46 protein-coding genes (1 of these 46 only partly in view) are annotated in these 57671 nt (G+C 62.9%); 36 read left to right on the top strand and 10 right to left on the bottom strand.

The genetic code is table 11. The annotated features are described in order from the left end of the window. Both VSR72_RS32285 and VSR72_RS32280 read left to right on the top strand, forming a co-directional pair. Positions 1-970 carry the 3' portion of an MFS transporter gene (locus tag VSR72_RS32285; protein ID WP_342956319.1) on the top strand. 371 nt of this gene lie to the left of the window's left edge, so only the last 970 of its 1341 coding nucleotides appear in the window; the start codon falls outside the window, past its left edge; it ends in the stop codon at positions 968-970. 205 nt (positions 971-1175) lie between these two features. Then, on the top strand, positions 1176-2363 hold the full coding sequence (locus tag VSR72_RS32280) for a porin (RefSeq protein ID WP_342956318.1): 1188 nt from the start codon (positions 1176-1178) through the stop codon (positions 2361-2363). A 58-nt stretch (positions 2364-2421) separates the two neighbouring features. On the opposite strand, the gene VSR72_RS32275 is transcribed toward VSR72_RS32280, so the two are convergent. Next, entirely contained in the window at positions 2422-3444 is a 1023-nt protein-coding gene (locus tag VSR72_RS32275) for a LacI family DNA-binding transcriptional regulator (protein WP_342956335.1), read from the bottom strand. Between the two features lie 187 nt (positions 3445-3631). Here VSR72_RS32275 and VSR72_RS32270 point away from each other — a divergent pair, with 187 nt between their 5' ends. From VSR72_RS32270 to VSR72_RS32215, 12 genes are all read left to right on the top strand, one after another. Next, positions 3632-5179 carry an altronate dehydratase family protein gene (locus VSR72_RS32270; RefSeq protein WP_342956317.1) on the top strand — a complete coding sequence of 516 codons (1548 nt, stop codon included), beginning with the start codon at positions 3632-3634 and terminating at the stop codon, positions 5177-5179. A 56-nt stretch (positions 5180-5235) separates the two neighbouring features. Next, the gene (locus VSR72_RS32265) at positions 5236-6570 is read left to right on the top strand and encodes an MFS transporter (RefSeq protein WP_342956316.1); all 1335 of its coding nucleotides are present in this window, start codon (positions 5236-5238) and stop codon (positions 6568-6570) included. Next, positions 6545-7336, top strand: coding sequence for a 4-hydroxy-2-oxoheptanedioate aldolase (gene hpaI / locus VSR72_RS32260; RefSeq protein ID WP_342956315.1), 792 nt, complete (start codon positions 6545-6547; stop codon positions 7334-7336). Before VSR72_RS32265 ends, hpaI begins: the two co-directional genes overlap by 26 nt. Before the next feature lie 159 nt (positions 7337-7495). Then, positions 7496-8968: an NAD-dependent succinate-semialdehyde dehydrogenase gene (locus tag VSR72_RS32255; RefSeq protein ID WP_342956314.1), complete on the top strand. Its 1473-nt coding sequence runs from the start codon at positions 7496-7498 to the stop codon at positions 8966-8968. Positions 8969-9140: 172 nt separating this feature from the next. Further along, complete coding sequence (locus tag VSR72_RS32250) at positions 9141-10694, top strand: methyl-accepting chemotaxis protein (protein ID WP_342956313.1); 1554 nt, start codon at positions 9141-9143, stop codon at positions 10692-10694. A 91-nt stretch (positions 10695-10785) separates the two neighbouring features. Then, positions 10786-11508, top strand: a complete 723-nt coding sequence (locus VSR72_RS32245; protein WP_342956312.1) for a gluconate 2-dehydrogenase subunit 3 family protein — start codon at positions 10786-10788, stop codon at positions 11506-11508. Between the two features lie 3 nt (positions 11509-11511). Further along, positions 11512-13287 (top strand): GMC family oxidoreductase, encoded by a 1776-nt coding sequence (locus VSR72_RS32240; protein ID WP_342956311.1) that lies wholly within the window; start codon positions 11512-11514, stop codon positions 13285-13287. Positions 13288-13303: 16 nt separating this feature from the next. Then, complete coding sequence (locus VSR72_RS32235; protein WP_342956310.1) at positions 13304-14632, top strand: cytochrome c; 1329 nt, start codon at positions 13304-13306, stop codon at positions 14630-14632. A 147-nt stretch (positions 14633-14779) separates the two neighbouring features. Beyond that, positions 14780-15745 (top strand): LysR family transcriptional regulator, encoded by a 966-nt coding sequence (locus VSR72_RS32230; protein ID WP_342956309.1) that lies wholly within the window; start codon positions 14780-14782, stop codon positions 15743-15745. Positions 15746-15797: 52 nt separating this feature from the next. Beyond that, the gene (gene tcuA / locus VSR72_RS32225) at positions 15798-17207 is read left to right on the top strand and encodes an FAD-dependent tricarballylate dehydrogenase TcuA (protein ID WP_342956308.1); all 1410 of its coding nucleotides are present in this window, start codon (positions 15798-15800) and stop codon (positions 17205-17207) included. Further along, positions 17194-18411, top strand: a complete 1218-nt coding sequence (tcuB, locus tag VSR72_RS32220) for a tricarballylate utilization 4Fe-4S protein TcuB (protein WP_342956307.1) — start codon at positions 17194-17196, stop codon at positions 18409-18411. Before tcuA ends, tcuB begins: the two co-directional genes overlap by 14 nt. Positions 18412-18475: 64 nt before the next feature. Beyond that, a complete protein-coding gene (locus VSR72_RS32215) occupies positions 18476-19801 on the top strand; it encodes an MFS transporter (RefSeq protein WP_342956306.1) in 1326 nt (441 codons plus the stop codon). A gap of 6 nt (positions 19802-19807) precedes the next feature. Here the strand turns inward: VSR72_RS32215 and catA are convergent, their stop codons facing one another. Continuing rightward, positions 19808-20743, bottom strand: a complete 936-nt coding sequence (catA, locus tag VSR72_RS32210; protein ID WP_342956305.1) for a catechol 1,2-dioxygenase — start codon at positions 20741-20743, stop codon at positions 19808-19810. A gap of 292 nt (positions 20744-21035) precedes the next feature. On the opposite strand from catA, the gene antA reads away from it, so the two are divergent. The 4 genes from antA to VSR72_RS32190 all read left to right on the top strand — a co-directional run bounded on the left by antA (position 21036) and on the right by VSR72_RS32190 (position 25079). Beyond that, positions 21036-22424: an anthranilate 1,2-dioxygenase large subunit gene (gene antA, locus VSR72_RS32205; protein ID WP_342956304.1), complete on the top strand. Its 1389-nt coding sequence runs from the start codon at positions 21036-21038 to the stop codon at positions 22422-22424. Positions 22425-22427: 3 nt separating this feature from the next. After that, positions 22428-22925 carry an anthranilate 1,2-dioxygenase small subunit gene (gene antB / locus VSR72_RS32200; protein WP_342956303.1) on the top strand — a complete coding sequence of 166 codons (498 nt, stop codon included), beginning with the start codon at positions 22428-22430 and terminating at the stop codon, positions 22923-22925. Between the two features lie 16 nt (positions 22926-22941). Then, the gene (gene antC / locus VSR72_RS32195; protein ID WP_342956302.1) at positions 22942-23982 is read left to right on the top strand and encodes an anthranilate 1,2-dioxygenase electron transfer component AntC; all 1041 of its coding nucleotides are present in this window, start codon (positions 22942-22944) and stop codon (positions 23980-23982) included. A gap of 98 nt (positions 23983-24080) precedes the next feature. Next, positions 24081-25079, top strand: coding sequence for a helix-turn-helix domain-containing protein (locus tag VSR72_RS32190; protein ID WP_342956301.1), 999 nt, complete (start codon positions 24081-24083; stop codon positions 25077-25079). A gap of 18 nt (positions 25080-25097) precedes the next feature. On the opposite strand, the gene VSR72_RS32185 is transcribed toward VSR72_RS32190, so the two are convergent. Further along, positions 25098-26030, bottom strand: coding sequence for a LysR substrate-binding domain-containing protein (locus VSR72_RS32185; RefSeq protein ID WP_342956300.1), 933 nt, complete (start codon positions 26028-26030; stop codon positions 25098-25100). A 136-nt stretch (positions 26031-26166) separates the two neighbouring features. On the opposite strand from VSR72_RS32185, the gene VSR72_RS32180 reads away from it, so the two are divergent. After that, a complete protein-coding gene (locus tag VSR72_RS32180; protein ID WP_342956299.1) occupies positions 26167-27582 on the top strand; it encodes a carboxylesterase family protein in 1416 nt (471 codons plus the stop codon). 116 nt (positions 27583-27698) lie between these two features. Continuing rightward, a complete protein-coding gene (locus tag VSR72_RS32175) occupies positions 27699-28790 on the top strand; it encodes a porin (RefSeq protein WP_342956298.1) in 1092 nt (363 codons plus the stop codon). A 9-nt stretch (positions 28791-28799) separates the two neighbouring features. Here the strand turns inward: VSR72_RS32175 and VSR72_RS32170 are convergent, their stop codons facing one another. Continuing rightward, positions 28800-29678 (bottom strand): LysR substrate-binding domain-containing protein, encoded by an 879-nt coding sequence (locus VSR72_RS32170; protein ID WP_342956297.1) that lies wholly within the window; start codon positions 29676-29678, stop codon positions 28800-28802. A 32-nt stretch (positions 29679-29710) separates the two neighbouring features. Continuing rightward, positions 29711-32653 carry an FAD-binding and (Fe-S)-binding domain-containing protein gene (locus tag VSR72_RS32165; protein ID WP_342956296.1) on the bottom strand — a complete coding sequence of 981 codons (2943 nt, stop codon included), beginning with the start codon at positions 32651-32653 and terminating at the stop codon, positions 29711-29713. Positions 32654-32820: 167 nt separating this feature from the next. On the opposite strand from VSR72_RS32165, the gene VSR72_RS32160 reads away from it, so the two are divergent. From VSR72_RS32160 to VSR72_RS32130, 7 genes are all read left to right on the top strand, one after another. Next, positions 32821-33753, top strand: a complete 933-nt coding sequence (locus VSR72_RS32160; RefSeq protein ID WP_342956295.1) for a LysR substrate-binding domain-containing protein — start codon at positions 32821-32823, stop codon at positions 33751-33753. Between the two features lie 47 nt (positions 33754-33800). Beyond that, positions 33801-34988: an alpha-hydroxy acid oxidase gene (locus tag VSR72_RS32155; RefSeq protein WP_342956294.1), complete on the top strand. Its 1188-nt coding sequence runs from the start codon at positions 33801-33803 to the stop codon at positions 34986-34988. 32 nt (positions 34989-35020) lie between these two features. Beyond that, positions 35021-35920, top strand: coding sequence for a LysR family transcriptional regulator (locus VSR72_RS32150; protein ID WP_342956293.1), 900 nt, complete (start codon positions 35021-35023; stop codon positions 35918-35920). Positions 35921-36021: 101 nt separating this feature from the next. Then, positions 36022-36696, top strand: coding sequence for a histidine phosphatase family protein (locus VSR72_RS32145; RefSeq protein WP_342956292.1), 675 nt, complete (start codon positions 36022-36024; stop codon positions 36694-36696). A 22-nt stretch (positions 36697-36718) separates the two neighbouring features. Beyond that, positions 36719-37738 carry a phosphotransferase gene (locus VSR72_RS32140; RefSeq protein WP_342956291.1) on the top strand — a complete coding sequence of 340 codons (1020 nt, stop codon included), beginning with the start codon at positions 36719-36721 and terminating at the stop codon, positions 37736-37738. 46 nt (positions 37739-37784) lie between these two features. Beyond that, positions 37785-38549, top strand: coding sequence for an SDR family oxidoreductase (locus VSR72_RS32135; protein ID WP_342956290.1), 765 nt, complete (start codon positions 37785-37787; stop codon positions 38547-38549). Positions 38550-38616: 67 nt separating this feature from the next. Continuing rightward, entirely contained in the window at positions 38617-39855 is a 1239-nt protein-coding gene (locus VSR72_RS32130) for an acyl-CoA dehydrogenase family protein (RefSeq protein ID WP_342956289.1), read from the top strand. Here the strand turns inward: VSR72_RS32130 and VSR72_RS32125 are convergent. Beyond that, positions 39852-40553: a TetR/AcrR family transcriptional regulator gene (locus VSR72_RS32125; RefSeq protein ID WP_342956288.1), complete on the bottom strand. Its 702-nt coding sequence runs from the start codon at positions 40551-40553 to the stop codon at positions 39852-39854. The two genes, VSR72_RS32130 and VSR72_RS32125, sit on opposite strands and share 4 nt — an antisense overlap. A gap of 63 nt (positions 40554-40616) precedes the next feature. Here VSR72_RS32125 and VSR72_RS32120 point away from each other — a divergent pair, with 63 nt between their 5' ends. The 3 genes from VSR72_RS32120 (at position 40617) to VSR72_RS32110 (ending at position 45952) form a co-directional block, all read left to right on the top strand. Continuing rightward, positions 40617-42743 (top strand): alpha/beta hydrolase fold domain-containing protein, encoded by a 2127-nt coding sequence (locus tag VSR72_RS32120; RefSeq protein ID WP_342956287.1) that lies wholly within the window; start codon positions 40617-40619, stop codon positions 42741-42743. Between the two features lie 113 nt (positions 42744-42856). Beyond that, a complete protein-coding gene (locus VSR72_RS32115) occupies positions 42857-44524 on the top strand; it encodes a long-chain-fatty-acid--CoA ligase (protein ID WP_342956286.1) in 1668 nt (555 codons plus the stop codon). A gap of 243 nt (positions 44525-44767) precedes the next feature. Beyond that, the gene (locus VSR72_RS32110; RefSeq protein ID WP_342956285.1) at positions 44768-45952 is read left to right on the top strand and encodes a porin; all 1185 of its coding nucleotides are present in this window, start codon (positions 44768-44770) and stop codon (positions 45950-45952) included. A gap of 19 nt (positions 45953-45971) precedes the next feature. On the opposite strand, the gene VSR72_RS32105 is transcribed toward VSR72_RS32110, so the two are convergent. The 3 genes from VSR72_RS32105 to VSR72_RS32095 all read right to left on the bottom strand — a co-directional run bounded on the left by VSR72_RS32105 (position 45972) and on the right by VSR72_RS32095 (position 48089). After that, a complete protein-coding gene (locus VSR72_RS32105) occupies positions 45972-46667 on the bottom strand; it encodes a Crp/Fnr family transcriptional regulator (protein ID WP_342956284.1) in 696 nt (231 codons plus the stop codon). A 138-nt stretch (positions 46668-46805) separates the two neighbouring features. Beyond that, on the bottom strand, positions 46806-47612 hold the full coding sequence (locus VSR72_RS32100; protein WP_342956283.1) for an acetoacetate decarboxylase family protein: 807 nt from the start codon (positions 47610-47612) through the stop codon (positions 46806-46808). A gap of 54 nt (positions 47613-47666) precedes the next feature. Then, on the bottom strand, positions 47667-48089 hold the full coding sequence (locus VSR72_RS32095; RefSeq protein WP_342956282.1) for a tautomerase family protein: 423 nt from the start codon (positions 48087-48089) through the stop codon (positions 47667-47669). Positions 48090-48363: 274 nt separating this feature from the next. On the opposite strand from VSR72_RS32095, the gene VSR72_RS32090 reads away from it, so the two are divergent. The 6 genes from VSR72_RS32090 to VSR72_RS32065 are packed head-to-tail and all read left to right on the top strand — an operon-like array spanning position 48364 to position 54909. Continuing rightward, positions 48364-50010, top strand: coding sequence for a fatty acid--CoA ligase (locus tag VSR72_RS32090; protein ID WP_342956281.1), 1647 nt, complete (start codon positions 48364-48366; stop codon positions 50008-50010). A 30-nt stretch (positions 50011-50040) separates the two neighbouring features. Beyond that, positions 50041-50505, top strand: a complete 465-nt coding sequence (locus VSR72_RS32085; protein ID WP_342956280.1) for a MaoC family dehydratase — start codon at positions 50041-50043, stop codon at positions 50503-50505. A gap of 34 nt (positions 50506-50539) precedes the next feature. Continuing rightward, the gene (locus VSR72_RS32080) at positions 50540-52246 is read left to right on the top strand and encodes an alpha/beta fold hydrolase (protein ID WP_342956279.1); all 1707 of its coding nucleotides are present in this window, start codon (positions 50540-50542) and stop codon (positions 52244-52246) included. Positions 52247-52301: 55 nt separating this feature from the next. Continuing rightward, positions 52302-52724, top strand: a complete 423-nt coding sequence (phaP, locus tag VSR72_RS32075; RefSeq protein WP_342956278.1) for a TIGR01841 family phasin — start codon at positions 52302-52304, stop codon at positions 52722-52724. 59 nt (positions 52725-52783) lie between these two features. Continuing rightward, on the top strand, positions 52784-53626 hold the full coding sequence (gene phaZ, locus VSR72_RS32070; RefSeq protein WP_342956277.1) for a poly(3-hydroxyalkanoate) depolymerase: 843 nt from the start codon (positions 52784-52786) through the stop codon (positions 53624-53626). 5 nt (positions 53627-53631) lie between these two features. Next, the gene (locus VSR72_RS32065; protein WP_342956334.1) at positions 53632-54909 is read left to right on the top strand and encodes a DUF445 domain-containing protein; all 1278 of its coding nucleotides are present in this window, start codon (positions 53632-53634) and stop codon (positions 54907-54909) included. Between the two features lie 11 nt (positions 54910-54920). Here VSR72_RS32065 and VSR72_RS32060 read toward each other — a convergent pair whose 3' ends face one another. Continuing rightward, complete coding sequence (locus VSR72_RS32060) at positions 54921-57626, bottom strand: LuxR C-terminal-related transcriptional regulator (protein WP_342956276.1); 2706 nt, start codon at positions 57624-57626, stop codon at positions 54921-54923. Positions 57627-57671: the final 45 nt, after the last annotated feature.

Raw genomic sequence — 57671 nt, 5'->3', positions numbered from 1 at the left:
CAACGCGGGCATCGCCGCGAAGTGGTTTCCGCTTCGCGAGCGCGCAACGGTGGCGGGCATTTTCGACAGCGGCTCCAAGTTTGGCGGCGCGATCGCGCTCCCGCTCATCGCCGCCATGCTCACCGCATTCGACTGGAAAATCACCTTCGCGCTCACGGGCCTGCTCGGGCTCGTCTGGTTCGCCTTCTGGCAGTTCTCCTTCAGCGACTCGCCGCGCGACCACAAGCGTGTCAATGCTGCCGAACTCGCCCATATTTACAGCGATCAACCTGCGCAACAGCAGGACTCCGAAGCACGGCCACGTTTGCGCAAGCTTTTCGCGCATCGCAACATCTGGGCCATGTGCATCGGTTTCTTCATGATCAACTACAACTCGTATTTTTTTATCACGTGGCTGCCCACGTACCTCGTCAAGGCGCGCGGCATGACGATGATGGAGATGGGGTGGATGGCTTCGCTGCCGCTGCTCGTCTCGATCGTGGTCGAAATTGCTGCTGGCTGGGCTTCGGACCGCGTCTACGCTTCAGGCAAGCTGTCGCTGACTGCCACGCGCAAGCTGTTCCTCGTCATCGGCCTCGTGATGGCGTCGAGCATTGGCTTTGCGGCCTTTGCAGACTCGGCGGCCGTTGCCGTGCTGCTGCTGTGTATCGCGAAGTCGGGCACGACGGTCGCGGCCTCGCAGGTGTGGGCGCTGCCGGCCGACGTGGCTCCGCGCGGCGCGGTTTCGATGGTCGCGGGCGTTCAGAACACGGTCTCGAACATTGGCGGCGTGGTCGGCCCGATCGTCACCGGGGCCATCGTGGGCGCGACCGGCTCGTTCGTTCCGGCACTGGTGGTCTCGTCCGCGCTCATCGGCGTGGCGATCCTCAACTATCTGTTCCTGCTCGGCAAGGTCGAACCGATCCGCTTCGACGCAGCGTCGACGCAGCATTCGGCCCGCGAACCGCACAGCGCCGATCTCGCCGGCTAAGGCGTAATCAGCCAGCGGTTTCAGACTGGCTGAGCGTTCCTGTACTGTTCTTCCGGAGTCACGCCGCAAGACCCATGAGTCTTGTGGCGCGGTTGCGGTCACCGTATTTCGTTTTCCATAAGGTGGGGAGAGAAAGGACTGCCAATTCTTCAAATCAAACTATTCAGTCATGCTAATTACACTAAAGCCTGAAAGGCTCCCCAGAATGAAAAAATCACTTTTCGCAGCCGTTGGTATCGTCACGCTTGCACCTGCCATGGCACAGGCCCAGAGTTCGGTCACCTTGTACGGCATCGTCGATGCCGGCGTCGGTTACATCAACAACCTGAAGGGCGGCAGCGTCGTCCAGCAAACGAGTGGCCGCCTGAGCGGCAGCCGGTGGGGCCTGAAGGGCACCGAAGATCTCGGCGGCGGGCTCAGCGCCGTCTTCACGCTCGAAAGCGGCTTCAAGCCCAGCGACGGCACGTCGGCACAGGGCGGTCGTCTTTTCGGCCGCAGCGCATTCGTCGGTCTCGCGAAGAACGGCATCGGTACGTTGACTTTCGGGCGGCAATACGAGCCGCTCGCGGACCTCGTCGCGCAGTACGCGGGATCGGGCACCTGGTCGCCGTCCACGCACATCGGCGACAACGACAACCTGAACCAGACCTTCCGCATCAACAACGCGGTGAAGTTCCGCAGCGACCCGATCGCGGGCTTCACCGTGGACACCATGTACGCGTTCAGCAACCAGGCGAGCGGGTCGGCCGGGCAGGGCTTCGGCAACAACCGCGCGTGGGGCGTCGCGGCGAACTACGCGAACGGGCCGTTCTCCGCGGGCGGCGGCTACGTGCTGCTCGATCACCCGAACACCGCGAGCAACACGGGCGGCGCGGTGGGCGGCGCATCGAGCACGACTGGCGACGACTACAGCGGCGCGTTCTTCTATAACCTCAACGGCGGCGTGCGCCGGCAACAGATCGTGGCGGCCGGTGCGAACTACAAGTTCGGCAAGGCCATTGCCGGCTTTGCGTTCAGCCATTCGGAGCTGAATTACAACGACGGATCGACGCGCAAATTCAACAACTACGACGCGAACCTGCGCTACCTGCTCACGCCGGCGTTCACGCTGTTGGGCATCTACACGTTCACGGACGGGCGTGCAGAAGGCCTGCCTGGCACGGGCGGCGCGACGCTCGACCCCAAGTGGCATCAATTCACGCTCGGCCTGGATTACGCGTTGTCCAAGCGAACCGATGTGTACCTCTCCGGCACCTACCAGCTGGCGGCCGGCGACGCGTCCACGCGTGTTGGGTCGGGCTACAGCAAGCTGGCTTCTATCGCGTATGCGGGCGGCGCGTCCTCGACGAACCGTCAGGTCGCGATCTTCACGGGCATCCGGGCAAAGTTCTGATGCGGCCCGCGTAGCGCCAGGGCGGCGCGGTCCACGCGCCGACTGCGTGTCGAGCGGCCTATGCCGATCCGCGCTCGATCAACGAGAAGCCGACATCGACACGCGAGCGCTTGGCCGCGCCGTTTTCGATCTTCTCGATCAACATCGTGGCCGCCAGTTTGCCGATCTTCGTGCCGTCGATCCGGATCGTCGTGAGCGGCGGGTCCGTGTCCGCGGCGAAGTTCTGGTCGCCGTAGCCGATTACCTTGAGCCGTCCCGGGACGTCGAGGTTGCGCGAGCGCGCTTCCATCAACACGCCAAGCGCCATGATGTCGGCGCCGCAAAACACGGCGTCGATGTCGGGATGTTCGTCGAGCAGGTTCGCCAGCGCGCGCCGGCCATCGCCCAGATGAGCAGGCGATGCGACCGAGGCGAGCGGAATCTCCCATTCGCCGTTGAAGGCGGCCACAAACGCCTCGGCGCGCAGCATCGCGCGACGATCGCCTGGCGTGACGATGGCGGGACGCCGGGCGCCGCGTTCGCGCAGGTATTGGGCCGCGGCCTCGCCGACCTTCGTGTGCGAGAAGCCGATCAGCATGTCGAGCGGCGAGCGCGTGATGTCCCATGTTTCCACGACCGGAATGCCTGCCGCCCGCAGCTTCTGGCGCGACGCCTCCGAGTGGATCACGCCCGTGAGCACGATGCCGGCCGGCCGCCGGCCCACGATGGCGTCGAGCAGCGCCTCCTCGTGCGACTCGTCATAGCCGCTCTGCCCGAGCAGCAGCTGGTAGCCTGCGCTCGCCAGTTCGGCGGTCAGCGCTGCGACCGTTTCCTGAAACACGCTGCCCGCCATCGCCGGGATCAGCGCGACTACGAGGCGGCTGCGATTCGAGGCGAGCGAACCGGCGATCAGGTCCGGCGTGTAGCCTGTCTGCCGCACGGCTTCGCGCACGCGCTCGAGGGTTTCGACGGAAACGAGCTCGGGGTTGTTCAGCGCGCGTGAAACGGTGACCTTCGTGACCCCGATCAGTCGGGCCAGATCGTTGAGCGTGACTCGTCCGGTGTTCTTGCGGGCACGCCTCGCGCCGGTAGCGGTGCCGATCGCGGGCGGGGCGAATTCTATCGAGGGCTTGGTCACGGGCGCGGGCGCTCCTGGCAGCAAAAGGTGTTGGCAATTATCCCAAATCTATACTACGATGGCACGAATGTTACCGGTTACATTAACCGGTAACTTGAATTCAGAACGAAAGGCTGCGCGATTCCCCGGCGCGGCCATCGGAGACAGGCGAATGCTCCAACCCAACAAGACCGATAGCGGGCCGTTGATTCGGCTCAACCAGAACGACAACGTGCTGATCGCGCGCGAGCCGCTGACGATCGGGCATCAGGTGTTCATCGACGGCGAGGCGATCCGCTTGCGCGCGCAGGTCGCGGCAGGCCACAAGGTCGCGGCGCGGCGTATTGCGGCGGGCGAGGCCATCCGCAAGTACGACACGGTGATCGGTGTGGCGGCGCGCGACATCGAGGCCGGCGATCACGTCCACACGCACAACATCACACTGGTCGATTTCGACCGCGATCCGGGCTTCGGCCTTGACGTGAAGCCCGTCGACTACATCGCGCCGGAACAGCGCGCGACGTTCAACGGCATCGTGAGGCCAGACGGGCGCGTCGCCACGCGCAATTTCATCGGCATTATCGCTTCGGTGAACTGCTCGGCCACCGTCATTCGCCATATCGCAGACTGGTTCACGCCGGAGCGGCTGCGCGATTATCCCAACGTGGACGGCGTCGTCGCGTTCGCACAGACGAGCGGTTGCGGCATGTCCTCGCCGAGCGAGCACTTCGACGTGCTGCGCCGCACGCTTGCGGGTTATGCGCGGCACCCGAACCTCGGCGGCGTACTCATTGTCGGGTTGGGTTGCGAGCGCAACCAGGTCGGCGATTTCCTCGACTCGCAAGGGCTCAAGACCGGCCGGGCCGTGCATGCGCTCGTGATGCAGGATGCGGGCGGCACGCGCGCGACCATCGAAGCGGGCATCAAGGCCGTGCAGGACATGTTGCCCGCCGCGAACGACATCGTGCGCACGCCCGTGCCGGTGAGCCATCTGAAGATTGGCCTTGAATGCGGCGGCTCGGATGGCTTTTCCGGCATCACCGCGAATCCGGCGCTCGGCGCGGCGATGGATCTGCTCGTGCGCCACGGCGGCACGGCGATCCTTTCGGAAACACCGGAGATCCACGGCGTCGAATATATGCTCACGCGCCGCGCCGTCACGCCCGAAGTCGGCCAGAAACTGCTCGACCGCCTCGCCTGGTGGGAGCGCTATACGCGCGGCCATAACGGCCAGTTCAACGGCGTGGTCGGCCCGGGCAACCAGCAGGGCGGTCTCGCCAACATATTCGAAAAGTCGCTCGGTTCCGCCATGAAAGGCGGCACGACGCCGCTGCAGGCCGTGTACGAATATGCCGAGCCGATCGATCGCGCCGGTTTCGTCTTCATGGACTCGCCGGGCTATGACCCTGTCGCGGTCACGGGCCAGATCGCGAGCGGCGCGAATCTCATCTGCTTCACGACCGGCCGCGGTTCGATGTTCGGCTCGAAGCCCGCGCCGACGCTCAAACTTGCGAGCAACACGCCGATGTTCACGCGCCTCGAGGAGGACATGGACATCAACTGCGGGCTCGTGATCGACGGCGAGCGCTCGATCGAGGAGATGGGGCAGGATATTTTCGATCTCATCGTGCGCGCCGCGTCGGGCGAGCGCACGAAAAGCGAATTGCTGGGCCTTGGCGACAACGAATTCGTGCCCTGGCACATGGGCATCGTGAGCTGACGGCGCGAAGCGACGCGCGTCGCAGTTACGTCGAGAAAATACAAAGGAGACAGCAGATGCTGGAGTCTGCGCAGCGGCCAGGCCGCTCGAAATTCCGCTGGTGGGTGGCGGGCCTGATGTGGGCGGCGATCGCGATCAACTATATCGATCGCACGGTGCTTTCGGCGGCGGCGCCGCGCATTCAAGCCGGGTTTCATCTCGACGCGATGCAGATGGGGATCGTGATGTCGGCGTTCTTCTGGTCGTATGCGCTGCTGCAGTTGCCGGCCGGCTTGCTGGCCGACCGCCTGGGCCAGAAGAAAGTGCTCGGATTCGCGGTGCTGTGGTGGTCGATCGCGACCGCGATGACGGGCGTCGCAAGCGGCTTCAAGTCGCTCGTCGGTTTGCGTGTCGCGCTGGGCGTGGGCGAGGCCGGCGCGTATCCGAGCAACGCGGGCATCGCGACGCGCTGGTTTCCGCGCAAGGAACGCGCGACGGTCGCGGGCATTTTCGATAGCGGCTCGAAGCTTGGCGGCGCGATTGCGATGCCGTTGATCGCCTGGATGCTGGCCGCGTTCGACTGGAAGATGACCTTCGCGCTCACGGGGCTGCTTGGCGTCGTGTGGTTCGTCGTGTGGCAATTGACCTTCAAGGATTCACCGGCCGATCATCCGCGCGTGAGTGCGGCCGAACTCGCGCATATCGAAAGCGATCAAGCCGCGCAACAAGCGCAGCGGCCCGCGCGTCCGCAATGGCGCAAGCTCTTTGCCCATCGCAACGTCTGGGCGATGTGCATCGGCTTCTTCATGATCAACTACAACTCGTACTTCTTCATCACGTGGCTGCCCACGTATCTGATGAAGGAGCGCGGCATGAGCGTGCTGCAGATGGGCTGGATGGCGTCGCTGCCGCTGCTCGTTTCCATCGTCGTCGAAATTTTCGCGGGCTGGGCATCGGACCGCGTCTTCGCGAGCGGCAAGCTCTCGCTCACGGCCACGCGCAAGCTGTTTCTCGTGATCGGTCTCGTGATGGCGTCGAGCATCGGCTTCGCGGCGTTCGCGCATTCGGCTCTCGTGGCCGTGCTTCTGCTGTGCATCGCCAAGTCGGGCACCACGGTCGCGGCTTCGCAGGTGTGGGCGCTGCCCGGCGACGTGGCGCCGCCCAATGCGGTTTCGATGATCGCAGGCCTGCAGAACTCCATTTCGAACTTAGGCGGCGTGGTCGGCCCGATCGTCACGGGCGCCATCGTGGGCGCGACCGGTTCGTTCGTGCCCGCGCTGCTGTTCTCGTCGGCGCTGATCGGCGTCGCGATCGTCAACTATCTGTTCCTCCTCGGGAAGGTGGAACCCATTCAATTCGGCGACCCTTCGCAGGAGGCACGCATTCATGAACACGCAGATCTCGGCGCTTAATCCTTTCAAGGCGGCACTCGCCGCGCGCAACAAGCAGGTTGGCTTCTGGCTTTCGATGGCCGACCCGTACCTCGCGGAAGTGAGCGCAACGGCCGGCTTCGACTGGCTGCTCATCGACAGCGAACACGCGCCCAACGACCTGCGCAGCATCCTCGCGCAACTGCAGGCCGTGGCTCCCTACCAGGGCGAGCCGGTGGTGCGGCCGGTGAACGGCGACCCGGCGCTGCTCAAGCGCCTGCTCGATATCGGCGCGCGCAACCTGCTCGTGCCGATGGTGGATACCGCCGACGAAGCCCGCGCGCTGGTGGCGGCGGTGCGCTATCCCCCGCACGGCATTCGCGGCGTGGGCAGCGCAGTGGGCCGCGCGTCGCGCTGGAGCTTGCGCACCGATTATCTCGATGTTTCGGATGACGAAGTGTGTTTGCTCGTGCAAGCCGAAACGACGACTGCATTGAGCAACCTTGAGGCAATCTGCGCAGTGGACGGTGTGGACGGCGTGTTCATCGGGCCGGCCGATCTTGCCGCATCGATGGGTTATCGCGGCAAGGCCACGCATCCCGTAGTGCAACAGGCAATCGACGCTGCGATCCGCAAGATCGTGGCGTCCGGCAAGGCGGCCGGCACGCTGACGTCCGATCCGGCGTTGGCGCGCCATTACCTCGAAATGGGCTGCACGTTCGTCGCAACGGGCGTCGACATCCTCATGTTCGCGAATGCGGCGCGCAAGCTTTCACGCGATTTCGCGGACGTGCGCGCCGCCCAATGAAATAAGGCACGCATTCACGGGCGGTTCGTATCGCAGCGGCCAAACGACAAAGGCTCGCCGGTGAAGCCGGTTGCGGCCGTCTGGGAAAGTTGACGACGAAGTTGCGTCGGGCATCTGAATGCTTCGACGATCGATATCCATGGCTGCAAGGAGAGCGCAGTGAGTTTGAAGTTGACGCGAGGCGAACTGCTTCGCCGCGAGAATTTCATCGCAGGGAAGTGGGTGAGCGGTGTCGAGCAGAAGCGCTATGCCGTCTCCAATCCGGCAACGGGCGAAACGCTCGCGCAGGTAGCCAACAGCACGCAGGCCGATGCCCGCGCGGCGACCGACGCGGCAGCCCGTGCGCTGCCGGCGTGGCGCGACAAGCTGCCCCGCGAGCGCGCGGAGCTGCTGCACCGGTGGCACGCGCTCATTCTTGCGAATACGGAAGATCTCGCGCGCCTGATGTCCATGGAGCAGGGCAAGCCGCTCGCGGAGGCGCGCGGCGAAGTTGCCTATGGGGCGTCGTATGTGGCGTGGTTCGCCGAAGAGGCGACGAAGATCTACGGTGACATCATTCCGCAGACACAGCGCGGCAAGCGCATGAGCGCGATCAAGGAGCCGATCGGCGTCGTCGCCGCGATCACGCCGTGGAACTTCCCGCTCGCGATGATCGCGCGCAAGATCGCTCCCGCGCTGGCTGCTGGCTGCACGGTCGTCGCAAAGCCGGCCGAGGATACGCCGCTCACGGCGCTTGCGCTCGCCGCGCTCGCCCAGGAGGCCGGTATCCCGGACGGCGTGCTTAACATGATTGCGGCTGCACGCGACGAGGGTATTGCTGCCGTCGCGGACTGGCTCGCCGACGATCGCGTGCGCAAGATCACATTTACCGGCTCGACCGCCGTGGGCAAGCATCTTGCGCGGGAATCGGCGGGCACGCTGAAGAAACTGTCACTCGAACTGGGCGGCAATGCGCCGTTCATCGTGTTCGACGACGCAGACCTCGACCTGGCGGTCGACGGTTTGATGGCGGCCAAGTTCCGCAACGGCGGTCAGACCTGCGTGTGCCCGAATCGCATCTACGTTCACGATGCGGTGTTCGAGCGCTTCGCCGCGCGCCTGGCCGAGCGCGTCGGCGCGCTCCATGTCGGACCCGCCACGGACCCGAAGGCGCAGATCGGACCGATGATCAACGAGCGCGCAATCGAGAAGATCGCGAAGCATGTGGAAGACGCGGTCGCGCATGGCGCGCGGGTACTCGCTGGCGGAAGGCGTCTCGCCGAGCTGGGACCGAACTACTACGCGCCCACGGTGCTGGCCGATGCGAACGAGCAGATGGTGCTGTGCTGCGAGGAAACGTTCGGTCCAGTGGCGCCGTTGTTCCGCTTCGATGACGAAGATGAAGTCATTCGGATTGCTAACGACACACCGTTCGGTCTTGCCGCCTATTTCTTTACGAACGACTTACGCCGGATCGATCGCGTCGCGCGCAAGCTGGAAGTGGGCATCGTCGGCATCAACGAGGGCGCGGTGGCAAGCGAGGCGGCGCCGTTTGGGGGCGTCAAGGAATCGGGCTACGGCAGGGAAGGGTCGAAGTACGGCCTCGAAGATTACTTGAGTATCAAGTACTTGTGCCAGGGCGGACTTGCCTGAACGGTCGTGCGGATTTTCGCCGGGCGCGATGGCGGCGGCAGCGTCGCCGCCGGCGATACCGGAATCAATCAGGGTCAACACTAAAGTTACCGGTTACATTGCCGATAATCCTCGTGAAGGTTCTGAGTTGGCCACGCCTGATTGATAGACAAACGACAGTCCTCTTACGACGATGCTACGCACTCATCTCTCCATCAACGGCCGCATCGTCGCGGCCATGTCCTTTCTTGGCATCCTGCTGATAGTCATCGGCGCATTCGGGCTAACCGGCATGGTCGCCAGCAACAACGCGAACCGGCACACGTATTCCGAACAGTTGCCGAAGTCGATCGCCGTTGGCGAGATGACGATCATGGTCGGCCGCCAGCGCACGTCGCTCGATCGCGCCGCGATCAATCCCGGCTCGCAGGACGCGCAGAACATGTACGGCAAGGAGAAGGAAGTCCGGGACGCCGCGGACGCGGCCTGGCAGAAATATCTTTCCCTGCCGCGCGATGCGCAAGAGGATCAACTGGCGGCTGGTGTCACTCAGCAGTACCAGGCAACCGAAGCCGAACTCGCACGCTTTCGCGACGCCACACAGCGCGGCGACCGCGACGAGATCCTCAAGCTGATGTTCAGCGTGGGAAAGATCTACACGACCATGCAGGAAGCGGCGAACTCGCTCAAGACTTACCAGTTCAAGCAGTCGAAGGAAGAGTACGAAACAACGGAGCGCCACTACCAGCTATTCGTCGCGGCCAGCATTGCGGCGATCATTGCGGGTTTGTGCGCGGCGGCCGGCAGCTGGTATTTCCTGCGCAAGGCCATCCTCGTACCGGTGAACGATGCCGTCGCGCATTTCGGCCAGATCGCGCAAGGTAATCTCGGTCGCAGGATCGAGGTCCGCACCCACGACGAAATGGGGCGCATGCTGGGCGGCCTGGCTCAAATGCAGACGAACCTTCGCAAGACGGTGCGCACGCTGAGTGAAGGCAGCAATGCGATCGCGACTGCGACGCGCCAGATCGCGGCCGGCAATGCCGATCTTTCGGCGCGCACCGAATCGCAGGCGGCATCGCTCCAGGAAACGGCGACGAGTGCCGAACAACTGTCGAGCACCGTTCGTCAAAACGCCGACAACGTGCAGCGTGCTACCGAACTGTCGTCGTCGGCATCGGATATCGCGCGGCGCGGCCATGAAGTCGTTTCGCGCGTCGTGAAGACGATGGGCGACATCAGCCAGAGCTCCACGTCGGTGGCCGAAATCACCTCGATCATCGAAGGCATCGCTTTCCAGACCAATATTCTCGCGCTCAACGCCGCAGTCGAAGCCGCGCGCGCGGGTGATCAGGGGCGCGGCTTCGCGGTCGTCGCGGGCGAAGTCCGCACGCTTGCCCAACGCTCTTCCGCCGCGGCGAAGGAGATTCGCGAACTGATTGCGAAGTCGACGACGCGTATCGACGACGGTGCGAAGCAGGTCCACGAGGCCGGCGACACCATGAGCGAACTGATCGACGCCGTCGCGCGAACGAACGCCATCATGTCGGAAATCGCGGCTGCCACGCAGGAGCAGAGCCACGGTCTGAGCCAGGTCAGCATCGCCGTGAACAACATGGACAACGCCACCCAGCAGAATGCGGCCCTGGTCGAGGAAGCCGCGGCGGCCGCCAGTTCGCTCGAGGACCAGGCGCGCATGCTCGCGGCAGCAGCGGCGCAATTCTCTCTGGGAGACGAAGCCGTCTGACATGAAGCCCGGCTGAGCCGGGCAGGGCGCATTGCAAAAGAACGCCCGAAAAATAAAGTAAATACATAACTAGAGCAGAGAAAAAAACCCCATGTCCAACCAAAAGGAACCGCGCCGCCGCTTCCTGCGGCAGGTGCTGGCCATCGTGCCCGCCGCGACAGTCGCGTCCGGTGCAACGCTCACGCAAAGCGCATGTAGTAGCAACGCTGCTCCCACGGCGGTGGCGAGCGCGGACTATCAACCCACGTATTTCACGGCTGCGGAATGGAAGTTTCTGCACGCCGCGGTGGACCGGCTGATTCCCGCTGACGAACACGGCCCCGGCGCCGTAAAGGCCGGTGTGCCCGAATACATCGATCGCCAGATGGAAATGCCGTATGGCCACGGCAAGCTCTGGTACATGCAGGGGCCGTTCCATCCCGACGTGGTGCCGGAAATGGGCTACCAGATCAACCTCGCGCCGCGAGACGTTTACCGTCACGGCATCGCTGCGTGCGACGCGTACTGTGCGAAGCAGTATGGCGGCAAGACGTTCGCGGATCTCGACGTGGCGACGCAGGAAGCAGTGCTTCACGAGATGGAGCACGGCAAGCTCGCTTTCGAAATCGTCCCTTCGCGCACGTTCTTTTCGTTCCTGCTCGGCAACACCAAGGAAGGCTTCCTCGCCGATCCGATCTACGGCGGCAACAAGGATATGGCCGGCTGGAAGATGGTCGGCTTTCCGGGCGCACGCGCGGATTTCATGGACTGGATCGATCAGCCGGGTGCGAAGTATCCGTACGGTCCGGTGTCGATCAACGGCAGGCGGGGGTAAGCAGTGGCGCTCAAGAAGAACAAGGTCGATTGCGTAATCGTAGGTTTTGGCTGGACCGGCGCCATTCTCGCGCAGGAACTCACCGACGCGGGTCTCAATGTCGTCGCACTCGAGCGCGGCGCGATGCGCGACACGCCGACCGATGCGAACTATCCGAAGGTCATCGACGAACTCAAGTACGCGGTGCGCGGCGCGCTTTTCCAGGATCTCTCGACGGAGACGGTGACCATTCGGCACGGTGTGGATGATCTCGCGGTGCCGTACCGTCAACACGCGTCGTTTCTGCTCGGCAATGGCGTGGGCGGCGCGGGCTTTCACTGGAACGGCATGCACTACCGCATGCTGCCCGAAGAACTGGAACTGCGCACGCGTTATGAAGAGCGCTACGGCAAGAAGTTCATTCCTGAAGGCATGCAGGTGCAGGACTTCGGCGTCACCTATGACGAGATGGAGCCGTTCTTCGATTTCGCGGAGAAGGTGTTCGGCACTTCCGGCAAGGCGGGTAATCTGAATGGCCAGATCCAGCCCGGCGGGAATGCGCTGGAAGGCCGTCGCAGCAGCGAATTTCCCACGCCCGCGCTGAAGAACGGCCTCGGTGCGTCGCTGTTCGAAAAGGCCGCGCGCGAAGTGGGCTTCAATCCCTACCCGGCGCCCGCGGCGAATGCATCGGCGCCTTACACGAATCCGTATGGCGTGCGTCTAGGCCCGTGCAACTTTTGCGGCTTCTGCGAAGACTTCGGCTGCTACATGTACTCGAAGGCGTCGCCGCAGACCACCATTCTGCCGGTGCTGCTCAAGAAGCCTAATTTCGAACTCCGAACGAAATCGTACGTCACCAGGGTGATGCTCTCGGCGGACAAAACGCGTGCGACCGGCGTGACCTACATCGACGCTCAGGGCCGCGAAGTCGAGCAGCCCGCGGACATGGTCATCGTCGCCGCATTCCAGATGCACAACGTGCGCCTCTTGCTGCTCTCAGGCATCGGCAAGCCCTACGATCCGAAGACAGGCGAGGGCGTGGTCGGACGCAACTACGCGTATCAGATGAACGGCGGCATCAACGTGTTGCTGCCCAAGGGTACGCAACTCAATCCGTTCGTCGGCAGTGGCGCGGGCGGCGTGGGCATGGACGATCTCAACGGGGATCAGTTCGACCACGGTCCGCTCGGCTTTGTCGGTGGCGCGAGCGTACGTCATATCCGCACGGGCGGCCGTCCGATCAAGCAGGCGGCGACCGTGCCCGGCACGCCGACCTGGGGCAGCGGCTGGAAAGCCGGCATTTCCGATGCCTACCAGCGCTACATGACCATCGGCATTTCGGGCTCGGTGATGCCGTATCGCGACGCCTACCTCGATCTCGATCCGACCTATCGCGACGCGTATGGTCTGCCGCTCTTGCGCATGACGTTCGATTGGCACGACAACGAGTACGCGATGCTCGACTACGTCGGCACGCGCATGGAAGACGTTGCGAAGGCAATGAATCCGGAGAAGTATTTCCGCGCGATTCGCAAGAAGGGGCAGCACTACGACACGCGCGTGTACCAGTCCACGCACACCACGGGCGGCGCGGTGATGGGCGCGTCGCCCGCGACGAGCGTCGTCAACAAGTATCTGCAAAGCTGGGACGTGCCCAACGTGTTCGTGATGGGCGCCTCGGCGTTCCCGCAGAACATGGGCTACAACCCGACGGGTATCGTCGCTGCGCTCGCGTTTCACTCGGCCAAGGCGATCCGCGAGCAATACCTGAAGAACCCGGCTGCGCTGGTGCAGGCATAAGGAGAGGGCAAACATCATGAAAAAGATTACGTTTGCCATCGCCTGTACGGTCGCCTTTGTGACGACCGCAGCGAGTGCCAGTGTATTTGCACAGACCGTGGCCGCAGCCGCGCCAACCTCTGCCGACGCGCAGCTGATCCAGAAGGGCCGCTACCTCGCAGCCGCGGGCGACTGTATTGCCTGCCACACGGCGAAGGGCGGCAAGCCATTCGCGGGCGGTCTTGGCATCGCATCGCCGATCGGCACGATCTACTCGACTAACATCACGCCGGATAAGGCAACGGGTATCGGCAATTACACGCTCGGCGATTTCGATCGCGCCGTGCGCCACGGTATCGCCAAGGATGGTTCGACGCTGTACCCAGCCATGCCGTACGTCTCGTATGCGAAGGTCAAACCAGCCGACGTGAAGGCGCTGTACGCGTATTTCATGCATGGTGTCGAGCCGGTCTCGCAGGGCAACCGCGCGTCGGACATTCCGTGGCCGCTCTCGATGCGCTGGCCGCTGCGCTTCTGGCGCGGGGCATTTGCACCGGAAGTCGTTAGCGACGACAGCCCGCTGCCGAACGACCCTGTTGCCCGTGGCCGCTATCTCGTGGAAGGCCTCGCGCACTGCAGCGCCTGCCATACGCCCCGCGGGTACGGTCTGGAGGAAAAGTCGCTGACCGACGATGGCAATCAGTTCCTCTCGGGCGGCGTGGTCGACGGCTATCTCGCGAAGAACCTGCGAGGCGACCGCAAGGATGGCCTTGGAAACTGGAGCGAAGCTGACATCGTCGCGTTCCTGAAGAGCGGACGCACGGCGCACTCGGCTGCCTTCGGCGGGATGGCGGATGTCGTGCAGAACAGCACGCAGCATATGAGCGATCAGGACCTCGGTGCGATCGCCGCGTACCTCAAAACGCTCGCGCCGGCCAACACATCGGTCGGGACACTCGCGGCCGATCCCGCCTCGGCCAACGCGTTGCGCGCAGGCACCGACCGCAGCAACGGGGCGCTCACGTTCGTCGACAACTGCGCGGCCTGCCACCGCACGAGCGGCAGCGGCTATGAGAGCACTTTCCCGACGCTGGCGCTGTCGACGGTCGTGAACACGGACGATCCGACTTCGCTGATCCGCATCGTCCTTCACGGGGGGGAAATGCCTTGGACCAAGGCGGCCCCGACGCACTACGCGATGCCGGGTTTCGCCACGCGTTTGACGGACCGCGATGTAGCCGACGTGCTCACTTTCGTGCGTTCCAGCTGGGGCAATCATGCGCCTTCCGTGAGACAAGAGCAGGTCGCAAAGGTCCGCAAGTCGATGGAGTCCGGTTCCTCACCCGATCGGCCGGAGAATCAATAAAAGAGTCGGCCGTCGCAGTGCACCTCGTGCTGCGCGTAACCAGAAACAGACGACCCGCGTGATAAGCGGGTCGTCTGTGCCTCGCCAGATGCACGCGATTCCATTCTGCGACAATAGTCGCCATTTCCCGCTCCTCGCGATCATGAAATGGAACTCAGACAACTGCGCTATTTTCTCAGCGTCGTCGAACATGGAAGCATGGGCAAAGCTGCGCTGGAACTCGGCGTCGTTACGTCCGCACTGAGTCAGCAGATCAGCCGCCTGGAAGGCGAGCTTTCCACACGTCTGTTACAGCGCACGTCCAGTGGCGTCGTTCCGACCGACGCCGGCCTCGCATTCTGGCGTCAGGCGCAACTCGCGCTGCGCCATATCGACGATGCCGCGCTCGCCGCACGCGAGGCCCGGCTTTCCGGGCACGTGAGCGTCGGCATGGCGCCGAGCACGGCGAGCGTGCTCGGCGTGGCCTTCATGCAGGCCATGCGCGAGCGCTATCCCGATGTGCGTCTGCGCGTGGTCGAAAGCCTGTCCGGTTATCTCGCCGGCATGCTAAGCGCGCGTCAAATCGACCTTGCCGTGCTGTTTCGCGAGGTGCCCGCGCAGCGCTGGAGTGTCGCGTCGCTGCTCGAGGAGCGGCTCTTCGTCATCGGCGCGAGCGAATTCGGCGGGATGCCCACCGGCGCGTCGGTGCGCCTCGGGCAACTCGGCAAACTGCCGCTGATTCTTCCCAGCGGCACGCACGGGCTGCGCTCGCTGCTGAGCGCCGCATTCAAGCGCGCCAGATACGAACCCAATATCGTCGCCGAAGTGGACGGCCTGGCGCTGCTGATGGATTACGTACGCGCTGGCTTTGGCGCGACCATTCAGCCGGGAGCCGCGCTCGCGCGCCCCGAGAACGCCACATTGGCAAGCGTGCGCCTCGCCGAAAGCTACGCGACGCGCCCCAACATGATTGCAAGCGTCTCCGACGACGAGTTGTCGCCCGCGGGGCTGGCGGCGCGCGTCGTGCTCGCCGACGTGGCCCGCCAACTCGTGCGCGAAGGCCGTTGGCCCGGCGCGCGTTTGCGCCCCGAGGCGGTCTTCACAAAAACTGAAGACCCATTAACGGGCCGCTGATGGCGGCGTGAGCGCGCGGCCATTAGAGTGTGCCCAAAAGGAGGCACACAGGATGGTCGATGTACTTGTGATCGGAGGAGGCAACGCCGCGCTGTGTGCGGCGTTGATGGCGCGCGAAGCCGGCGCGTCGGTCCTGCTGCTCGAATCGGCGCCGCGCGAGTGGCGCGGCGGCAATTCACAGCACACGCGCAACTTGCGCTGCATGCACGACGCGCCTCAGGACGTGCTCGTCGAAGCCTATCCCGAAGAGGAGTTCTGGCAAGACCTGCTGAAGGTTACGGGCGGGATCACCAACGAGCATCTCGCGCGTCTGACGATCCGCGCCTCATCTTCGTGCCGGCCGTGGATGCAAAAACACGGCGTGCGCTTCCAGCCGCCGCTCTCCGGCGCGCTGCACGTGGCGCGCACCAACGCGTTCTTCATGGGTGGCGGCAAGGCGCTCGTCAACGCGTACTACCGCAGCGCAGAAGCGCTCGGCGTGGAGATCCGTTACGACACGCCGGTGGACTCGCTCGAACTGGAAGGCGGCCGCTTTGTCGCCGCGCAGAGCGGCAATCTGCGCTTCGAGGCGCGCGCCTGCGTGCTGGCGGCGGGCGGCTTCGAATCGAACCGCGAATGGCTGCGCGAAGCGTGGGGGCAGAACGAGCGCGGCGAGTGGCCTGCCGACAACTTCCGGATTCGCGGCACGCGCTTCAACATGGGCGTACTCATCCGGCACATGATGGACGCGGGCGCGGACATGATCGGCGACCCGTCGCAGTCGCATTGCGTGGCCATCGACGCGCGTGCGCCGCTCTATGACGGCGGCATTTGCACGCGTATCGATTGCGTGTCGCTCGGCGTGGTCGTGAATCGCGACGCCGAGCGCTTCTACGACGAAGGCGAGGACTTCTGGCCCAAGCGCTATGCGATCTGGGGACGGCTGGTCGCGCAGCAGCCCGGTCAGATCGGCTATTCGATCATCGATTCGAAAGCCATTGGCCGCTTCATGCCGCCTGTGTTTCCTGGCGAAAGGGCGGATACGCTGCCGGAACTCGCACGCAAGCTGAACCTGCCCGAAGCGCGCTTCATGGAAACCCTCACGCGCTACAACGAGGCATGCCGTGTCGGCACCTTCGACCACACCGCGCTCGACGACTGCCACACGGAAGGCACTACGCCGCCCAAGACGCACTGGGCGCGCCCGATCGACACGCCGCCTTACTACGGCTACGCGCTGCGGCCGGGCATCACGTTCACGTATCTCGGCCTGAAAACCAACGACCGCGCGCAGGTTCATTTCGGCGGCGCGGCGAGTGAGAACCTGTTCGTCGCGGGCGAGATGATGGCGGGCAACGTGCTCGGCAAGGGTTATACGGCGGGTGTCGGCATGTCGATCGGCACCGCATTCGGGCGCATTGCGGGCACGCAGGCTGCGCGCGCCGCACTTCAAACGACGGAGACTCATCATGCAGCGCACTGACGCCCTCGCGGCCGAACGCACGCGCACCGCGCCAGCCGATGCAAAGACAATGGTCCGCGGGCCGCAAGGCGGGGCGCGCGTGATCCCCATCGTGCCGATGAGCGACAGCGAAAGCGAAGTGGCGCGGCAGATGCAGATCTGCAACGCCTGCCGCTATTGCGAAGGCTTCTGCGCCGTGTTCCCGGCCATGACGCGCCGCCTCGAATTCGGCAAGGCGGACGTGAACTACCTCGCGAACCTCTGTCACAACTGCGGTGCGTGCTATCACGCCTGCCAATACGCGCCGCCGCACGAATTCGCCGTGAACGTGCCGAAGGCGATGGCGAAGGTGCGCCTTGAAACCTACACCGAATACGCGTTTCCGGCTGCGCTTGGCACGCTGTACAAGCGCAACGGCCTCACGCTTTCGGTCGCGCTCGCAGCGGGGCTTGCGCTCTTTCTGCTGCTAGGCACGGCGATGCACGGCGGGCTTTCGGGTGAGGTCGCCGCAGCGAACTTCTATGCGATTTTTCCTCATAACCTGCTCGCGGCGATGTTCGGTGTAGTCTTTCTGTTCGCGGTGCTGGCGCTGGGCGTGGGCGTCACGCGCTTCTGGCGCGACGTGTCGGCGGGAACGGCGAGCGCGAGCGCGCCTGCGGTTGCCGAAGCCGCGAGAAACGCGCTGATGCTCAAGTATCTCGACGGCGGCCACGGCGAAGGCTGCAACGAATCGAACGACGCCTTCACGCTCGCGAGACGGCGCTTCCATCATCTGACGTTTTACGGCTTCATGCTGTGCTTTGCCGCGACGGTGGTCGCGACGGCGTATCACTACGTACTCGGACTGGAAGCGCCGTATCCCTTCTTCAGCGTGCCAGTGCTGCTAGGCACGCTGGGCGGCATCGGGTTGCTCGTTGGGCCGGCCGGGCTGCTGTGGCTGAACCTCAAACGACATCCGCAGCAAGGCGATACGCGCCAGCGCCCGATGGACCGCGGTTTCATCGCGCTCCTGCTGCTGACGAGCGCATCGGGCCTCGCGCTCATGGGCTGGCGGGCGACCTCCGCGATGCCGTCGTTGCTCGCGATTCACCTGGGCATCGTGATGGCGCTCTTCGCGACGTTGCCCTACGGAAAATTTGCGCATGGCATCTTCCGCTCGGCGGCGTTGCTCAAATCGTCGATAGAAAAGCGGCAGCGCAGTACGCTGAGTCTCGGTTCTGACTAGCGGCGGCAAAAGCGGGGGAGCGTCATGCTCCCCCGTGACACCAACAATCACAGGAGACAGTCCCATGAACCCCACAGAGCCGAGCGCCATTTCGGGCGTGCACGGCGCCGCGCGCGCGTCGCGGGCGGCCGCCGTGCTGCGCGTCACGAGCGGCAACTTCCTCGAACAGTTCGACTTCTTTCTGTTCGGCTTCTACGCCACGTCGATCTCGAAGATCTTCTTCCCGTCGTCGAGTGAATATGCCTCGCTGATGCTGACCTTCGCCGTATTCGGCGCAGGCTTCCTCATGCGTCCGCTTGGCGCGATCCTGCTTGGTGCGTATATCGACAAAGTCGGGCGCCGCATGGGTCTGATCGTCACGCTATCCATCATGGCGAGCGGCACCATTCTGATCGCCTGTGTGCCGGGCTACGCGAGCATCGGGCTGCTCGCGCCCGCGCTCGTGCTCCTCGGCCGGCTGTTGCAGGGCTTTTCGGCTGGCGCGGAACTGGGCGGCGTTTCAGTGTATCTCGCCGAGATGGCGACACCCGGCAACAAGGGCTTTTACACGAGCTGGCAATCGGCGAGCCAGCAGGTCGCGATCGTGATGGCCGCCGCGCTCGGCTATGCGCTGAATCAGTGGCTTTCCGCGCAGCAGATCGGTGCGTGGGGCTGGCGCATTCCGTTCTTTATCGGCTGCGCGATCGTGCCGTTTCTATTCATTCTGCGCCGCTCGCTGCAGGAGACCGCCGCGTTCGAAGCGCGACGCCATCATCCGCAGGCAGGCGAAATCTTCGCGATGCTGCTGGCCAACTGGCGCATCGTCATCGCCGGCATGCTGCTCACGGCGATGACGACCACGACGTTCTATCTCATCACCGTCTACACGCCGACCTTCGGCAAAGCCGTACTCAAACTTTCCACCGCCGACACGCTCATCGTGACGCTCTTCGTGGGCATCTCGAACTTCGCGTGGCTTCCCATCGGTGGCGCGCTTTCGGACCGCATTGGCCGCAAGCCGATCCTGCTCGCCATTTCCATGCTGGCGATCCTCACGGCGTATCCGGCGCTTTCATGGCTCGCCGCCGCGCCGAGTTTTGCCCGCATGCTGATCGTGCTGCTGTGGTTCTCGTTTTTCTTCGGCATGTACAACGGCGCGATGGTCGCCGCGCTCACCGAAGTCATGCCGGCGCAAGTGCGCGTTGCAGGCTTCTCGCTGGCGTTCAGTCTCGCGACGGCGCTGTTCGGCGGCTTTACGCCCGCAGTGTCGACGTACCTGATCGAAATCACGCGCGACAAAGCCGCGCCGGGTTACTGGCTCAGCTTTGCCGCGCTGTGCGGGTTCGCGGCGACGCTCTGGCTGTACCGACGACGTGCGGGACGTGTCGAGTCGGCAGCTTCGCCGGTTTGACCTCGGTTATGCCGCGGCGGCAACGCGCAGGCGATTGACGATCTGGTTGTCCTTGCCCTGGACGAAGGGAGTCAGCGTGAGGTTGAACTCGATGTCCTTGTACACGTCGGCCTTCAGGCCCAGTGCGGCGCCGCCGGTCTTTTCCGTCACCGGCGGAATCAACTCCTCACGCGTCGCGTAGGCGAAGTCGTCCCAGATCAGCGGGTCGCCCTCGACGTTGAACTGCGTGGTGAGCTTGCGGTGCTCGTCGCTCGTGACGAAGAAGTGCACGTGCGCCGGACGGTCGCCGTGACGCTCCAACGCGTTCAGCAACTGCTGCGTCGCGCCCTGCGGCGGGCAGCCGTAGCCCACGGGCATGAGCGTGCGGAATTCGTACTTGCCGTCGGCGCCGGTCTTCACCGCGCCGCGCAGGTTGAAATCGCTCTGCGCGCCGGTCGGATCGAAGTGCGAGTAGAAGCCCTTCGAGTTCGCATGCCAGCATTCGACCACGGCGCCTGCCACCGGCTTGCCGTCCGGTCCGGTGACCGTGCCGTGAATGACGAGCGGGCCCGCATCGGCGTCGGCGTCGAGGTCGATGCGCGAAACGCTGTCGCGCAGCGGCGCACCCGCAACGTACAACGGGCCTTCGATCGTGCGCGGCGTGCCGCCGCTGATGCCCGCTTCCTCGTCGGCGGCGTCCATGCGGATGTCCAGATACTTTTCCAGTCCGATGCCTGCCGCGAGCAGCGCCGCCTCGCCGTCCTGGCCGAGCTTGTTCAGATAGTTGATGCCGGTCCAGACCTCGTCGGGTGTGATGTCGAGGTCGTCGATCGCCTTGAACAGGTCGCTCAGCAGACGGTGGGCAATCTGCTTGAAACGCGTGTTGCCGCCGTTGCCGTCCACGTTCGTGGCGGCCTTCAGCAGGTCCTGCACTTCGCCGGTTTCGAATACTTTCACGCTCATGATGACTGTCTCCAACTGGTTTTAGGGGGGCGTTGAGCGCATTAGATATCCGCGCCTGCGCGGGCGCTATCCGTCTACTCGACACTCACTATCCGGTTTTTTTGGCGGGGCGGCGAAACGGCCGGCGCCGGGCGTCGCGCGGGCACGCCCAGCCAGGAGGAAGAAACCGCGGCAAAAAAAGTGGATAGCGAATGGCGACCAGGCGGATAGCGCCGGCGTCGCTGTGGGTATTCAATCCAGCTCATCAAGGACCCGGTCGCGAGACCGCTAAACGGCAGGAGGAGAACCCATCGTGAGCACAGAGAAAATCGCGTCGCAATGGCAGGATTTCATTGGCGGATGCCTCGACTTCCGTCCGGCAGAGGGCGTCTATCGCATTGCGCGGGAGATGTTCACGGAGCCGCAACTGTTCGACCTGGAGATGGAATTCATCTTCGAGAAGAACTGGATCTACGCATGCCACGAGAGCGAGATCCCCAAGCCGCACGACTTCATGACGATGCGCGCAGGACGCCAGCCGATGATCATCTCGCGCGACGGCAACGGTCAGCTCAACGCGATGATCAACGCGTGCCAGCATCGCGGCGCGACCCTCACGCGCATGGGCAAAGGCAATCAGTCGACCTTCACGTGCCCGTTCCATGCGTGGTGCTACAAGAGCGATGGACGCCTCGTCAAGGTCAAGGCGCCCGGCGAGTACTGCGACGACTTCGACAAGTCCACGCGCGGCCTCAAGAAGGCGCGTATCGCGAGTTACAAGGGCTTCGTGTTCATCAGCCTCGACGTCGAGGCGACCGACACCATTGAAGAGTACCTCGGCGACGCGCGCATCTTCCTCGACATGATGGTGGCGCAATCGCCTACGGGCGAACTCGAGGTGCTGCCGGGCAAGTCCGCCTACACCTTCGAAGGCAACTGGAAGCTGCAGAACGAGAATGGCCTCGACGGCTATCACGTGAGCACGGTGCACTACAACTACGTTGCCACGGTGCAGCGCCGTCAAGAAGCGAACGCGCAGAACGGCGGCGCAGCGAACGGCACGCTCGACTACAGCAAGCTCGGTGCGGGCGACGCCGAGACCGACGACGGCTGGTTCGCGTTCAAGAACGGCCATAGCGTCCTCTTCAGCGACATGCCGAACCCCAGCGTGCGGCCCGGCTATGCGAGCGTCATGCCGCGCCTCGTCGAGGCATACGGCCAGGAGAAGGCCGAATGGATGATGCATCGCCTGCGTAACCTGAACGTCTATCCGAGCCTCTTTTTCATGGACCAGATCAGCTCGCAGTTGCGCATCGTGCGCCCGGTCGCCTGGAACAAGACGGAAGTCATCAGCCAGTGCATCGGCGTGAAGGGCGAATCGGATCAGGACCGTGAAAGCCGCATTCGCCAGTTCGAAGACTTTTTCAACGTGTCGGGCATGGGCACGCCCGATGATCTCGTCGAATTCCGCGAGCAGCAGCGCGGCTTCCAGGCGCGTCTCGAGCGCTGGAGCGATATTTCGCGCGGTCATCACAAGTGGGTGGCGGGCGAGACGGCGAGTGCGCGCCTGCTCGGCATCGAGCCCGTGCTGTGCGGCACGGAGCTGACCCACGAGGGGCTTTACGTCAACCAGCATGGCGCGTGGCAGACGTACCTGATGCAGGGCCTCGCAAAGCAATCGAACACCACGAAGGAGGCTTGAGCCATGGCCGTCACGCATACGCAGCAACAATGGGTCGAGCAGTTTCTCTACCGCAAGGCCGAGCTTTGCGACGCGCAGGACTGGGACGAATACCTCGAACTGTTCGACGAAAACAGTGAATTTCACGTGCCCCAATGGGATTCCGAGCACGTGTACACGACGGACCCCAAGCGCGGCATGTCGCTTATCTATTACGCGAACCGCACCGGGCTCGAAGATCGCGTGTTCCGCTTGCGCACGGGCAAGTCGGCGGCTTCGACGCCGCTGCCGCGCACGTCGCACCAGATCACCAATGTGCGCATTGCCGAATGCGAAAACGGCGAGCTGGAAGTCAAGGCCAACTGGGCCACGTTTTACGCACGGCACGGCGTTGCCGAACACTTCTTCGGACGCGTCACCTACCAGCTTCGACCACACGGCGACACCTGGAAGATCGCGCGCAAGCATGTGCTGTTGCTCAACGACACGATCAACGCCGTGCTCGACTTCTACCATCTGTAAGCGGGAGTGCCACGAAATGAGCCACAAGGTCGCCTTTAGTTTTGCCGATGGCAAGACCGTGTTCTTCGATGTCCGCTCGGGAGAACTGCTGCTCGACGCCGCGCTGCGCAATGGCGTAAGCATTCCGCTGGATTGCCGCGAGGGCGTGTGCGGAACCTGCCAGGGGCGCTGCGAATCGGGCAGCTACACGCTGGACTATGTCGACGAGGAAACGCTCTGCGCAGACGATCTCGCCGCGCGCAAGATTCTGTCCTGCCAAACGCGCGTGCAATCCGACGCATCGTTTTACTTCGACTACGATTCGAGCCTGTGCAGCGCGGGTGGCACCACGTTGATCGCGGGGCAGGTCACGGCCGTTAAGCAGGTATCCGAAACAACGGCGATCCTGCATCTGGATGCCAGCGCTCATTCAGCACGGCTCGATTTCCTGCCCGGCCAGTATGCGCGCGTAAAGGTGCCGGGCGCGGACGTGTGGCGTTCCTATTCGTTCGCCAACCGTCCCGATGACAACAACCAGCTGCAGTTCCTGATTCGCCTGCTGCCCGATGGCGCGATGAGCAACTATATGCGCGAACGCTGCGAGCCCGGGCAAACGGTTGAATTCGAGGCGCCGCTCGGCACGTTCTATCTGCGGCAGGTGGAACGGCCGCTCGTGATGGTCGCAGGCGGGACTGGCCTCTCCGCATTTCTCGGCATGCTCGACGATCTTGCGCACAAGGGCGGCTGTGGCCAGAAGGTCCACCTCTACTATGGCGTGACGAACGCGCGCGACCTGTGCGAACTCGATCGCTTGAAGTCCTACGAGGAACGCATTGAGAACTTCACGTGCGATATCGTCGTGATGAATCCGTCTGAAGTATGGCAGGGCAAGACGGGACTCATTCCCGAACATTTTGACCGTGCGATGCTCGAAGCGAGCCCGTTCGACATGTACCTGTGCGGCCCGCCGCCGATGGTCGAGGCGATCAAGACGTGGCTCGCGAGCGCAAGCCTCGACGACCACCGTCTCTACTACGAAAAATTTGGGGACAGCAACAGCACGCAGCCAGCTGTGTGAAGCTGCGGCGCAGCACCCAGTTGGGGTGTTTCGTTATTTTGTCCGGGCGTGGCGTGGTTTACCATTGAGTATTCGTCAATTGCTCACTGATACACGCCATGCCAACCCCCGCCGCCAACGAAAGCCGAGGCCTTGACGCACTGCGTCACGACCTCGAAGGCGCGCGCGACTGGATGGCGTCGATTTGCGGACCGCACGCGTTGGAGGTTCGCAGCCCGAAGGCGCTGCAATTCCATCATTCGGGCACGGTCATGCGCTCCATGGCGAGCACGCTGGGGTACGTCGAGTACGGCACCGACGTCACCGTCTCCGTGCACAATGAAGCGCCGCTCAACTGCTATAGCGTGAGTCTGCCGCTCACCGGGCAGCAGGAACTCGCCGCGCACGGCCGACTGTGGCTGTCGGACCAGGACAGCGGCCTCGTGTTGTCGCCGCATGAAACGCAAGATCTGGCGATCATGGGCAATTGCCGCAAGATCATCGTTTCGATTCCGAGTGCGGCCTTGCGCCAGGTGCTGGAAGGGCTTTTGCAGCGGCCGCTCGAAGCCGCGCTGACGTTCGAGCCACAGATGAATGCCGCCGACGGCGATCAGGCCGCGTGGTGGCGCATGGTCAAGTTCCTGCTGGCCGAGATGGGACACGCCGGCCCGTTGCTCAATCATCAACAGATGGTGGGGGATCTCGAACAGGCGCTGATCAAAGGCCTGTTGCTCTCCCAGCCTCACAACTATTCGGAGGCGCTTGTCGAGGCGATGCGTCCCGCGTGCCCGCACTATTTGTTGCGCGCGAAACAGTTCATTCACGACAACGCCCGCGAAAATATTGCGCTCGAAGACATCGAGCGTGCGGCGGGCGTGTCGCGCTACAAGCTGTTCGAAGGCTTCGGCCAGCACTTCGGGCATGCGCCTATGGCCTATCTGAAGAAGTACAGACTGGAAGCGGTTCGGCGCGAAATACTTTCGGACTGCTCCGAGCGCAATGTGTCGTCCATCGCGATGAATTGGGGCTTTTCGCATCTCGGCCGCTTTTCCAGCGACTACAAGCAACTCTTCGGCGAAACGCCATCGCAGACACTCAAGCGCGCGACGCGACGGTAGTCTGCGGCATATTCAATCTCACTCCTCCATTTGGGCGTGCCCCAACAGTCCCATTAGCTCCTGTAGAAAAGTCGCCGACGCATGCGTGAGTGGTTTGTCACTGCGCGTGATAGCGACCAGCGGACCGATGTGCAGCGGCAATTCGCACTGTACGAGTCGCAAGCGATATTGGGCGCACAGCTCATCGGCGATGCACTCCGACGAGAGAACGAGGGCATCGCTCTGGCTAGCCAGACGAAAAGCCAGCGGTGAAACCTGCGACGACAACACATCCGAAGGCAGCCTCAGCCCCATATCCCGAATCGCGAACTCGAGCTGTTGCCGGATGATATTCGGCTGAGGAGGGAGTATCCACGGATAATCCAGAAGGTCCTGGAGCGCCACTGGCTTCAAAGTCGACGGATGACCTTGCCGCGCAAGAAAAACGGGCATGTCGCGCTTCAACATCTCGAGTTTATAGTGCTCGCCGCCGAATCCACTGGCCATCCGGCCGATGACGATATCGACGAGATCCTGGTCGAGGCACTCCAGCAACATTTCCATCGGACCTTCACGCAGCGCGAGTCGCACACGTGGCGACTTGATCCGAAAGTCGTTCACAGCGTGCGAGAGCGAACCCCACCAGGTGAGCGGCGAAAATATACCTATCGACAGGTTGCCGATATCCCCGTTCAGCAACGCTTCGAGCTCGGCCTCCGCCCGCTGAACGTCGCTGGCGATCAAATGGCCGTGACGCACGAGGGTTTCGCCGTAGACCGTCGGGCGCATGCCGCTTGGTGTGCGCTCGAAAAGCTGCGCACCGACAATCGCCTCGATCTCGGCCAACGCCTTGGAGAGCGCCGACTGACTGACGTTCTGCGCTTCAGCGGCCTTTTGCAGGCTGCCTAGCCGCGCAATGTCCACCACGACGGCGATGTGACGGAGCTTCAGGCGTTGTTGCAGTGAGTTCATGATCCAGGCCGGGTTGAACTTTTGTCATAGGGGGGCGGCGAAGAATTCCATTTTCTTTCCGCTGTCGATCCGTAAGCTCATGGTTGCCGGATGAGATAAACCCATGTGCGCGAGTGCACAAGACAAAGGAGGCTACATGAAGGGCACCGTACTTGCCCAATGCGAGCAGGGCGTACTTGAAGGCGTGACCCACGACGGTGTGCACACGTTCTTCGATATTCCCTACGCGGCGGATTGCGGCCGTTTTCAGCCCGCTGGTGAACCGTCGCGCTGGAACGGTCAGCGAAATTCTACCCGACCCGGGCCCGTCTTTCCTCAATTGCCGAGCCGTCTGGATTTCGTCATGGGGCCGACCGCCCGAGGCATTGAGCAGTCCGAAGATGCTTTCAGGCTGAACGTTTTCACGTCCGATCTCACTGGTAATTTACCGGTTGTGTTCTGGATTCACGGGGGAGGGTTCATGACCGGTGGTGCACTGCCTTGCTATTCGGGCAGCGCAATCGCCGGTCTCGGGCGCGCGGTGGTCGTGACGATGAACTATCGGCTGGGCGTGCTGGGCAACCTCTGTATGGAGGGCGTTTCACCCGGTAATCTCTGTGTTGCGGATCTCGAGCGGGCGCTTCAGTGGGTGAGGAAGAACATCGCGGGCTTCGGCGGCGACCCGGATTCCATCGTCGTAGCGGGCCAGTCGGCGGGAGCCTGGTTCGCCCAGCTTCTCGCCTCGATGCCATCGACCCATCGCATGGTGAAGGCGATTGCCATGCTCAGTTATCCGGGCCTTCAGCCGATGGCCCCGTCGAAAGCTCAGGCAACGGCGGTGCAGTTGTGCGAAACGGCTGGCATAGCATCATCAGGCGAAGCATTGCGCACGCTGCCTGTCGAGCGCATCCTGCAGGCGCAAACCCAACTGACTGGCGCCGTGGCGAAGTTTGCCGAGGTTCCCATCGCATTCATGCCGGTTGCGAGCGGTGACGTACCAGCGAACCCCGGTGCGGCCGCGCAGGACCGTTTCGCAGGCAAACCGGTCTTCATCGGCTGGACGCGCGATGAGTCCGGCAGCTTCTTTGCGAGCAGCCCGGCCCTTCTTGCGGCGACGGCGGAGCAGGCCCTGCAGAAGTTCAAGGACGAATTCGGCGACGATGCGGTAACGCGATACGAGCGCGTGGCCGAAGGACCATTCGAGCGGAAGCCCTATGCCGCGCTGGTCGAGCTGAGTTCGGAAAAGCTGATCGCGGGGCCGACGCGGCGATTCGCGAAGCGTATGGCAGACGCGGGAAGCAGCGTGTTTGCCTATCGGTTCGATCTCCCATCGCCGCAGCCGAATGTGGGCGCTTGCCATTGCCTTGAATTGCCATTCCTCTTTGGCAACTTCGAAAACTGGATCGAATCGCCCATGCTCGAAGGTCTCGACGAACCGCGAAGCCGCGCGTTGTCGGCCAGAATCCAGCGTTACTTTCTGAACTTTGTGGAGTCCGGAAATCCCAATGGCGCGGGCTTGCCTGCATGGAAAGCGTTCAACGGCGATGACAGTGACTTGATGTATTTCGACTAACTCGCGCCGCGATTTACTGAACGAATAACCGTCAAATTAATAAGTAATCCAAATAATAAGGCGAAGAAAGTGGCGATTCACCGCCACGATTCGCCACTCCTGGAGACAAGAACGTCATGAAACTGAAGTGGAGTGCCGTATTGCTGGCCGCGGTGACGGGGCTTGCGCACGGCCAAAGCAGCGTCACGCTGTATGGAATCGTCGATACCGGCTTGTCGTACTACAACCATGCGACCGCTAGCGGCGGGACATCTATCGGTATGGCTTCACTAACCGGGAGATTGCCTTCGCGCTGGGGCCTGAGGGGCACCGAGGACCTCGGTGGCGGATTCAAGACGTTCTTCGTGCTGGAGAATGGCTTTCAGCCCACCAACGGCACGTTGAATTACGGCGGCAGGATCTTCGGCATCCAGTCGAACGTCGGTATCAGCAGCGACTACGGCTCGCTAACGCTCGGCAGGCAGATGGGCATGACGATGTACGCGCTGTTCAACGCGGACGTGATCGGCCCGTCGATTCATTCGCTGAGCGTTTTCGATTCGTATCTGCCGAACGCCCGCAGCGACAACGCCATCGGCTACATGGGCAAATTCCACGGCGTGACGATTGGCGGCACTTATAGCTTTGGCCGAGATGCAGCGGGTCCAGCCGGGCCCGGGGCGACCAACTGTCCTGGCCAGGTTCCCGGCAATAGGCTGGCATGCCGTCAATATACGGCGCTCCTCGCATACGATTCAGCGAGCTTTGGCTTCGCCGCTTCGTACGACGTGCTACGCGGCGGCGCGGGCGCCACGGCGCCGCTGAACAACAGCAGCTACACCGATACACACAACATAGTCGACGGCTACGTGACGTTGGGCTCAGCAAAGATCGGCTTCGGATGGATCAGGAATAACCTCGCGGCCGCCACCCACTTGCAGACGGATATTTTCTTTGCGGGGGCCACATACTATGTCACGCCCGCGTTTTTCTTCGACACACAGGGTGTGCGCTACCTGCAGCGCGGCTCCGAAGGCAAGAAGGACGCTAGCTCGACGCTGCTCATCGGCCGCGCGAATTACCTGTTCTCGAAGCGCACCATGGTTTACACGTCGGTGGGGTACATGTTCAACAGCGCCCAGGCCGCGAACGCGGTCGCGGCCGGCGGCACGGTCGCGACCGGCATGAACCAGCTTGGTGTGATGATCGGGTTGCAGCAGAAGTTCTGACGCGGTGCTTCAGAATCGCGTATTGGCATTGCGCAACGCGGCGCCAAAAATACGAATGGCTTCTTTCAATGACGGATCGCGCACACGCGTATAAACCGCGATTTCGATCGGTGCGAGCGGCGGCAATCCAAAACGGCTTCCGACGTCCACGGCACGCGGCGGGCGTCCTCGCCGGGTGAGCGGCGCGACGGCAAGTCCTGCCATGATGGCCGCGCCGACCGTGCCGATGCCGCCGCCCACGAAAACCTCGGTCCATTGGATGCCGGCTTCGTCCAGCGCTTTGAGCGCGTTGGCACGCACCCCGCAAGGCGCGGATAACGATGCCACGCGCAAGGGCTCGTCCGGGTTGGGCGACCACTGCGGCGCCGCGAACCATCCGCAGTGCTCGACGAAGAGGCGCTCGGCATCGCGTCGTGCGGGGTCGCGCCGCGCGAAGGCCGCGTCGAGTTCGCCGGCGTCGTACGCCTCGAGCATCTCGCTCGAAGCGCCGATGCGCACTTCGACGCGCAATGTCGGGTCGTGGCTCGACACGCGCGCAAGCAAGGGAATCAGTTCTTCCGCAGCGGTGTGATCGATGATGCCAAGGCGCAGGCTGCGCTGCTCGCGAACATCGCTGGCCAATGCGCGGTCATGTGCGCTCAGCAACTCACGCGCCGCCGAGAGAAACGCCACGCCTTCGGGCAGCAGTTGAATGTGCCGGGGCGTGCGTTCCAGCAGGCGCTTGCCAAGTCGTTCCTCGAGCCGTTTGATTTTCAGGCTGATGGCCGACTGCGTGGTGTCCTGGACCTCGGCCGCGCGCGTGAAGCTGCTGAGGTCGGCAACCAGCACGAAGGCCTGCACGGCGTCGAGATCGAGCAGACGGCCGGTGTGTTGATATCCCGAGCTCATGATGAAGGGTTCTCAAGCATCATTGGGGGAAATCATACGCCGGGCTTTCGCGTGGCGGCTTCCAGACTGAACAGGAACGACTCGTAAGGGCGGTCCATCGCTTGTTTGAGTCCCATTTCGCAGGTGCGGTTTGCGCACACGTAGGCGTCTGCCTGCACATTCTCGAGGTACGCCTTTTGATCCCGCGTTGCGGAAATCACCAGTTCGGGATGGAGGAGGCCACGGTCGCCGGCCGTGCCGCAGCACGTCGCGCCTACCGGTATTTCGACCTCGGCTGCCATATGCCCCGTAATGCGCTTGAGGTCTTTGGTCAGCTTCAAATGAGACATCGCGCAGGTCGGATGGATGACGATCTTGCCTAGCCGCTCATAGACCTCCAGTTCGGGGAGCAGTCTCGCGCACCAGGTGATCGAGTCGATGATGTTCAGCCGCTTGCGGCGTTCCTGCTGTTCAGGAGTAAGCACGTCGTCCAGACCGTGGACGAGGCCGTGCGTGCACGAGGCAGCATCGACCACGATGGGAAGGCGTCCCGCGTCGCTCCATTTCCACAGGCGTTCGAGCGTCGTTTCCGCCATGATTTGCCGTGCCGATGCATAACCTTTCGAACTGAACGGCGTGGCGCAGCACGTTCCGCCAATGTCGTCAGGAATCCAAAGGTTCTTCCCTGCGCGCCAGGACACCGCGATGAGTGCCTGCTGGATCGAGAGGGCATCGGCGGGCGCATCGGGGTCGCGTCCGAACATCCGGTTGACGCACGCCGTGAAATAAACGGCGTGTGCGTTCTCCCTTCGCGTGGCCGGCAACGCTCGCGCGGGCTGCGGCATCGGGCCGGGCACGCTCGGAACGACGTCGTCGCTGGCAACGAGGCGCGCCGTTTCGGCTACGGCGCGCACGGCTTTCCAGCCAAGCGATTCGCCCATGTAGCGCGCACCGCGCAAAGCCACCTTGCTCGCTTGTTCAACGCCATTCCAGCGTTGCGCGACGAAGCGCGCAGCAGCTTCCGATGCGTCGGTTTGCGTCGCTTGACGGAACGTGCGCATCAAGGCGCCGGTGTCGATTTCGATCGGGCAAGGCAGGGCGCAGGTCCCGTCGCCGGCGCAGGTTTGAATCGCATCGTACTGGTACTGCTCCTGAAGCCGTCGAAGCACCGCCGATCCCTCCGGCTGGCGGGCCATCTCCCTTCGCACGACGATGCGCTGGCGCGGCGTCATCGTGACGTTGCGGCTCGGGCAAACGGACTCGCAGAAGCCGCATTCGATACACAGGCTCGCATTTGCGGTGGTTTCGATGCCGGGCTGCGTTTTGAGGCCCTTGAGGTGGACCTGATCGTCGCGGGTGAGAATGACGTTCGGCGCGAGCACGCCATGCGGGTCGGCCAGTTGCTTGACTTTCCACATGATCGCTGTCGCGCGCTCACCCCATTCCTGTTCCAGAAATGGCGCCATGTTGAGCCCCGTTCCGTGCTCGGCCTTGAGTGATCCATCGTATTGTTTGACGACGAGTTCGACCAACTCGGTCATGAATTTCGAGTATTGCGCGCGGCCCTCTTCTTCATCGAGTCGCGCGGTCAACGTGAAATGCAGATTGCCGTGCGCGGCGTGACCCGCCACGCCAGGCATAAAACCGTGCTTGCGCAGCAACTGCTGCAGGTCGCGCGCGGCGTTGGCGAGCCTGGTCGGCGGAAAGCAGACGTCCTCGACGATCAGCATCGACCCGACAGGGCGTTGCTTGCCGACGAGACCCAGCAGGCCTTCACGCACGAACCACGCAAGCTCGACCGCTTCCTCGTGGCTAGTGAACACCGGCTCGGCGATCAGGTCCGTTTTCGCGCAGAGTTCGATGAAAGCCGCTTCCTTGTGCTTCAGCGACGCGACATCCGACGCCCCCAACTCAACCAGCAGCGCTGCGGCTTCCGGCTGGAGCGTGCGCCAGTAGTCAGGCGTTCCGGGAAAGGCCTCGGCGGCGGCGCGCAAGGCGGGGGCCACCATCAATTCGGCAGCCTGCGCTCCCAGCTCGACGAGCTTCGGCACCAGCGCGATGGCGGCGTCGATCGAAGGAAATGCCAGCCACGCGACACTCGTGATCGGCGCGCTCGGAATCGTGTCGAACGTCACGTCGGAGACGAAGCCCAGCGTGCCTTCCGAACCGACCAGCAAGCGTCCGAAGATTTCGAGCGGGGTATCGCCGTCCAGAAACGCGTCCAGCCGGTAGCCATGCGTGTTGCGGATAGCGTACTTCTGGCGGATGCGTTCGACCAATGCGGGGTCGGCCATGATCTCCGCTTTCAGGGCCATCAAGCCGGAGGCGAGCGCGCGCTCATGGAGGGCGAATTGCTGTTCGGCTTCGACGCTCGCCGTGTCGATCTTCGTGCCCGAGGCCGTCACGAAACTCATAGCGCTGACCGTATGATAGGCATCCTGATTAACGCGGCAGCGCATGCCGCCGGCATTGTTGCTCACCACGCCGCCCAGTGTGCAAACATTGGCGCTGGCGGGATCGGGGCCGATCTTGCGCCCGTGGCACGATAGGTGCACGTTCGCATGCGCGAGGATCGTCCCGGCGCGAGCCTTGATACTCGCGCCGCCAGACGCAATCGAGAGGATGCCGGTGAAATGCTTGCGAACGTCGATGAGAATATCGTCCGACTGGGCTTGCCCGTTCAGGCTCGTGCCCGCAGCCCGGAAGGTCGCGTGACGCCCCGTTTCGCCGCAGAATTTCAGCACCTTCGCGATATCGCTCGCGTCGTGCGCTTCGACCACCACCTGGGGAACGAGCCGGTATGGGCTCGCGTCCGACGCGTAGCGCACGAGGTCGACCACTCGATGCAGTACGCGCTCCGGTCCCAGCAAATGCTCCAGGTGCGTTCTCAATACGGCGGGCGTGCCCTCCAGCAGGGCCTCGGGGATGGCGTCGGCGGCGGCCGGGCCATTGGGGCGGCCGATGCCGGTGGGGTCTACGGAGAACAGCTTTTTCATGTCGAACCTGCGTGGGACCTTTGCTTGAAGCGACGAACTTACCGTGGCGCTTCCCAAAGGACTGCAAGAAATCGAACAATTCGGTGATTTCCCCGGGGAGCAGGCCGGAAGCCAGAAAGCGCCGTATATTCGTACTTTTGACGGCGCGCTCCGGTCATTTGATGAACATGAACCCTTCCCGCCTTCGTATTCCGACTCTCGACGGGCTTCTGGCATTCGAGGCCGCCGCGCGGCATGGCACGTTCGAGCGCGCGGCCGAGGCGCTTTGCGTGACCGGGAGCGCCGTTGCCAAGCGCGTGGCCGCCGTCGAGCAGCTTCTCGGCGTTCAACTGCTGGACAGAAGCGCCAAGACGCTGGTGCTGACCGAAGCGGGAAAGGAATATTTGCAGCAGGTGTCGGGTCCGCTTCGGCTGCTCGCAGCGGTGCCCTTGCATCAACTCGACGACACACGAAAACAGCGCCTGCGCGTGTGCGCGCCGCCGACCTTCGCGCGCCAGATCATCGCCTCGAAGCTCCACGAATTTACGGACCGCTACGCCTCGGTCGAACTCGAACTCGTGCTGAGCACGCCGTATCCGGACAGCGCGCCCGGCGATATCGACTTGTGGATACGCGGTGGTGAGCCCGTCGAGCCGGGCTGCACGATCTTGATGCGCGATTGCGCAACACCATTGGTCGCGCCTTCGCTATTGCGCGCCGTTGGACAGCTGACCCAACCCGCCGACTTAGCACGCGTGCCGCTGCTGAGAACGTCACTTGAGCCGTGGACGCCGTGGCTGCATGCGGCGGGCCTCGACTGGCAAGAGCCGCAGGAAGGCCCGAAGCTGATGGACCTCGGCTTGCTGCTCGAGGCGGCGGTTAGCGGCCGGGGCGTCGCGCTCGGCAGGCCGACGCTTGCGTACCCGTGGCTCGCGACGGGGGCGCTCGTGCCGTTGTTCCCTGGGATCACGTGCCCAGTGCCGCCGTACTATCTGATGCCTCACAGGTCGCCTGGACCGGCGGGCGATTTTGCCGACTGGCTGGTCGGCGTCTGTGCGCGCGCAAGCCAGCAGGCAGCGGAATATCTTTCGCACTCAGGCGGAACAAAATTCGCGCGTTGAAGCAGGGCGGCCAATTAGTATCGCTTCGATACAACTGGAGCGAGACAATGGCGAACCTCATCGCATGCATCGAAGACCTTCGCGCAGCCGCGCAGCGGCGCATACCGCGCATGTTCTATGACTATGTGGACTCGGGCTCTTATACGGAGTCGACTTATCGCGCGAATGAAACCGAACTGGGCAAGATCAGGTTGCGCCAGCGCGTGGGTGTCGACATCGGCGCGCGCAATCTCAAGACCGTGATGGCGGGCCGGGAGGTCGCCATGCCGGTCGCGCTCGCGCCAACAGGTCTCGCCGGCATGATGCACGGTAACGGGGAAATCCTCGCGGCGCGTGCTGCGGAGCGCTTTGGCGTGCCGTTTACGCTCTCGACCATGAGCATCTGCTCGATCGAAGATGTTGCGCAGAGCGTTAGCGCGCCGTTCTGGTTTCAGCTTTACGTGATGCGCGACCGCGCATTCATCGAGCGGCTGATCGCGCGCGCCGCAAGCGTCGGCTGCACCGCGCTCGTCGTGACGATGGATCTTCCGGTGGGCGGCCAGCGCCACAAGGATGTGAGGAACGGCCTCTCCACGCCGCCTCGCATGACGCTCGCCAATATCATGAACATGGCGAGCAAGCCCGCCTGGTCGTGGAGCATCGCGCGTGCGAAGCGGCGTCACTTCGGCAATATCGTCGGCCACGTGAAGGGCGTCGACGACATGTCGTCGCTGTCCTCGTGGGTGCGGGACCAGTTCGATCCGACCATGACCTGGGCGGATATCGCATGGATACGCAAGCTCTGGAAAGGGAAACTCGTCCTCAAGGGCATTCTCGACGCCCACGACGCGCAACGCGCAGTAGAGGCCGGTGCGGACGTGGTGATCGTTTCCAATCATGGCGGGCGCCAGCTTGACGGCGCGATGTCGACGATCGAGGCGCTGCCCGTCATCGTGGATGCCGTGGGCGATCGCGTGGAGGTGTGGCTCGATAGCGGCGTGCGCACCGGGCAGGACGTGTTCAAAGCGCTCGCGCTGGGCGCGCGCGGCACGCTGATCGGCCGCGCGTTTCTCTACGGTCTGGCGGCAGGGGGCGAGGCGGGCGTGCGCAAGAGCCTCGACATCATCGCGGCCGAACTCGATACGACCATGGCGCTGTGCGGCTGCACCGATATCGCCGCGGTGGGCCGCGAGGTGCTCGCCACTCACGGACACGACGCGATGCAACGCGGGCTTGTCGATTACGCCCTCGATTGACGGCATAACAACGGGGCGGTTAGGCTCAGGCCATGCGCCCATCCAAAGTCGACCTCAACCTCTTCGTCGTTTTCGAAGCCGTCTATCGAACGCGCAATCTCACGCGCGCGGCGGAGCTGCTTTTCATCACGCAGCCCGCCGTGAGCAATGCGCTCGCGCGCATGCGCAAGGCATTCGACGATCCCTTGTTCGTGAGCACGCCGGCGGGCATGATGCCCACGCCGGTTTCCGAGAACATCATCGGGCGGGTGCGTGAGGCGCTTCAACTGCTCGATTCGAGCACGCACGCTGGCGAACGCTTCGATCCGGCCTCGTCGCAGCGAACCTTCCGGCTCAGCATGAACGATCTGACCGAGGCATTGCTGCTTCCCGCGCTGGAAGATGTCCTGCAGCGCCTCGCGCCCGGCATCCGCATCGAGAGCTACTTCACGACGCGCCGCGACGTGCCCGAAGCGCTCGCGAGCGGCGCGGTTCACCTGGCGATCGACGCGCCCCTCATCGACGACCCGTACCTCGAGCAGGAGCCGCTGGGCCACGACCGCTACGCGTGCATGGTGCGCAACGAGCACCCATTCGCGAAGAAGAAGCTCACGATCGACGACTACCTGCGCTTCGGCCATATTCATGTGTCCAGCCGCCGGCAAGGGCCCGGTCTCGTCGATACGGAACTCAACAAGCTGGGACTGCGGCGCACCATCCAGACCCGCGTGCAGCACTATCTCGTCGCGCCTCTGATCGCGATGCGCACCGACCTCGTTCTGACCGCGCCGCTCATGCTGCTCAAGCGCTATGACGCGCGCATCCTGGCGCTGCCGTTCGCTCTTCCCGATCTCGAGACGCATGGCTACTGGCACCGCAGCGTGACGGCGGACCCCGCGCATCGCTGGCTGCGCGAGCAGATCGGCCGCCTCATGCGCAAACAGCGGCAATAGGCGCGGGTGTCACCATCCGTTATGGCGCAGTATCACGAGAATAAATTTCCTGAATACTCGGCGCCCCGGTATTGTTCCAGTCATGTTCAGACGAGGTTGGCATGGCGGAACTCTACCTGGTACGACATGGGCAGGCGTCTTTCGGCGCCGAAAATTATGACGAGCTTTCAACTTCAGGCAGCGCCCAGTCGCGCTGGCTGGGCGAATACTACGCACAGTCGGGCCTGACGTTCGACCGCGTCGTCACCGGCACGATGCGGCGGCACGCACAAACCGCCGACGCTTTGCTCTCCGCGATGGGCGGTGCGCCCGTGGAGATCGTGCGGGACGCGGATCTGAACGAGTACGATTTTCACGCCCTCTTTTCCGCGCTCGACGAGAGCGGTCTCGCGCCAGGACTCCTGGCCGATGGCTCGAAGAAGCACTTTTACAAGGGGCTCAAACAGGTCTTGCAGCTTTGGTCCGAAGATAGACTGCCCGGGCGTGTTCCCGAGACCTGGGGGCAGTTCCAGGCGCGTGTGGAGCGTGCGCGTCTCGCCATTCAACGCGCGGGCGGCAAGCGCGTTCTGGTGGTGAGTTCGGGCGGTCCGATCGCCGTCTTCACCCAGCAGATTCTCCAGGCACCCGCGGCGGCGGCCATCGCGCTCAACATGCAGATCCGCAACAGCAGCGTGAGCCAGTACGTTTTCAACGACAGCGCCATGACGCTCGTCACCTTCAACACTTTGCCGCATCTCGAACAGGCCGAGAGGCGCGAGCTCGTCACCTATGGCTGACTCGAATCCGGATTCCCGCTCCATGATGAATGCAAGTCTTCAGTTCGATGTCGATGCCCTTACGCGTTATCTGAGCGCGCACGTGCCCGGTTTTCAGGGGCCCATGTCCGTCGAGAAGTTCGCCGGTGGGCAGTCGAACCCCACGTTTCTTCTCGAAGCGCAAAGTGGGCGCTATGTGCTGCGGCGTCAGCCGCCGGGCGAACTGCTCAAGTCCGCGCATGCCGTGGACCGCGAATTCCGCGTGCTGAGCGCGCTTGGCAACACGCCGGTTCCCGTTGCGCGGGCCTTGCACCTTTGCGAGGACCGCGAGGTGATCGGCAGCCTGTTCTACGTGATGAGCTTCGAAGACGGCGAAATCTATTGGGACCCGGCCTTGCCCGCGTTGCCCACTGGCGAGCGCGGCGGCATCTACGACGCGCTGATCGGCACGATGGCCGCTTTGCACGATGTGGATGTCGAAGCCGTTGGCCTTGGCGACTACGGCCGCGCAGGCAACTACTTCTCACGCCAGATCGACGTGTGGACCAAGCAATATCGCGCGGCGCAGACCGATAATCTCGCCGCGATGGAAGCGCTGATCGACTGGCTGCCGGCGCACTGTCCGGACGAAACGCGCAAGCCCTCGCTCGTGCACGGCGACTTTCGCATCGATAACCTGATCTTCCATCGCGGCACGCCGAAAGTTCGCGCCGTGCTCGATTGGGAACTCTCCACGCTCGGCAATCCGCTCGCCGACCTCGCGTATTTCTGCATGTGCCTGCGGCTTCCGCCCAAAGGCCATATCGGCGGTCTGGCGGGGCTGGACAGGGCCGCGCTCGGCGTGCCGGACGAGGCCGCGATCGTCGAGCGGTATTGCAGCTTGCGGGACATTGCGTCGATCGAGCACTGGAATTTTTACCTCGCGTTCAGCTTCTTCCGGCTCGCTGCCATCGCACAGGGCGTGAAAAAGCGTGCGCTGGGTGGCAACGCATCGAACGAGAAGGCGCGCCAGGTCGGCGAAATGGCGGGTGCGCTAGCGAAAATGGGCGTCGACGTCATCTGACGGCTGGCGTTTAACGCGGACACGCGGAGATATTGAGGAGACAGTTGTGACTACTAATTTGTTCGATCTGGATGGCAAGATTGCCTTGGTCACCGGCGCGAGCCGTGGCATTGGTGAGGAAATCGCGAAGCTGCTAGCGGAGCAGGGCGCCCACGTGATCGTTTCGAGCCGCAAGCTCGATGACTGCGAGAGTGTGGCGCGCGGCATCAGGGAGGCGGGCGGCAGCGCCGAGGCGTATCCGTGCCACGTAGGGCGTCTCGACGACATTCAAGGCGTGTTCCAGCACATCCGCTCGAAGCACGGCAAGCTGGACATCCTCGTGAACAACGCGGCGGCGAATCCGTATTTCGGCCACATTCTCGACACCGATCTTTCGTCCTTCGAAAAGACGGTGGAGGTCAACTTGCGTGGCTACTTCTTCATGTCGGTCGAGGCGGGCAAGCTGATGCGCGAGCACGGCGGCGGCGCGATCGTCAACACGGCTTCCGTCAATGCGCTGCAACCCGGCGACAAGCAGGGCATTTATTCGATCACGAAGGCCGCCGTGGTCAACATGACGCGCGCGTTCGCCAAGGAATGCGGGCCGCTCGGCATCCGCGTGAACGCCTTGCTGCCGGGCCTCACGAAGACCAGATTCGCCGGCGCCCTGTTCGCAGACCAGGCCATGTACGAAAGCTGGATGACGAAGATTCCGCTGCGCCGCCATGCGGAGCCTCGCGAGATGGCCGGTACCGTGCTGTATCTCGTCTCCGATGCATCGAGCTACACCAACGGCGAGTGCATCGTCGTGGACGGCGGGCAAACGATCTAACCATGGGAGCGGCGCGCTATTGACGCTTGCGCCGCACGACATTCACCACGATTGAAGGAAGAGCAAAATGGACTTTGCCTATAGCTCAAAAGTCGAAGCGCTGCGCACGCAGGTGCGCGCGTTCATGGACACGCATATCGTGCCGCGCATTCACCAATGGCACGAAGAAGTGAGCGCGGGACAGTATCCCGTCTCCTTCATGGAAGACCTGAAGGAAAAGGCGCGCGCGGAAGGCCTCTGGAACCTGTTTCTGCCGCATCTGCGCGACGACGAGCCGGGCACGCGGCTGACCAATCTCGAGTACGCGCCGCTTGCCGAGATCATGGGGCGCGTTTCCTGGGCCTCCGAAGTATTCAACTGCAACGCGCCGGACACGGGCAACATGGAGCTGCTCCACATGTTCGCTACGCCCGCGCAGCGCAAGAAGTGGCTCGAGCCGCTGCTCGACGGCAAGATCCGCTCGGCGTTTGCCATGACGGAACCCGCGGTGGCCTCGTCGGACGCAACCAACATCACCACGTCCATTCGCCTCGAAGGCGACGACTATGTGATCGATGGACGCAAGTGGTTCATCACGAACGCCGCGCATCCGAATTGCCAGCTGTTCATCGTTATGGGCAAAACGGACCCGGACGCACCCGCGCACCAGCAGCAAAGCATGATTCTCGTGCCGCGCGACACGCCGGGCGTGAAGATCGTCCGCAATATCACGGTGGTCAATCACACGGCGCCTGAAGGCCACTGCGAAATCGAATTCAAGGGCGTGCGTGTGCCGCGCTCCAATCTGCTCGGCGAAGAAGGCAGCGGCTTTGCGCTCGCCCAGGCGCGTCTTGGACCGGGACGCATTCACCACTGCATGCGCTCGATCGGCGCGGCCGAACTGGCGCTCGAACTGATGATCGAACGCGCGCAGGCGCGCACGGCGTTCGGCAAGAAGCTCTATGAGCACGGCTCGGTTGGGGAGTGGATCGCGAAGTCGCGGATCGAAATCGATCAGGCCAGGCTCTTCGTGCTGAAGGCCGCCTGGATGATCGACAACGTGGGCGCGAAGGAAGCGCGCAAGGAAATCGCGATGATCAAGGCGCTCGTGCCGAACGTGCACACCGCCGTCTGCGAGCGGGCGATCCAGACTTTCGGCGCGATGGGCCTGAGCCCCGACACGCCGCTCGCGGACAGCTGGACGTGGGGGCGCGCACTGAAGTTCGCCGATGGCCCGGACGAGGTGCATCTCCAGAGCATTGCGCGCATGGAGATCAAGGCGCGGCCCTATGAGCCGGGCGTTGAGAATGCCTACCTGACGCGCTAGCGAGACGTCTCGCGGTTGCTTTTGGACTCGCCCAGCAGCGATCGCGTTTCTTCCGAAGGTTGTGCAGCGAGCATGCCTTCGAAGGTGTCCATCAAGTTCGACACGGCGTAGCCGGGGGCCCAGAGCCGCCCCGGCTCGCCGCTGTCCCGGCTTGCCTCCCACGCGGCCAGCGCGGCATTGCCATAGATGCCGACGAGCGAAAGCCGGTGATCGACGATCTCCGCGTCGATGTCCGGCAGCAGGTCCCGCAGCAGCGCATTGCAGCGCTGATAGCCCGCATTCCACTTGTTTTCCAGCGCCTCGCGCAGGAACGCGCGATCGTTCAACTGCAGGTTGGCGATCATGCGGATATAGGTCGGCTGGCCTGTTCGATCGGCCAGTTCGAGCATCGGAAAGAGCAACGCCCCCAGTACCGCGCGCACGCTCAGCGCGCCTTCCGCCTCCAACTTGTCCAGGCGCGCCTGACGGTCCTCGTCGATCAAGCGCGCGCCATCCACGACCAGTTCACGCGCCAGTTCGAGCTTGTTGCCGAAGTAGTAGCGCAGCGACGCGCTATTGCGCTGACCCGCCGCCGAAATGATGTCCTGCACGGACACCCCCTCCAGCCCGCGTAGCGCGAAGAGGCGCTGCGCTTCCTCTTTCAGACGCGTTCGGGTCTCGGCGCCGTCCGATCTAAGGGGTTTTCCTGGTGTCGTCATTACTTTACCGTATCGAGATAACTAACTACACTGGGTTAACTAACCCGGTAGGAGAAACTTAGCATGAAAATCGTAATTGCAGGGGGCGGCATCGGCGGCCTCACCACGGCGCTGGCCTTGTTGCATCACGGGATCGAGCCGATTGTACTGGAGCGTGCACCGCAGTTGACCGAGGTCGGGGCGGGCGTGCAGATCGCCGCCAACGGCACGATCGTGCTGCGCGAACTGGGGCTCGAACAGGCGGTGGCGAGCGTTGCCACGGTGCCGGCCGGCTTCGATTACCTCGAACTGTCGACGGGGCGGCGCCTTTACTACGCACCGCTCGGCAAGGAGGCCGAGGCGCGCTATGGCGCGCTGCTCTACAACATTCACCGCGCCGATCTGATCGACCTGCTCGCGAAGGCGTTGCCGCCTGGCGTAGTGCGGCTTGGCGCGGAGTGCGAGTCGGTCTCGCAGGACGACGAGAGCGCCTGGGTCACGCTGAAGAGCGGCGAAGTGATTCGCGGTGACGTGGTGATCGGCGCGGACGGCATTCATTCCGCCGTGCGCACGGCCTTGCGCGGGCCGGAGGAGAAGCAGTTCGCGAATATCCTCATGTGGCGCTCACTGATCCCGGCTGACCGGCTCGAAGGGCTGAACCTGCCGGTGGCGGGCAACAACTGGTTCGGCATTGGCCGCAATATCGTGTCCTACTGGGTTCGCAAGGACCTCTACAGCATTCTCGCGTCGGTGCCGGCTACCGAGGTGAGCCGCGAGTCGTGGACGCAGTCGGGCGATGTCGAGCAACTGCGGCGCTCGTTCGAGGACTGCGAGCCGACGGTGCAAAAGATGCTGGCGCAGGTGGACGACGCGTTCATCACGGGCATGTACCACCGCGATCCGATCGAAAGCTGGACCACCGGCCGCATCGCGCTGCTCGGCGACGCCGCGCACGCGATGGTGCCGTATCTCGCGCAAGGCGCCTGCCAGTCGATCGAGGACGCCTGGGTGCTCGCCACCTGCCTCAAGCGCCACGGCCGGGCCGGCGTGCAGGACGCGCTGCTCGAATACGAGCGCCGTCGCCAGCCGCGCACGAAGCGCATCCAGGCGGGGGCGCGCTACGTGGTGGACTGGGCGCACGAGCCCGACGCGGCGCGCGTGCGCCAGCGCAACGGGCGGCTCAAGGGGCTGTCGCGCATCGATCCGCTGGGCGAGATTTCGTGGTCGTTCGCCTGGGGGCACGACATCATCGCGGCGGCGAAATTGCCGCCGGGCGAAGTGGTGGGCCTGAGCGCGGCGCGTGAAGGCAAGCGCATGAAGCGCGCCGAGAGCCAGCGTGCGTTCGATCTGTGGAAGGGCGTCTTTACGCCCGACGATGTGGCGCGTGGCGATCGCGGTCAGCACGCCGCTTACGAGCGGTTCCTGCTGGGGCAATTCCCCGCACCGGCGAGCACCCAGGTGAAGGAAGTCGATCTCGACGGCGTGCGCTCGCTGCGGGTGACGTCCGAGGGCGCGGGGCATAAAGCGAAGGTGCTGCATTTTCATGGCGGCGGCTATGTACTTGGTTCTGCTAAAAGTTCAGTCGAATATGCAAGCCGTCTTTCGCATGCGCTGAACGGCCCGTGCTACACGGTCGACTATCGCCTCGCGCCCGAGCATCCGTATCCGGCGGCCATCGACGATGCGTTCAGCGCGTATCGCGGCCTGCTCGCCGCGGGCGTCGATCCCGCCACGCTCTTCCTGAGCGGCGAGTCGTCCGGCGGCGGCCTCGTGCTGGCGCTGGCGGCCGCGCTGCGCCGCGCGGGGCTGCCGCTGCCGGCCGGTGTGATCGCCATCTGCCCAATGACCGACCTCACGCTGAGCGGCCCCTCCGTGAAAGCGAACTCGGGCGACGACCCGGCCGCCAATCGCGAGACGCTGACCAACCTTGTCGCGGGCTACTTCCAGGGCCACGAGCCGACTGACCCGATGGTGTCGCCGCTATTCGCCGATCTCACGGATCTTCCACCGGTCTATCTTGCGGCCGTGCATGGCGAAGTGCTCGAAAGCGATACGACGCGCTTTGCCGAGCGCGCGAAGGCCGCCGGCGCGAACGTGACGCTGAAGATGGTGGATGACTCCGTTCATGTCTTCACGCTGTTTCCGTTCCTGCCCGAAGCGGCCGAGACGCTCGAAGCGATCGGTCAGTGGAGCCGAAAGCGGGTGTCGTGAATGACGCAGTGAAGAAGAACCTCCGCGCCGGGCTGAGCGCCTCGCGCGGAGGCGTCCCGTTTCAAGGCGCAGCGCCTAAAGCCTGGGCGTTGCGTTTCATGTCTGGAGTTTTCATGAAGGCAACATCATTGCGTGCGCTCGCCATACCGCAGACCTCGCTTTTTGCAAATCTCGAAGTCTGTGCGAATCGTCATCCTGAGAAGGACGCCATCCTCTACTACGGCAATTCAATAAGCTACGGGCAATTGCGCGACGAAGTAGAGGCGATGGCCGGATTCCTGCAGCAACATTGCGGTATCGGCAAGGGCGAGCGCGTCGTACTCTTCATGCAGAACAGTCCACAGTTCGTCATTGCGTTCTATGCGGTGCTGCGCGCGGATGCGGTCGTCGTGCCCATCAATCCGATGAACCGGACGGCCGAACTGCAGCATATCTTCGAAGACAGCGGCGCGCGAGTGGCATTGGTTGGCGACGAACTCATGGAGCATGTGCGGCCGCTCCTGGGACGCGCTGTGGACCATATCGTTACGGCGCGCTATGCCGACTATTTAGACATGCAGACGGATCTGCCTCTGCCCGACGTCCTGACTGCTTCCCAGCGACAGTACGATACGCAATCGCCGGAAAACGATGCCAGCGTCACCCGCTGGTACGACGCGCTTCTGCATGCGTACGTTGCGCGCCCCCACGAAGCGGGTCCCGCCGACCTTGCGGTGATTCCGTATACGTCCGGCACCACCGGGCACCCGAAGGGTTGCATTCATACGCACCGCAGCGTGATGCATTCGACAGTCTCTTGCGGCGCCTGGCCCGATCTCCCTGCCGGGAGCGTGATGTTGTGTTCCGTGCCGCTATTTCACGTCACCGGCATGCAGAACTGCATGAACATGCCGGTCTTCCTCGGCGCGACGATGGTGATCATGACCCGCTGGGACGCGAGATGCGCAGCCCATCTGATCGAGCGTCATAGCGTAAGCACATGGGTCACGGTGCCGACGATGGTGATCGACCTGCTGAATCTCGCGGACATCGCGAGCTTCGACCTCGGCTCGATCAGCTACCTGAGCGGAGGCGGAGCCGCGATGCCACAGGCCGTGGCGCAGGAGATCGAGAAGCGCTGGGGCATTACCTACGTGGAAGGCTACGGGCTCACCGAAACGATGGCGGCAACGCACATCAACCCGCGCACGCGGAGCAAGCCGCAATGCATGGGCGTGCCAGTTTTCAACACCTATGCGCTGGTTGTCGATCCCGATTCGCTGCTGCCGCTTGGGCAAGGGGAGACAGGCGAAATTCTCGTGAGCGGGCCGCAGGTGTTCGACGGCTACTGGAACGCGCCGCAAGCGTCACACGACGCGTTCGCCTCGATCGACGGGCGGCGCTATCTGCGCACGGGCGATCTTGGCTATATCGACCACGAGGGCTACTTCTTCGTGGTTGACCGGCGCAAGCGCATGATCAACGCGTCTGGCTACAAGGTGTGGCCCGCCGAGGTCGAGGCCATGCTGTTCGAACATCCGGCCGTGCAGGAGGCCTGCGTGATTGCGACTCACGATGCACGCCGGGGCGAATCCGTGAAGGCCGTCATCGTTCTGCGCAGCGGCGCATTCGCGACGCAAGACGACATTGTCGCGTGGGCTCGCGAGCGCATGGCGGCCTACAAGGTTCCGCGCGTGATTGCGTTTGCCGACAGCTTGCCGCGCAGCGCGAGCGGCAAGGTTCAGTGGCGCGTATTGCAGGAAGTGGAAAACCGGCGCGAAGGGCTACCAGAATCGTCGTGATTCAACTGCAAGATTTCTTGCATTTGAAGCGCGCCGGGAAATGTAAAGTTTCTGACGGTTTAGCGAAGCCTTCTCGGGCACCTTATGGTCTTGGGCGCGATGCCTCGACTGGGCGATTGAACACGCCCCTCGACAGAACAGAATTTGAGCGGAGGAGACCATCCGTATCGGCGCGAATCTAAGCGTGCCGATCTGATCCGATTAATTCGTAGTGCAACATAAACATAAGATTGGAGTCGTGGAATGAGGAAGGTAAGGAGATTGCCCGGCAATGCCGTTTCGGAAAGCAGCAAACGGGCTGGAAGGAGAACGCGTGGCCGCACGGCAGGCGTGCTGGTGGGCGCCATTTCCGCGGCTACGCTGTATTCGGCGCCTGCGGCCGCGCAGTCGTCGGTGACGCTCTACGGTCTGGTCGATGTCGGCCTTCGCTATACGACGCACGCGAACCCGGCAGGCGATTCGCAGTATCAGATGTTGAGCGGCGCGAGCGAGAGCCACTTCGGCATCAAGGGCGCGGAAGACATTGGCGGTGGAACGAAAGTCATCTTCACTATCGAAAATCGCTTTTTTCCGAACTCGGGGCAACTGGACCCGGCCTATCCGTTCTTCAACACGGCTTTTGTCGGCCTGCAATCGAGCACGTACGGCAAGCTGACGATGGGTCGCCAGATCAATCCGTTCGCTGATGCGGTGCTGGGTTCCTTCATTTCGAACCGCTGGCTGCCGTCGTTCTACCAGTTCCGGCCTGAAGTCATGATGGCCCAGGGCGTATGGACGAGCAACATGGTCAAGTACGCGGTGCGGTATCAATACATCACCGCCGAGGTCTCGTATGCGTTTGGCGGCCAGGCGGGCCAGTTCGGCGCCGGCAGCCAGATTGGCGCGTCCATTCTGTATCTGCCTGCTGCGCCGCTGACCTTTTCTGCCGCGTATCTCGACTCGCGCGACGCCGTGAATGCCTCCCAGCACCTCAAGTCATGGACAGTGGGCGGCTCGTACACGTTCGCTTCGACCACCGTGAATGCCGGCTGGGTCGTGAACCGGCAAGACTCCGGCTTTGTCGGCAATTTCCCTAACGGCCCGTTCTCCCAGCCCGCATTGACCGCGCTGAAATTCAATACGTTCAGCGCGCGAGAGATGTTCTTTGGCGGCGTGACGCAGCAAATCGGCTTCGCCACGCATCTCTCCGCCAACGTGTGGCGCACGATCCAGACCGGCAAGGCCGCGTCCGGTGACGGCAACGCCACGCAGTTCCAGTTGCTTGCGGACTACAACTGGTCAAAGCGCACGGACACTTATGTCGAAGTGGATTACTCGCTGTACCGCGGCGGCATGATCGGCGCGCAGTTCCAGGGCATCAACGCAGTGAGTTCGGCGTTCGGCAGCACCCAGCTTGGTGTGACGGCGGGCTTGCGGCACTTGTTCTAAACGGACCGTATGGGCGCGATCATGGGTAATCCTGAAAGGACGAGAGCATGTCTTTCGACAAGATCTCGATTCGGCCATACCGGAGCGTGATCGCGCCTTTTTCCGCCATCGCCTTGAGTTCAAGAGACAGCGTTTGGCGCGTGATGCCCAGCATCATGGCAAGCGTGTCCTGAGAGAGGCTCACGTTCTGGCGGCACTGCGGTGCCAGCGTCACGTCGCCGGAAGCAAGTGAGAGCAGGCGGCGCGCAATGCGCGCACGCGTGGAATGAAGCGTGGCGTCTTCGACCATTCGATAAAGCCAGTTCATATGGAGCGACTGCAACTCCGCAATCGCGCGCACGAACGGGTGGCTGCGCTGCATCAGTGCTTCGAAGGCAGCGGCTCTCACCACGAAGAGGATCGAGCGATCGAGTGCAATGACGTCACGCGGGCGCGGTTGTCTGCTCGTGAGGGAAGTTTGCCCGAACCAGTTGCCCGCTTCGACCACGGCAAGGATGGCTTCCTTGCCGTCTTCGCGAACGGTGGAGGCTTTGAGGCGGCCGCTCTTGATGCCGTAAAAGGCACTCGGCGCATCACCGCGATGGAAAAGATATTCTCCCGCGCCCAGCGTCATGAGTTCGCTGCTGCGGATCAGCGCTTCTTGTTCTTCGGCAGGTAACGCACTGAACCACTGGTTTGTCCGCATTTCGTCGGACGTGTCGGTCATGAGGGCCATGTGAAGCAGTCAATATGCAGATCAATGTTCAAGCGCGGCGCTGGCCGCATACATTCAACGCATATTATCCGTCGAAAAAGCGGCGTGCCCTCCCGCAAATGGGGGAGGCACGCCGCGGCCCTCATTTATCTGATGCGATTACTTCGTGTCGTCGCTCAGCGTTTTCAGATCCGTCACGCTATAAGCCATCGAACCGCGGAAGCCGGCGCCTACGCGCACGGGCTGGAGATCCGCAATCTCTTCGCCTTCTGCAATGGGGAACGAGAGCTTGCCTTCGCCAGTCCACACGCCCGCGATCTGCGCGTTGTCCATGACGGAGAGCACGAGTTCGTTCACAGCCGGCGTTTCATGCTGGCCCGCGGCGAGACGCGGGAAATAGCGCAGATTCACGACCGGGCGGCCGGCAATGCTGAGTTTGGAAACGTCTTCAACAGCCTTCTCCAGCTTGACCTCGGCGCGCGCCAGTCGCTGACCGGCGGCGGATGCCGTGGCGGCAAAGCGCGTGCCGGCCGCAATGGGCGCGGCGGCGGGACTCAGCGCCGCAAACGAACGCGTTTGATGCACCTGGCCATAGCGCTTCGGGAAGCCCTGAATCAGGCCGCGCATCATCGCGGAATCGTTGTCGACGAAGATGTACGGGCAGTACGAAACGGGCTTGCCGTCGTGCAGGGCGTCCACGAGGATGAAGAATTCGCGGTACTGATAGCGCGCCGGGTCGAGCATCTCGTCGTTGCTGCCGGTGAATTGCCAGTCGATGAAGAGGGCGGTTGCATGCCCCGGCGATGCCGGATCGGCAGTCAGACCCTTGGGGAGCACGGCGGCCACCGCGGCGGGATCGGCCCAGAATTCGACGAGGAGGAAATCGCCCGAATAGTGCCACGGCGGCGGGGGCGCAATGCTCGATTGTCCACGGGGCGAAAGGGGAACAGCGTACGGCTTGGTCATGACGACTCCAGAATGAATGGGTTAATGGCTAAATCAAGTTGCCTCACGCCGCCATTAGCGGGCGGCGCGAGCCACAGGCGAATCAGCGGCGGGAATGACCGCGTTGCGGCCGGCAAGCCCGTTACCGGGCGACCAGTTCTCGCTAGCCACTTCGATGATGTTGATGAAGACGTCGGCGGGATCGACGCCGAGCGTGGCTTGCAGTTTGCTGACGAGGTGCTCGTAGAAACGTTTCTTGTCGTCGGCGCTGCGGCCTGCGGTCAGCGTGATCTGAACCAGCAGCAAGTCCGCGCTGCGCTCGAACGGGAACGTCGTGTTCGCGAGAAAGTTGGCGTCTTCGTGCTCGGTGATCGTCATGAAGAAGGCTTCCGGGTGAACGCCGAGCGCCTCGTGCAGGGACTCGTGAATGCCCTTCAGGACTGCGGTGCGAAATGGCGCGGGCCGGCCGGCGCGCATCGAAACATGTGTCATTGGCATGGAAAGCTCCGTTTGGCTAGTGCTGCGCCAAATCTTAGGCGTGCGTTCGATCACATCCAACAATCACAGCGAATTGCTGTGATGAGATTTTCAAATCATCGAATCGCCCCGGAATCCCTCTCGATCGGGGTTTTCGCTGCGCTCCCCCATCCGGGGGATATTGCAGGAGTGCCGATGCCGGGATCATTGCTTCAACGGAACGCCGCTCCGATCAGAACGAAAAACCAAGCACCGGCGTTCATGCGATCCATGTTCAGGAACCCAGGAGATATCGATGTCGGACGACGTGAAGACGGCTAACGCCAGCAATGCCTACGCTTATCCGTTGCTGATCAAGCAATTGCTGCATACGCCCTTCGCTCAGGCACAGGAGCAGGAGATCGTCTATCGCGGTCAACTGCGCATGAGCTACGCAACCCTGCGTGAGCGCATTGCGCGCCTTGCCAACGGTCTCGCCCAGTTCGGCGTGGAATACGGCAGCACCGTCGCGGTGATGGATTGGGACAGCCACCGTTACCTCGAAAGTTATTTCGCAATCCCGATGATGGGCGCGGTTCTGCAAACCGTGAACGTGCGTCTGTCTCCCGCGGAGATCGCTTATACGATCAATCACGCTGGCGCCGAAGTCCTGTTCGTTCACACCGATTTCATTCCAGTAGTCGAGTCGATCAAGGATCAGCTCGAAACGGTCCGTACGTTTGTGTGGATCGACGAGCCGGGCAGCGAAGCGCCCGCACACGCCATTGCGTTCTCGACCGAGTACGAGGCGATGCTCGCGGCGAACAGCACGAGCTACGACTTCCCGGAGTTCGACGAGAACACGCGTGCAACGACGTTCTATACGACCGGCACGACCGGTTTGCCGAAGGGCGTCTACTTCACGCATCGGCAACTGGTGTTGCACACCGTCTCGCTCATGGCCGCGCTTGCAGCGCCGATCTCCGGGCAACGCTTTCACCGCGGCGACGTGTACATGCCGCTGACTCCGATGTTCCATGTCCACGCCTGGGGCATGCCCTATATCGCCACGGTGCTCGGCGTGAAACAGGTCTATCCGGGCCGCTACGTGCCGGAGCGCCTCGCGAGACTCATCGAGGACGAGGGCGTGACCTTCTCGCATTGCGTGGGCACGATCCTGCACATGCTGCTCACGTGCTCCGAGGCGAAGGCGACGGACTTCAGCAAGTGGAAAGTGATCATTGGCGGCAGCGCGCTGCCGCAGGGCCTGGCGGCCTCGGCAGTGGCGCGCGGCATCGATGTGTTCGCGGGTTACGGCATGTCCGAGACTTGTCCGGTGCTCAGCCTTGCGCAGCTTCCGCCTGGCGCGGAGAAGCTGGATGCCGACGAGCAGATTCGCCTGCGGTGCAAGACCGGCTTGCCGGTTCCGCTCGTCGATCTACGCGTGGTGGACGACGAAATGACCGACCTTGCGCACGACGGTAGATCGACGGGCGAGATCGTCGCGCGTGCGCCGTGGCTCACGCAAGGCTATCTGAAGAACCCTGAGGCCAGCGAGCAACTCTGGGCGGGCGGCTATCTGCATACGCAGGACATCGCCAATATCGACCCGACCGGCAACGTGCAGATTACCGATCGCCTCAAGGACGTCATCAAGTCCGGTGGCGAGTGGGTATCGTCGCTCGAAATCGAAAACCTGATTTCGCAGTACGAGGGCGTTTCCGAAGTCGCTGTTATCGGCGTCAAGGATGAGAAGTGGGGAGAACGGCCAGTCGCGCTAGTGGTGCTCAAGGAGGGCGCGGCGGTCACGGAGGAAGACATCAAGCAACACGTGCTGTCGTTTAGTACAACAGGAAGGATCTCGAAGTACGCGGTGCCGCAGATCGTGAAGTTCGTGGAAGCGCTGGCGCGAACGAGCGTCGGCAAGGTCAACAAGAAAGCGCTGCGCGAGCAGATCGCCTGAGTGGTCGGGTAAATGTCAGGAGTGGAAGCGATGAGTCTGGAAAATTACCGCGTCGAGACGCTCGGCGATTTTGTGGGCCGCGAACTGGGCGTGTCGGATTGGGTCGTTGTCGATCAGGATCGTATCGACGCGTTTGCAGCGTGCACCGGCGACAAACAGTGGATACATGTGGATGTGGAGCGCGCGAAGCGCGAGAGCCCGTTCGGCGGAACCATCGCTCACGGCTACCTGACGTTGTCGCTGCTGGCGAGTCTGGCGATGGAAATCGGCATTGTCCCCAAGGATGCAAAAGCCGGATTGAACTACGGGCTCGACAAGGTGCGCTTCATGACACCCGTTAAGGCTGGAGCGCGCGTGCGCAATCGCGTCACGCTCGAGTCCGCGGAGAACAAGGGAGGAGGCCGCGTGCTCGTCAAGACGATGAACACGCTGGAGATCGAGGGCGAAGACAAGCCCGCACTGGTCGCACAAACACTTGCGATGCTGATTGCGTGATACGAGACGGAAGAGACAATTGAGGAGTCGGAAAATGGCAGTAACGAGTGAAATGCCCCAGCAAAGCGAGAACGCGAAGGCGTTGGCCGCTTCGGTCGAGCAAGCCCTGCCGGGCCCCAATCCGTTCGTCGGGCTGCGTCCCTGCGATATCTTCGCGGCTGTGCAACAGATCGGCGCCCAGGCCATGCGGCAGCCCGCGCTGGTCATGGAGCAGGAAATGGCGCTGGCGCGTGAGATGTTCAGCATCGTCTCGGGCAGCGCAAAGACCGCGTCGCCGCCAGGTGACAAACGCTTTACGGACACGGCGTGGCAGGACAACCCGATGTATCGCATGACGCTGCAAGGCTATCTCGCATGGCGCGACTCGCTTGCCGGCTTCGTGGAGCGTTCGGGCCTCGACGCGAACAGCCGGGAGCGTGCGAAGTTCGTGGTCTCGCTCATCACCGATGCGGCCTCGCCGACCAACACGCTGCTGGGCAACCCGGCCGCGCTGAAAAAGGTGGTCGATTCGGGCGGCATCAGCTTGCTGGACGGCTTCAACAATGCCGTGACGGACATGCTCAAGAATCAGGGTATGCCGGCGCAGGTCAACAAGACGGCATTTGAAGTGGGCGAGAACCTCGGTACGTCCAACGGCTCGGTGGTGTTTCGCAACGAGTTGCTGGAACTGATTCAGTACTCGCCCAAGACGGAACAGGTTTACAGCCGGCCGCAGCTCATCGTGCCTCCGCAGATCAACAAGTTCTATATTTTCGATCTGTCCGAAGGCAAGAGCATCGTCAACTATCTGCTCGAAAACGAACTGCAGGTTTTCGTGGTCAGCTGGCGCAATCCGACTGCGGCGCAAAGCCATTGGGATCTCGACACGTACGTGACGGCGCTAATCGAGGCCATTACCGCCGTGCGCGAAATCACCGGTAGCGACGATATCAACCTGCACGGCGCGTGCTCCGGGGCCATGACGATTTCGGCGTTGCTCGGCCACCTCGCGAGCCGTGGCGAAAAGACGGTCAATGCGACCACGCTGATGGTTGCCGTGCTCGACAATACGGCCGATTCCCAACTGGGCCTCTTTGCGACGCCTGAGGCCGTTGCGGCCGCCAAGCAGCACAGCATTTCGCGCGGCGTGCTGGCCGGCGAGGAAATGGGCCGGGTGTTCGCGTGGATGAGACCCAACGATCTGGTCTGGAATTACTGGGTCAACAACTATCTGTTGGGCAATGCGCCGCCGGCGTTCGACATCCTATACTGGAACAACGATACGACCCGATTGCCGGCGAAATTTCATGGGGAACTGCTCGACATTTTCACCGGGAATCTTTTCAGCAAGCCTGGCGCATTGACGGTGTTGGGCACGCCCATCGACTTGTCCCAGGTGACTTGCGACAAGTACGTGGTGGCGGGCATGACCGACCATATCACGCCGTGGAAGGGCGTTTATAACACCGCACGGCGCTTTGGCGGCGAGACCCGTTTCGTGCTGAGTTCGAGCGGTCATATCCAGAGCCTGATCAACCCGCCCGGCAATCCGAAGGCCAAATATTTCCTCAATCCTTCGTTGCCCGCCAGTTCCGATGCATGGCTGGACAACGCACAGGCCGAGAAGGATACGTGGTGGAATAACTGGCGCGACTGGCTCGTGGCCCGCTCCGGCGAAAAGCGCGCCGCGCCGGCAGCGAACGGCAGCAAGAAGCACCCAGCCAAGGCAAGCGCCCCCGGCGCATATGTTCTGCAAGACTAACGGTTTTCAACCCGCTAATTAAGCGTTTTATTCGATTCAATCAGGAGATTCAAACATGGCTACGACCAACCCCAGCGAAATTTTTGCCGAATATACGAAACTCATCTCGCAGTTCAAGCTGCCGGGCGTAGATGTGAGCGCGTTCCTCGAATCGCGTCGCAAGGACGTCGAGGCGCTCACCGAGGCCAACATGACCGCGCTTGCCGGCATGCAACAGGTCGGTCAAAAGCAGGTGGACATCCTGCGCTCGAAGATGACCGAACTGCAATCGCTGATGACGCGTCTCTCGACGCCAGGCAGCGAAGGCGTCGCGAATGCGGGCGAGGGCGTGAAGGACGCGCTCCAGAAGGCCTTCATCGACATGCAGGAACTCGCGGACGCGGCGTATCGCGCCCAGACCGACAGCATCGCGGTCGTCACGAAGCGCTTTGCGGAGCACGTGGAGGAGATCAAGGCGCTGATGCAGCCGAAGAAGTGATGTAGCGAGCTGCCACGTTCCACAACGATAACGAATTGCCGAGCCAGGGGAAAAACCGGATGACCGATATACAAACGAGCCCAGAGGTTGTCGATGCCATGCAAATTCAGATGATCGATCTGGATGGTCAGTGGTTGCGTGTGGGTGTGCGTCGCGGTCGCGACGCTTGCCCGCCGCTGCTGTTGTTCAATGGCATCGGTGCGAATCTCGAACTGGTTGAACCTTTCGTCGCAGCGCTCGAAGACATCACCGTGATCGTATTCGACGTCCCCGGCGTTGGCGGCTCGCCCGCTCCATTGATCCCGTACCGGTTCTCGACGCTCGCCGTTTTGTCCGACAAGCTGCTCACGCGGTTGGGCTACGCGGGTCCTGTCGATGTACTGGGCGTATCGTGGGGTGGGGCGCTCGCGCAGCAGTTTGCGCATCTTTACCCAAGGCGGTGCCGCCGGCTGATACTTGCGGCGACGTCGCCGGGGGTGATCATGGTGCCCGCGCGGCTTTCGGTGCTTTCGAAGCTCGTTGGGCCGCGGCGTTATACCGACCCTGAGTATTTGAAGCAAGTCGGCGCCGAGATTTACGGCGGCGCCTACCGGCGCGATGCGTCGCTGCTCGAAGAGCACAGCCGTCATATCCAGGCGCCGCGCGGCCGCGGATATCTCTATCAGTTGCTGGCTGCATCAGGGTGGACAAGCTTGCCGTGGCTCGGCGCGCTGCGCCAAAAAACCCTCGTGATGCACGGCAACGACGACCCGATCGTGCCGCTCACCAATGCAAAGATTCTCGCCGCGCGTATTCGCGACGCCACGCTTCACGTGATCGACGACGGTCACCTGTTTCTGATTACGCGCGCAAAGGAAATCGCTCCGCTCGTCAAGGCGTTTCTCGAGCAGGAGGCGAGTTGAGTTCGGTGACCGACGATGACGAGCGCATCCAGGGTGTGAAGGCGCGTTCAGCCGTCGACGTCAAAGTGGCTCGGCTCAAGCGCATGCGCGCAACGGCCACCTGTCTACTCGCGGCGATGGTCGCCTTGCTCGTCGCAAGCGTGGCTTTGCAGGCGAGCTATCCGTGGCTTGCGTGGGTGCGCGCGATTGCCGAAGCGGGTACCGTGGGCGCGGTCGCAGACTGGTACGCGGTGGTCGCGTTGTTCCGGCATCCGCTCGGCATCGCTATGCCGCATACGGCGATCATTCCCCGAAACCAGGCGCGCATTGCGGAAAGCCTGGGAAGCTTTGTCGAACAGAATTTCCTGACCGCAGAACTCGTGGTAGGCCGGTTGAGCGAATACAACGCGGCACGCGCGCTGGCCGTATGGCTTGCCGAAAAGGAGAACAGTGCGACGATCGCCGATGTCGTGGTCGAGTCGCTTCCTCGCTTGCTGGAACGCATTGACGAGTCCGATATCGAAGAACTGTTCGATCGCCTGTTAATGCCGCAGTTGCGCACACTCGACGTGTCGCGCATCGCAGGACAGATCCTGGCTGTCCTGACTGAAGGAAATCGTCATCAACCGCTGCTGGATCGCGGGCTGGTTACCGTCGAGGCCTGGCTGACGGCCAACGTCGGCCTGATCAAGGCGAAATTCAGTGAAGCGTCGCGGTTTACGCCGGCGCCGCTCGATACCTATATCGTCAACAAATTCGTCGAGGGCGTCGTCGCGCTGGTCCACGAAGTGGCCGCCAATCCCGCTCACGAACTCCGCCGTCAATTCGATTCTGCCGTGGCGGACTTGTCGCGTGATCTGCAAACGGCCGCTCAATACCGCAGGTTCGGCAGGCTCCTGCTGCGCGATTGCATCCGCCACTTCAATGCAGGCGATTATTATCGCCTCCTGCTTGATCGCGTTCGCGCGCGTGTCGCTGCCGATGCCGCGAGCGAGCAGTCGGTTGCGCGCGACATGATCGCCAGTGCGTTGACTTCATTTGGCAAGACCATGGTCAGCGCCAGCGCGATGCAGAACAAACTCAACACCTGGTGGCTGGAAATTGCGCGAATGCTGGTGTTGCGCTATCGGCATCAGCTCTCCAGCTTGATCACCGATGTCGTGAAGGGATGGGACGCGCAGGAGGTCAGCGGCAAGTTCGAAGCGGAAATCGGCCGTGACCTGCAGTTCATCCGGATCAACGGCACGTTCGTTGGCGGACTGGTGGGCGTGCTGATACACGCTTGCGTGTTCGTCGCGATGTGACGCAAAAGCGTCTAGCTATGCTTGACCAGCCCAAGCGCCTGCGCCCGCGAGACAGCTTGAGCCCGCTTGTCCACCGCGAGCTTCGCAAAGATATTCTTCAGGTGCGACTTGACCGTTTCGGGCGTAATGCCTAGCGTTCTGGCGATTTCCTTATTGGATTGCCCTTGCGCGATCAACTCGACGATATTGCGCTCCCGCGAGCTTAGCGGCTCCCGCTCGCCCTCGCGGCGAGGTTTGCTCTGCGGCTCATACATCGCGCGCCAACCATCGACTAGACGGTCGAGCCATACCGTCACCTCTGGAATACGCGCTGTGTGACGAATGCGTTCATGCGCCATGCGCAAAAGCGGCCCGACTGCGGCTCCTTGATCGAGAATGGATTGATAGATGCCAGCAGGCGCAGCAATATGCGCAATTTCGTGAAATGTTTCGAGCGCACGGTTCTGTTCGCCCGCACTCAGCCACGCGATGGCGAGCAGGGTTCGAAAGCGCAGCGCCAGATAATTGCCCTGCATGCGTTCACAGCGCGCGAGCCCCGTGCGCAGGGCTTCGACGGCTTCGGGTATCTGGAGGCGCTGCAGCGCCAGGCAGGCCACGCCCAGGTCGCGGTAATTTTCGATTTCAGGCGAGACCGGCGAAGCGGACGGCTCGTGCTCAGCGGCAAGTTCCCGAAGGTCCGCCACGCACGCAGCCGCCTCAGGAACGCGATTTTCCGCGAGATAGAGCCGCGCGCGCTCGACCAGCGCCGCCGCGAGCAGCCGGTTCCAACCGCGCGCCTGGCCGAGCATCTGCCCTTGATCCAGCAACACGTGCGCGCCCGCATAGTCCTCGCGCGCCACGGCAATGCGAACCAGAATCCGGTAGGCGATCAGCACGCTATCGAGAAAAACGGCACGGTCGATGACTGGCATGAGTTCGAGCAGCAGCGCTTCGGCTTCATCGAGGCGGCCTTGCTCATAGCGGATCTGCGCGATCATCGGCGCACACAACGCGGCCGATATGGAATGCGGCCCCGTGTGACGCTCGGCGAGTTGCATCGCTTCATTGAAGCGGCGCTCCGCAATCGAAATATGCAGCTGCTGCAATTCCACGTGACCGAGCAAACAAAGACGATAGACCGACGAAAAGACGCTGCGCTGGTCTTCCTCCAGCGAATCGGGAATCCATGGCGTGGCGTAAAGCGCGTCGAAATGGCCGGTCTTCCAATAGCCGAATCGCGCGACATTGGAAACCGCATTGGTAGTCCACGCATCGGTTGACGGACGGTTAAGGTATTGGCGCGCAAGCTCCAATGCGCGCTGCGGATCGTCCTGCAAGCCCGCGAGCGCCGAGCGAATGGCAAGACAGTCCCTTTGGACTGCGTCGGCCGATTCGGCCCGCGCATCGCGCTCAATCGAATCGAGCATCGCACCGACCTCGCCGAAGCGCATCGCGAGCGCCATGCCCCACGCCGTCGCAATGGTGACGGCGGTCTGCGCGCGCATGAGGTCGGCAGGAAACTGGCGTTGCCAGCCAACCAGCGTAAGCAGATCTCCGCCCTTTAAAAGCGCTTTCGCGCAGCGCTCCATCATGCCAATCGCTTCGTCGGTCGCGCCCGCGGCAATCGCGTGTTTTATCGCCTCGGTCCAGTGCTGCTGTGCCGCGTGCCAATGCCAGGCGCGGCGATGCAACTCGGTGACTTCGCCAGGGTGCCGCTCTTGCAGACTTCGCTGCAGATACTCGGCCATCAGCCGGTGGTAGCGAAACCAGCGCGCTTCGAGGTCCATCGGCTCCAGCAGCAATTGGCGCGCGACGATGTCGTCGAGCATGGCCTGGCTGGACTCGACGCCCGTCACCGCTTCGCACAAAGGCGCACTCAGCCGGTCGAGGATCGAGGTTCGCAACATGAACGCCTGCGTCGCGCCCGGCAGGTGCTGAAGCAGGTCTTCGAGGTAATCGGACACGGGCTTCGATGCGCCGCCCGGCACGCCGGGCTGCCAGCCGTGCGGCCGGTCTTGGCGCGCTAATGCCGATGCCGAAATGCGCAATGCGGCAGCCCATCCCTCGGTCGTGGCGTAGAGCGACTTCAGTTCGCCAAAGCCGAGCTTGCCGGGGCACTCGTGCTCGACGAAGCGGCGCGCTTCATCGAAATTGAATCGCAGGACCGATGCATCGATCTCGCAGAGGCTGTTGCCGGCGCGCAGCTTCGCGAGCGGCAGCGGCGGGTCGGTGCGGGTGCAGATCACCACGTGCACATTCGAGGGCACATTGGCGATGAAGAGCGACATCGCTTCGTGAATGGCCGGTGCGCTGATCAGGTGATAGTCGTCGATGAACACGTGCAACTCGTCGTCGACTTCGGCAAGCTCGTTGATGAGCGTCGCGACGAGTGAATTCGCCGGCACGAATGTCGACTCGGCGGTCAGGCCGATGGCCGATGCGCCCACCGTGCTGCACGCGCGCTGCAAGGCATGTGCAAGGTGATGAAAGTAACGGGCCGGCTCGTCGTCTTCCGCGTCGAGGGAGAGCCACGCCACCAGCGCGCCGTTCGCACGCAGCGCGTCGAGCCAGGTGAGCGCGAGAGACGTCTTGCCGAAGCCGGCAGGCGCCTTGATGACGGTGATGCGCCGTATCTCCACCTGTGTGCTCAACGCCTTGAGGCGTGGGCGATCGATCAGGCCCGTGGGCAAGCGGGGCGCTATGACCTTCGTGGTCAGCAGGAGAGGTGGCCTCGCCACGGTCGTCGCTTCTGTCACGGCTGAACGGCTCAGAGGGGGGCTCAG

The sequence above is a fragment of the Paraburkholderia sp. JHI869 genome (genome assembly GCF_038900775.1).
In the GTDB taxonomy this organism is placed as follows: Bacteria; Pseudomonadota; Gammaproteobacteria; order Burkholderiales; family Burkholderiaceae; genus Paraburkholderia.
Note: the sequence above shows the minus strand (reverse complement) of the source record. Positions and strands in the feature narration are given on the sequence as shown.

What these genes read in the sequence shown, in the direction of transcription:
- VSR72_RS32280 (WP_342956318.1), top strand. Translation starts at nt 1,176, where the DNA reads ATGAAAAAATCACTTTTCGCAGCCGTTGGTATCGTCACGCTTGCACCT.
- VSR72_RS32270 (WP_342956317.1), top strand. Translation starts at nt 3,632, where the DNA reads ATGCTCCAACCCAACAAGACCGATAGCGGGCCGTTGATTCGGCTCAAC.
- VSR72_RS32265 (WP_342956316.1), top strand. Translation starts at nt 5,236, where the DNA reads ATGCTGGAGTCTGCGCAGCGGCCAGGCCGCTCGAAATTCCGCTGGTGG.
- hpaI (WP_342956315.1), top strand. Translation starts at nt 6,545, where the DNA reads ATGAACACGCAGATCTCGGCGCTTAATCCTTTCAAGGCGGCACTCGCC.
- VSR72_RS32250 (WP_342956313.1), top strand. Translation starts at nt 9,141, where the DNA reads ATGCTACGCACTCATCTCTCCATCAACGGCCGCATCGTCGCGGCCATG.
- VSR72_RS32245 (WP_342956312.1), top strand. Translation starts at nt 10,786, where the DNA reads ATGTCCAACCAAAAGGAACCGCGCCGCCGCTTCCTGCGGCAGGTGCTG.
- VSR72_RS32235 (WP_342956310.1), top strand. Translation starts at nt 13,304, where the DNA reads ATGAAAAAGATTACGTTTGCCATCGCCTGTACGGTCGCCTTTGTGACG.
- VSR72_RS32230 (WP_342956309.1), top strand. Translation starts at nt 14,780, where the DNA reads ATGGAACTCAGACAACTGCGCTATTTTCTCAGCGTCGTCGAACATGGA.
- tcuA (WP_342956308.1), top strand. Translation starts at nt 15,798, where the DNA reads ATGGTCGATGTACTTGTGATCGGAGGAGGCAACGCCGCGCTGTGTGCG.
- tcuB (WP_342956307.1), top strand. Translation starts at nt 17,194, where the DNA reads ATGCAGCGCACTGACGCCCTCGCGGCCGAACGCACGCGCACCGCGCCA.
- VSR72_RS32215 (WP_342956306.1), top strand. Translation starts at nt 18,476, where the DNA reads ATGAACCCCACAGAGCCGAGCGCCATTTCGGGCGTGCACGGCGCCGCG.
- catA (WP_342956305.1), bottom strand. Translation starts at nt 20,743, where the DNA reads ATGAGCGTGAAAGTATTCGAAACCGGCGAAGTGCAGGACCTGCTGAAG.
- antB (WP_342956303.1), top strand. Translation starts at nt 22,428, where the DNA reads ATGGCCGTCACGCATACGCAGCAACAATGGGTCGAGCAGTTTCTCTAC.
- antC (WP_342956302.1), top strand. Translation starts at nt 22,942, where the DNA reads ATGAGCCACAAGGTCGCCTTTAGTTTTGCCGATGGCAAGACCGTGTTC.
- VSR72_RS32190 (WP_342956301.1), top strand. Translation starts at nt 24,081, where the DNA reads ATGCCAACCCCCGCCGCCAACGAAAGCCGAGGCCTTGACGCACTGCGT.
- VSR72_RS32185 (WP_342956300.1), bottom strand. Translation starts at nt 26,030, where the DNA reads ATGAACTCACTGCAACAACGCCTGAAGCTCCGTCACATCGCCGTCGTG.
- VSR72_RS32180 (WP_342956299.1), top strand. Translation starts at nt 26,167, where the DNA reads ATGAAGGGCACCGTACTTGCCCAATGCGAGCAGGGCGTACTTGAAGGC.
- VSR72_RS32175 (WP_342956298.1), top strand. Translation starts at nt 27,699, where the DNA reads ATGAAACTGAAGTGGAGTGCCGTATTGCTGGCCGCGGTGACGGGGCTT.
- VSR72_RS32170 (WP_342956297.1), bottom strand. Translation starts at nt 29,678, where the DNA reads ATGAGCTCGGGATATCAACACACCGGCCGTCTGCTCGATCTCGACGCC.
- VSR72_RS32165 (WP_342956296.1), bottom strand. Translation starts at nt 32,653, where the DNA reads ATGAAAAAGCTGTTCTCCGTAGACCCCACCGGCATCGGCCGCCCCAAT.
- VSR72_RS32160 (WP_342956295.1), top strand. Translation starts at nt 32,821, where the DNA reads ATGAACCCTTCCCGCCTTCGTATTCCGACTCTCGACGGGCTTCTGGCA.
- VSR72_RS32155 (WP_342956294.1), top strand. Translation starts at nt 33,801, where the DNA reads ATGGCGAACCTCATCGCATGCATCGAAGACCTTCGCGCAGCCGCGCAG.
- VSR72_RS32150 (WP_342956293.1), top strand. Translation starts at nt 35,021, where the DNA reads ATGCGCCCATCCAAAGTCGACCTCAACCTCTTCGTCGTTTTCGAAGCC.
- VSR72_RS32145 (WP_342956292.1), top strand. Translation starts at nt 36,022, where the DNA reads ATGGCGGAACTCTACCTGGTACGACATGGGCAGGCGTCTTTCGGCGCC.
- VSR72_RS32140 (WP_342956291.1), top strand. Translation starts at nt 36,719, where the DNA reads ATGATGAATGCAAGTCTTCAGTTCGATGTCGATGCCCTTACGCGTTAT.
- VSR72_RS32130 (WP_342956289.1), top strand. Translation starts at nt 38,617, where the DNA reads ATGGACTTTGCCTATAGCTCAAAAGTCGAAGCGCTGCGCACGCAGGTG.
- VSR72_RS32125 (WP_342956288.1), bottom strand. Translation starts at nt 40,553, where the DNA reads ATGACGACACCAGGAAAACCCCTTAGATCGGACGGCGCCGAGACCCGA.
- VSR72_RS32120 (WP_342956287.1), top strand. Translation starts at nt 40,617, where the DNA reads ATGAAAATCGTAATTGCAGGGGGCGGCATCGGCGGCCTCACCACGGCG.
- VSR72_RS32115 (WP_342956286.1), top strand. Translation starts at nt 42,857, where the DNA reads ATGAAGGCAACATCATTGCGTGCGCTCGCCATACCGCAGACCTCGCTT.
- VSR72_RS32110 (WP_342956285.1), top strand. Translation starts at nt 44,768, where the DNA reads ATGAGGAAGGTAAGGAGATTGCCCGGCAATGCCGTTTCGGAAAGCAGC.
- VSR72_RS32105 (WP_342956284.1), bottom strand. Translation starts at nt 46,667, where the DNA reads ATGGCCCTCATGACCGACACGTCCGACGAAATGCGGACAAACCAGTGG.
- VSR72_RS32100 (WP_342956283.1), bottom strand. Translation starts at nt 47,612, where the DNA reads ATGACCAAGCCGTACGCTGTTCCCCTTTCGCCCCGTGGACAATCGAGC.
- VSR72_RS32095 (WP_342956282.1), bottom strand. Translation starts at nt 48,089, where the DNA reads ATGCCAATGACACATGTTTCGATGCGCGCCGGCCGGCCCGCGCCATTT.
- VSR72_RS32090 (WP_342956281.1), top strand. Translation starts at nt 48,364, where the DNA reads ATGTCGGACGACGTGAAGACGGCTAACGCCAGCAATGCCTACGCTTAT.
- VSR72_RS32085 (WP_342956280.1), top strand. Translation starts at nt 50,041, where the DNA reads ATGAGTCTGGAAAATTACCGCGTCGAGACGCTCGGCGATTTTGTGGGC.
- VSR72_RS32080 (WP_342956279.1), top strand. Translation starts at nt 50,540, where the DNA reads ATGGCAGTAACGAGTGAAATGCCCCAGCAAAGCGAGAACGCGAAGGCG.
- phaP (WP_342956278.1), top strand. Translation starts at nt 52,302, where the DNA reads ATGGCTACGACCAACCCCAGCGAAATTTTTGCCGAATATACGAAACTC.
- phaZ (WP_342956277.1), top strand. Translation starts at nt 52,784, where the DNA reads ATGACCGATATACAAACGAGCCCAGAGGTTGTCGATGCCATGCAAATT.